General features: G+C 67.9%; 42 protein-coding genes. 35 read left to right on the top strand and 7 right to left on the bottom strand.

The window, feature by feature from the left end:
* From GZ997_RS04375 to GZ997_RS04365, 3 genes are all read left to right on the top strand, one after another.
* On the top strand, window positions 1–335 hold a 335-nt coding region (locus GZ997_RS04375), incomplete at its 5' end, for a TadE family type IV pilus minor pilin (protein WP_238994251.1).
* Window positions 336–343: 8 nt separating this feature from the next.
* A complete protein-coding gene (locus tag GZ997_RS04370) occupies window positions 344–763 on the top strand; it encodes an Rv3654c family TadE-like protein (protein WP_162679000.1) in 420 nt (139 codons plus the stop codon).
* 261 nt (window positions 764–1,024) lie between these two features.
* Complete coding sequence (locus GZ997_RS04365) at window positions 1,025–1,786, top strand: A24 family peptidase (RefSeq protein WP_162678999.1); 762 nt, start codon at window positions 1,025–1,027, stop codon at window positions 1,784–1,786.
* Window positions 1,787–1,974: 188 nt separating this feature from the next.
* Here the strand turns inward: GZ997_RS04365 and GZ997_RS04360 are convergent, their stop codons facing one another.
* On the bottom strand, window positions 1,975–4,623 hold the full coding sequence (locus GZ997_RS04360; RefSeq protein ID WP_162678998.1) for a DEAD/DEAH box helicase: 2,649 nt from the start codon (window positions 4,621–4,623) through the stop codon (window positions 1,975–1,977).
* Between the two features lie 638 nt (window positions 4,624–5,261).
* Between GZ997_RS04360 and GZ997_RS04355 the strand changes: the two genes are divergently transcribed.
* The 7 genes from GZ997_RS04355 to GZ997_RS04325 all read left to right on the top strand — a co-directional run bounded on the left by GZ997_RS04355 (window position 5,262) and on the right by GZ997_RS04325 (window position 9,029).
* The gene (locus GZ997_RS04355; protein WP_162678997.1) at window positions 5,262–5,501 is read left to right on the top strand and encodes an Arc family DNA-binding protein; all 240 of its coding nucleotides are present in this window, start codon (window positions 5,262–5,264) and stop codon (window positions 5,499–5,501) included.
* The gene (locus GZ997_RS04350) at window positions 5,498–5,917 is read left to right on the top strand and encodes a type II toxin-antitoxin system VapC family toxin (RefSeq protein ID WP_162678996.1); all 420 of its coding nucleotides are present in this window, start codon (window positions 5,498–5,500) and stop codon (window positions 5,915–5,917) included. Before GZ997_RS04355 ends, GZ997_RS04350 begins: the two co-directional genes overlap by 4 nt.
* On the top strand, window positions 5,914–6,315 hold the full coding sequence (locus tag GZ997_RS04345; RefSeq protein ID WP_162678995.1) for a hypothetical protein: 402 nt from the start codon (window positions 5,914–5,916) through the stop codon (window positions 6,313–6,315). The genes GZ997_RS04350 and GZ997_RS04345 overlap by 4 nt, the downstream gene beginning before the upstream one ends.
* Window positions 6,316–6,370: 55 nt before the next feature.
* A complete protein-coding gene (locus GZ997_RS04340) occupies window positions 6,371–6,664 on the top strand; it encodes a hypothetical protein (RefSeq protein ID WP_162678994.1) in 294 nt (97 codons plus the stop codon).
* 87 nt (window positions 6,665–6,751) lie between these two features.
* The gene (locus GZ997_RS04335; protein WP_162678993.1) at window positions 6,752–6,991 is read left to right on the top strand and encodes a hypothetical protein; all 240 of its coding nucleotides are present in this window, start codon (window positions 6,752–6,754) and stop codon (window positions 6,989–6,991) included.
* A gap of 530 nt (window positions 6,992–7,521) precedes the next feature.
* The gene (locus GZ997_RS04330) at window positions 7,522–8,367 is read left to right on the top strand and encodes an alpha/beta hydrolase (RefSeq protein WP_162678992.1); all 846 of its coding nucleotides are present in this window, start codon (window positions 7,522–7,524) and stop codon (window positions 8,365–8,367) included.
* A 353-nt stretch (window positions 8,368–8,720) separates the two neighbouring features.
* The gene (locus tag GZ997_RS04325; protein ID WP_161924936.1) at window positions 8,721–9,029 is read left to right on the top strand and encodes a hypothetical protein; all 309 of its coding nucleotides are present in this window, start codon (window positions 8,721–8,723) and stop codon (window positions 9,027–9,029) included.
* Between the two features lie 236 nt (window positions 9,030–9,265).
* Here GZ997_RS04325 and GZ997_RS04320 read toward each other — a convergent pair whose 3' ends face one another.
* Together GZ997_RS04320 and GZ997_RS12400 are read right to left on the bottom strand one after the other, a co-directional pair.
* Complete coding sequence (locus GZ997_RS04320; RefSeq protein ID WP_238994250.1) at window positions 9,266–10,240, bottom strand: Abi family protein; 975 nt, start codon at window positions 10,238–10,240, stop codon at window positions 9,266–9,268.
* A 193-nt stretch (window positions 10,241–10,433) separates the two neighbouring features.
* The gene (locus GZ997_RS12400) at window positions 10,434–10,727 is read right to left on the bottom strand and encodes a 3'-5' exonuclease (RefSeq protein WP_343212268.1); all 294 of its coding nucleotides are present in this window, start codon (window positions 10,725–10,727) and stop codon (window positions 10,434–10,436) included.
* 654 nt (window positions 10,728–11,381) lie between these two features.
* Here GZ997_RS12400 and GZ997_RS04310 point away from each other — a divergent pair.
* From GZ997_RS04310 to GZ997_RS04260, 11 genes are all read left to right on the top strand, one after another.
* Complete coding sequence (locus GZ997_RS04310; RefSeq protein WP_162678991.1) at window positions 11,382–12,584, top strand: ImmA/IrrE family metallo-endopeptidase; 1,203 nt, start codon at window positions 11,382–11,384, stop codon at window positions 12,582–12,584.
* 152 nt (window positions 12,585–12,736) lie between these two features.
* Window positions 12,737–14,296 carry a type I restriction-modification system subunit M gene (locus GZ997_RS04305; RefSeq protein ID WP_162678990.1) on the top strand — a complete coding sequence of 520 codons (1,560 nt, stop codon included), beginning with the start codon at window positions 12,737–12,739 and terminating at the stop codon, window positions 14,294–14,296.
* Complete coding sequence (locus tag GZ997_RS04300) at window positions 14,293–15,537, top strand: restriction endonuclease subunit S (protein WP_162678989.1); 1,245 nt, start codon at window positions 14,293–14,295, stop codon at window positions 15,535–15,537. The genes GZ997_RS04305 and GZ997_RS04300 overlap by 4 nt, the downstream gene beginning before the upstream one ends.
* Window positions 15,534–18,608: a type I restriction endonuclease subunit R gene (locus GZ997_RS04295; protein ID WP_162678988.1), complete on the top strand. Its 3,075-nt coding sequence runs from the start codon at window positions 15,534–15,536 to the stop codon at window positions 18,606–18,608. The genes GZ997_RS04300 and GZ997_RS04295 overlap by 4 nt, the downstream gene beginning before the upstream one ends.
* Window positions 18,609–18,799: 191 nt before the next feature.
* A complete protein-coding gene (locus GZ997_RS04290) occupies window positions 18,800–19,024 on the top strand; it encodes a hypothetical protein (protein WP_162678987.1) in 225 nt (74 codons plus the stop codon).
* Entirely contained in the window at window positions 19,015–19,359 is a 345-nt protein-coding gene (locus GZ997_RS04285) for a type II toxin-antitoxin system PemK/MazF family toxin (RefSeq protein ID WP_343212267.1), read from the top strand. The genes GZ997_RS04290 and GZ997_RS04285 overlap by 10 nt, the downstream gene beginning before the upstream one ends.
* 138 nt (window positions 19,360–19,497) lie before the next feature.
* Entirely contained in the window at window positions 19,498–19,749 is a 252-nt protein-coding gene (locus GZ997_RS04280; protein WP_162678986.1) for a hypothetical protein, read from the top strand.
* 123 nt (window positions 19,750–19,872) lie between these two features.
* Window positions 19,873–21,204 carry a hypothetical protein gene (locus GZ997_RS04275; protein WP_162678985.1) on the top strand — a complete coding sequence of 444 codons (1,332 nt, stop codon included), beginning with the start codon at window positions 19,873–19,875 and terminating at the stop codon, window positions 21,202–21,204.
* Between the two features lie 187 nt (window positions 21,205–21,391).
* Window positions 21,392–21,679: a helix-turn-helix domain-containing protein gene (locus tag GZ997_RS04270; RefSeq protein ID WP_162678984.1), complete on the top strand. Its 288-nt coding sequence runs from the start codon at window positions 21,392–21,394 to the stop codon at window positions 21,677–21,679.
* Window positions 21,676–22,230: a HipA domain-containing protein gene (locus GZ997_RS04265; RefSeq protein ID WP_162678983.1), complete on the top strand. Its 555-nt coding sequence runs from the start codon at window positions 21,676–21,678 to the stop codon at window positions 22,228–22,230. Before GZ997_RS04270 ends, GZ997_RS04265 begins: the two co-directional genes overlap by 4 nt.
* Entirely contained in the window at window positions 22,227–24,386 is a 2,160-nt protein-coding gene (locus GZ997_RS04260; protein WP_162678982.1) for a DUF262 domain-containing protein, read from the top strand. Before GZ997_RS04265 ends, GZ997_RS04260 begins: the two co-directional genes overlap by 4 nt.
* Window positions 24,387–24,472: 86 nt before the next feature.
* Here GZ997_RS04260 and GZ997_RS04255 read toward each other — a convergent pair whose 3' ends face one another.
* Window positions 24,473–25,033 carry a serine acetyltransferase gene (locus GZ997_RS04255; protein WP_162678981.1) on the bottom strand — a complete coding sequence of 187 codons (561 nt, stop codon included), beginning with the start codon at window positions 25,031–25,033 and terminating at the stop codon, window positions 24,473–24,475.
* A 685-nt stretch (window positions 25,034–25,718) separates the two neighbouring features.
* Here GZ997_RS04255 and GZ997_RS04250 point away from each other — a divergent pair.
* The 7 genes from GZ997_RS04250 to GZ997_RS04220 all read left to right on the top strand — a co-directional run bounded on the left by GZ997_RS04250 (window position 25,719) and on the right by GZ997_RS04220 (window position 34,263).
* Window positions 25,719–27,608 carry a ribonucleoside triphosphate reductase gene (locus GZ997_RS04250; protein WP_161925471.1) on the top strand — a complete coding sequence of 630 codons (1,890 nt, stop codon included), beginning with the start codon at window positions 25,719–25,721 and terminating at the stop codon, window positions 27,606–27,608.
* Between the two features lie 32 nt (window positions 27,609–27,640).
* Entirely contained in the window at window positions 27,641–27,907 is a 267-nt protein-coding gene (locus tag GZ997_RS04245; RefSeq protein WP_161924929.1) for a type II toxin-antitoxin system RelE/ParE family toxin, read from the top strand.
* Window positions 27,908–28,112: 205 nt separating this feature from the next.
* Window positions 28,113–28,349, top strand: a complete 237-nt coding sequence (locus GZ997_RS04240; protein ID WP_162678980.1) for a peptidylprolyl isomerase — start codon at window positions 28,113–28,115, stop codon at window positions 28,347–28,349.
* Window positions 28,342–29,103, top strand: coding sequence for an anaerobic ribonucleoside-triphosphate reductase activating protein (locus tag GZ997_RS04235; protein WP_162678979.1), 762 nt, complete (start codon window positions 28,342–28,344; stop codon window positions 29,101–29,103). Before GZ997_RS04240 ends, GZ997_RS04235 begins: the two co-directional genes overlap by 8 nt.
* A gap of 806 nt (window positions 29,104–29,909) precedes the next feature.
* Window positions 29,910–30,611 (top strand): helix-turn-helix transcriptional regulator, encoded by a 702-nt coding sequence (locus GZ997_RS04230; RefSeq protein ID WP_162678978.1) that lies wholly within the window; start codon window positions 29,910–29,912, stop codon window positions 30,609–30,611.
* On the top strand, window positions 30,611–31,351 hold the full coding sequence (locus GZ997_RS04225) for an ABC transporter ATP-binding protein (protein WP_162678977.1): 741 nt from the start codon (window positions 30,611–30,613) through the stop codon (window positions 31,349–31,351). Before GZ997_RS04230 ends, GZ997_RS04225 begins: the two co-directional genes overlap by 1 nt.
* A complete protein-coding gene (locus tag GZ997_RS04220) occupies window positions 31,348–34,263 on the top strand; it encodes an FtsX-like permease family protein (RefSeq protein ID WP_162678976.1) in 2,916 nt (971 codons plus the stop codon). Before GZ997_RS04225 ends, GZ997_RS04220 begins: the two co-directional genes overlap by 4 nt.
* Window positions 34,264–34,460: 197 nt before the next feature.
* Here the strand turns inward: GZ997_RS04220 and GZ997_RS04215 are convergent, their stop codons facing one another.
* Complete coding sequence (locus GZ997_RS04215) at window positions 34,461–35,663, bottom strand: bifunctional glycosyltransferase family 2/GtrA family protein (protein ID WP_162678975.1); 1,203 nt, start codon at window positions 35,661–35,663, stop codon at window positions 34,461–34,463.
* A 1-nt stretch (window position 35,664) separates the two neighbouring features.
* The gene (locus GZ997_RS04210) at window positions 35,665–36,780 is read right to left on the bottom strand and encodes a phosphodiester glycosidase family protein (RefSeq protein WP_162678974.1); all 1,116 of its coding nucleotides are present in this window, start codon (window positions 36,778–36,780) and stop codon (window positions 35,665–35,667) included.
* Window positions 36,781–37,022: 242 nt separating this feature from the next.
* On the opposite strand from GZ997_RS04210, the gene GZ997_RS04205 reads away from it, so the two are divergent.
* Complete coding sequence (locus tag GZ997_RS04205; protein ID WP_162678973.1) at window positions 37,023–38,453, top strand: multidrug effflux MFS transporter; 1,431 nt, start codon at window positions 37,023–37,025, stop codon at window positions 38,451–38,453.
* Between the two features lie 36 nt (window positions 38,454–38,489).
* Here GZ997_RS04205 and GZ997_RS04200 read toward each other — a convergent pair whose 3' ends face one another.
* A complete protein-coding gene (locus GZ997_RS04200) occupies window positions 38,490–39,158 on the bottom strand; it encodes a response regulator transcription factor (protein WP_162678972.1) in 669 nt (222 codons plus the stop codon).
* 131 nt (window positions 39,159–39,289) lie between these two features.
* On the opposite strand from GZ997_RS04200, the gene GZ997_RS04195 reads away from it, so the two are divergent.
* From GZ997_RS04195 to GZ997_RS04175, 6 genes are all read left to right on the top strand, one after another.
* Window positions 39,290–40,162, top strand: a complete 873-nt coding sequence (locus GZ997_RS04195; protein ID WP_308807127.1) for a tellurium resistance protein TerC — start codon at window positions 39,290–39,292, stop codon at window positions 40,160–40,162.
* Between the two features lie 46 nt (window positions 40,163–40,208).
* Window positions 40,209–41,018, top strand: coding sequence for an FABP family protein (locus tag GZ997_RS04190; RefSeq protein WP_162678971.1), 810 nt, complete (start codon window positions 40,209–40,211; stop codon window positions 41,016–41,018).
* Complete coding sequence (locus GZ997_RS04185; RefSeq protein WP_162678970.1) at window positions 41,018–42,418, top strand: folate-binding protein YgfZ; 1,401 nt, start codon at window positions 41,018–41,020, stop codon at window positions 42,416–42,418. The genes GZ997_RS04190 and GZ997_RS04185 overlap by 1 nt, the downstream gene beginning before the upstream one ends.
* Before the next feature lie 875 nt (window positions 42,419–43,293).
* Window positions 43,294–43,416 carry a hypothetical protein gene (locus GZ997_RS12920; RefSeq protein ID WP_257504883.1) on the top strand — a complete coding sequence of 41 codons (123 nt, stop codon included), beginning with the start codon at window positions 43,294–43,296 and terminating at the stop codon, window positions 43,414–43,416.
* 299 nt (window positions 43,417–43,715) lie between these two features.
* Window positions 43,716–44,327 (top strand): hypothetical protein, encoded by a 612-nt coding sequence (locus tag GZ997_RS04180; RefSeq protein WP_162678969.1) that lies wholly within the window; start codon window positions 43,716–43,718, stop codon window positions 44,325–44,327.
* 161 nt (window positions 44,328–44,488) lie between these two features.
* The coding region (locus GZ997_RS04175) for a putative quinol monooxygenase (protein ID WP_162678968.1) at window positions 44,489–44,737 on the top strand (249 nt) is incomplete at its 3' end.

Below are 44,737 nucleotides of genomic sequence, written 5' to 3'. Positions count from 1 at the left end.
CGGGCATGGTGACGGCAGAACTTGCCGTCACCATGCCCGCGGTCGCACTGGTCCTGCTGCTGGTTCTGGCCACCATCAGTGCCGGCCTCACCCAGCTGCGGGTCACCGACGCCGCCCGCGTGGCCGCCCGTCAGGCCGCGATCGGTTCAGGCGACGTCGTCGGCGCCGCCCAGCGGGCGGGCGGCCCGGTAACGGTCAGCGTTGAAACCGGTGAACTCACCTGTGTCACAGCAAGCCGCCGGGTCCCAGGGCCGCTGGGCGGACTGGGACTCACCGCCCGCTCGCGCGCCTGCGCCTACACCGAGCCCGCCCCTGCGCAGGCGGGTGTGCCATGAGGCGGGCCATGCGTCCGTTCCTCACCCCGGGCAATGGCACACGGGCGTGCGGCACGGGCCGTGCCGCAGCACCGGCGGGCCGCGAGCGGGGCTCCGGCACAGTCATGGTGCTGGGCATCATCGCCGTCGCCCTGTGCCTGGCCCTAGGCGCCGCCGGACTGATTCAGGCCCAGGCCGCCGCCGGGCGGGCCCGCTCGGCGGCCGACCTGGCGGCACTTGCCGGGGCGACGGCGCTGAGCTCGGTGCTCGCCCCCGCCGACCCCTGCGCCACCGCCCAACGGGTGGCCCAGGCCAACGGCGCAGAACTGGGCACATGCGAGATTGACGGCGAGGACGTCACGGTCATGGTCACTGTGCCCACCCGAGTACTCGGGATTCCGCGCCGTGCCGGTGCCGCCGCCCGCGCTGGACCGGTTAACCCGCTGTGAGTGACGCGCCGGAGACGACGCCGGCGGGAACCCCTCGCCCGGCCGCCCCGGTCCGCTGTACCGGGGCGGCCGCGGCCCGATCAGCTGTACCGGGGCAGCCGCGGCCCGATCAGGAAGCCGCGAGGCACTACATCGGCATGACGCGGTTACCACCGCACCCGGCCCCGTAAATTCCCTGCGACGTCGAGCACCGGGGTGGAACGGGCCAGCACCGGGTGCCGCGGTAGGAGGGATGGGCGGGAGAAGTGATGAGAGGATGACATGGTGAATGCTGCTGCCGTACTGCCAGTGGTTGCGGCCTGCCTGACCGCCGTGGCCTCCGTCGGTGTAGCCGCCTGGCCCGCCTCCGGTTTTGCGCGGGCCTACGTGGACGGCCTGGAGCGAGCCGTGGAGAACCAGGACCAGGAGGACTCCGCGGACGCCGCCACCGCCACTGCGCGCATACGCTTCCAGCGACTGCTTGACCCACTTCCACAGGGGGCGCTCGCAACGCTCCTGTGCGCGGTGACCCTGGTTTGGGGACTTGGCCACGGGGCGGTGGTCGATACGGCTCTCGCCCTGCCGGTGGTGGCCCTGCTCGGCGTGGCCGGCAGTGTCGATGCCGTCTGCCACCGGCTGCCCAATCGCCTGCTCGTTACCGCCGCGCTCTGGCTACTGGCGGTCATGGCTATACGCGCCCTGGGAAACATGGTCTTGATCGCGCCGTCAGCTGCGGAGCCGTGGACGGTGGGGCGGGCGGTGCTGTGCGCACTGGGCGCCGGGGCGGCGATCCTGGCGATGTGGCTCATACCCGCCTCCGGCATGGGGCTCGGGGACGTGAAGCTGTGCGCCCTGCTGGGATTGTGGCTCGGTTACATCGCGGTGGAGTGGGTGGTCACGGGCCTGATACTGGGCTTCATACTCGCCGGGCTGATGGCCATCGGACTTCTGCTCACCCGCCGGGCGGGGCGCAAGGACAAGCTCGCCTTCGGCCCCTACCTGGCTGCGGGCGGCTGGCTCGCCTGGCTGCTGGCTGTGGCCTGACCATGGCCTAACGCCGCACCGGGCACGGGGCGCCGGTCGCGGCCGGGGCGCCGGTCGCGGCCGGGGCGCCGGTCGCGGTGGGCGGGCCAATGTCACCTGCGCTCTACGCCGCCGTCATGGCGGTGGTGTTTGCGGGCACACAACCCGGGGGCGGCATGACCGCCACCGTGCGAACAGCCCCGACAGAATTACGCGGCCGCGACGTCGTCGGGGATGGCATCCAGCAGCAGGCGCAGCAACGCGATCGCGCCGGCCTTGTCCAGCGGCTCGTTGTTGTTGCCGCACTTGGGCGACTGCACACAGCTGGGGCAGCCGGCGGTGCACGCGCACTCGGAAACCACCGCAAGCGTCGCCTCCAGCCAGGCGCGCCCCGCCCTGAAACCCCGTTCGGCGAAGCCGGCGCCACCGGCCTGTGCATCGTGCACGAACACCGTGGGCGCGAGCGTCTGCGGGTGCAGCGCCGTCGACAGTCCGCCGATGTCCCAGCGGTCGCAGGTGGCCAGCAGCGGCAGCATGCCGATCATGGCGTGCTCGGCGGCGTGCAGGGCGCCCGGCAGCTCATCCGCCTTCAGGCCCGCGCGGGCGGTGAGCTCCACCGGCACCGTCCACCACGCCGACGCCGTCGGCAGCACATGCTCGGGCATGGACAGCGGATGCTGGGAGACCACCTCCATGCCCGGCAGTGCCAGCTTGTTATAGCCGACCACCTGGCTGGTGACTTCCACCGACCCGAAGGCCCACACCACGCCGTCGGCCCACTCCTGCCGCTCCCGCTCGGCGGTGATGCGCACCGAGCTCTGCTCGCGCGCCCGGGTGCGGTAGCCGACCGCCGTCTTGCGGCTGACGACGGCCGCCTCCTCGGTCAGCTCCTCCACCAGGTAGGTGCGGCCCTGGTGGATGTAGACCGCCCCGGGGTGGACGGTGGAGTCCGCGGACGCCCCGGACACGGTGCCGACGACGGCGCCGGTCGCCTCCTCCACCACGGGCACGTCCGCCGGCCCGTCCCCGCGCAAGGAGGTCAGGTCCTGGGCCCGGCCCGGCAGGCTCGTGTTCCAGAACCAGCCGGCTGGGCGGCGTCGCAGCGCCCCGCGGGCGGCGAGCTCCGTCAGTAGGGACTCGTCGGGCAGGCCGAACAGGGGCAGGTCGTCGGTGCGCAGCGGCGACTCCGAGGCCGCCGCGCATAGGTGTGGGGCCAGCACGTAGGGGTTGGCGGGGTCGAAGACAGTGGCCTCCGGGGCGGCGAACACGTCCTCCGGGTGGTGGACCAGGTAGGCGTCCAGCGGATTGTCGGAGGCGATCAGCACCGCCACCCCGCGGCTGCCGGCCCGCCCGGCCCGGCCCGCCTGCTGCCACAGGCTCACCCGGGTGCCCGGCCAGCCGGCGATGATCACGGCGTCCAGGCCGGTGACGTCGATGCCCAGCTCGAGGGCATTGGTGGTGGCCAGGGCCCGCAGGCGGCCGTGGCGCAGGTCCTGCTCCAGGGCGCGCCGCTCCTCGGGCAGGTAGCCGCCCCGGTAGGCGGCGACCGTGCCCGCCAGCTCCGGCTGGGACAGGCCGAGCGTGTGCCGAGCGCGCTCGGCCACGATCTCCGCGCTGCGGCGCGAGCGGACGAACACCAGCGCCCGGGCGCCCACGCTGAGCAGGTCCACCAGCAGCTCGGCCGCCTCTACGACGGCGCTGCGGCGGGCGGCCGGGTCCTCCGTCGGGTCGGCCGTGTCCGGGCCGACGGGCGTGGCGGGCCGGGAGGCGGGGGATGGCGCCGGTGGGTGCGGCGAGTCTGCCTGGCTGGTCGGCGTCTGCGCCGAGGAGGGGTCGTCTTCCACCGAAGATGCGGTCACATCGCCCGGGTGGTTCAGGCGAGGGTCGGCGGTGGGGAAGTCACTCGCCTGCGCCAGGGCCGCCACCGAGTTCTCCCAGGCCGCCCAGGGATCCAATAGGGCCGGCTGCCACAGGGCGAGGGTGTGCTCACCGGTGGGGGCGGCGTCGTCGGTGATGGCGGTGATGGCCTCGGGCTCCGCCCCGATCAGGCGGGCCGCCGTGACTGCCGGCTCGGCCGCCGTCGCCGACGCACACAGCACCACGGGCTCGGGGCCGTGCGGGCGCAGGCGGCGCACCAGCCGCAGCAGCCGACGCAGCACCAGGGCCACGTGGGCGCCGAGAATGCCGCGGTAGGCGTGGCACTCGTCGACCACCACGTAGCGCAGCGAGCGCAGCAGGCGGTTCCAGCGCTCGTGGCCGGGCAGGAGCGAGAAGTGCAGGAAGTCGGGGTTGGTGAGGACGACGTCGGCGTGGGCGCGGGCCCAGTCGCGCTCGGGCAGCGGAGTGTCGCCGTCGCAGGTGGCGGCGTGCACCGTGCGCAGTGAGCCGCCCGGGACGCCCGCCTCGCGCTGAACCGACTCCAACTCGGTGATCAGGCGGCCCAGGGCGGCGGCCTGGTCGGCAGCGAGTGCTTTGGTGGGGGACAGGTACAGGGCGGTGGGGCGGCGCCCGTAGGCGGAAATGTGGCTATCGGTGTCTGCGCGCTGGGCGGCCAGGACCTCCGAGAGTGCGGGCAGCCAGGCGGCCAGGGACTTGCCCGAACCGGTGCCGGTGGCGAGCACGGTGTGGTGGCCCGCATGAACGGAGTCGGCGGCGGCAACCTGATGCGTCCAGGGGCGGTTCACGCCCAGGCGGGCGTAGGCGGAGACCAGGTCGGGGTCCGCCCAGGTGGGCCACTCGCCGTGGCGGCCGGGGCGGGCCGGGGTGCGCTGCAGGTGAATCAGCCGGCTGTCGCGCGCGCCGATGCCTTCGAGCAGGTCGGTGAGGTCGCGCGCGGGCGAGTGCGGCTGGGTGGTCATGGGGCAAGTGTGCCGCAGGGGCCTGACGAGAACTGATAGCCGGGTGGTCGGGCGGGGGTGAGGCGGAGAGAGCGGGGCGGTTCCGAGTGGAGCCGTTGGGGTTGTGTAGGTTCCGGGCGGGGCCGGCGCCGGGTGGGGCCCGTCCCGAGCGACGCAGGTTTCGTGCGGGGAAGGGTCGGCCCGGGTCGAGCCGGTGCGGCTGCACACTGGAGCTGTCAGGACAAAGTCGGCCGATCGTGTCTTTTCGTTGAAATCACGCGGAAATGGCGATTGGGCTGGAGATTGGTGATGACGCTCCAGTGTGCAACGAGGGCCTCGTTGCACACTGGAGGTGTTCTGCCGCCGAGGCTGTTTCAGTGAAACCGCGGAATCGCACGGAATTGGGAGTCGGTGTCGGAACGGTTGCGTGCAAGTCGGAGCCTTAGGGGCATATACGTGATCGGCGACCGCGAGGCATGGACGCGATGCCGCTGCTTCCGCGATCTCGGTGGTGCTCTTCCGAGTCGCAGCTGGGTGCCAAGCCTTACTCATGAGCAGATTGCGTCCCGCGCCATCCCGGGAGGACCTCGTGATCATGGGGTTGTCGCGAGTAGGAGCATCTTGCTAGCATTTTACGAAAGTGTTAGCAGGAGGCTGTCATGGCAGATGTTCTGGTTCGGAACCTGCCCGATGGGACCCACCGGGCATTGAAGGCGCTGGCGAAGTCGCATGGTCGCAGCATGGAGGCCGAGATACGGCAGATCCTGGGACGGGCTGTTGCCGCGAATGACCGGCCCGGCCTTGGTTCGCTGCTGACTTCGATACGCGACGAGGTCGGGCCTGTGGAACTCGACATGGATCGTGACGACGCTCCCTATGTCCCGGTGGACCTGTCGTGATCATTCTCGATACGAATGTCATCTCCGAGCCGTTGCGTAGTGCACCGGAGCCGGCGGTTGTTGAATGGCTCGATCGGCAGCCTCAGGAGTCGCTGTTCGTGACCGCCCTGACGCTTGCCGAGTTGCGGCGGGGTGTCTTGGCCCTGCCGGAAGGGCGACGACGAGACACGCTCCAGTACCGATTGGAGGAGACGCTGCTGCCGTTCTTCAGTGACAGGGTCCTTCCGTTCGATGATGCTGCCGCAAGCGCGTGGGCGCAGTTGCAGGCGCGGGCAGCCGCCAAAGGGCGCCCCCTGCCGGTGATGGACTCCCTTATCGGGGCAATCGCGTATGCCCACTCGATGACACTGGCCACGCGGAATGGGCGCGACTTCAAGCCAATGGGATTGAAACTCATCGATCCGTGGACGGCATGAGTACCGGTTCGGTTGGCGCCTCAGACGGCATCTGCCACGATTACCGTATGCGCATCGAATCGCTCGGCTCGCTTACCGAGGCGGCGCTTGCCACAGCCGCTGACGGGGCCGTCTACGGGCGCGGCCCGGGCCTGGTGGACGCGGTCGGCGAACTTCGAATCGCTGACGGCGCCCGGGCGGCGGCGCCCGCACGACTTCACAACACCACCCGCCTGCGCAAGCAGCTGGAGAGGAACATTGACGACTCCAGCGGCGTGGCAGTCGATGTCTGCCAGCGCGCCGTGAGGCTCTACGCCCGCGCCTGCTGCGCGAGCCCGCCCGCGCCTGCTGCGCGAGCCCGCCCGCGCCTGCTGCGCGAGCCCGCCCGCGCCGGGCAAGCTTGGGCGCTAGCTGGCTAAGTTCCGCCTGGAATCCTCCGGGTGGCCCTCGCTCATCCTGGCGGAGTTCCTGCCGGTGCTGGGGAACGAGGGCCTGAACGTCTGCCGGCGTGCGGCGGCCAAGGCGGAGGCGGCAGCCGAGACCGAGGGGAGGAGCCCGGACTTTGAGCTGAAGCAGATGCTGCTGGAGCTAGCCGATCACGACGTCGACGTCGACCGCGCCGTCCAGCTGCTGAGCCTGGGCGAGCACGCCGAGTACGGGGCGATCGTCGAGCGGCTGCTTGCTGCGGGTCGCCGTCGGGAGGCAATGGCCTACCTGGACCGGGCGGTCGACGAGGGGTGCGTGTCCATGAGCAACCTGGACTACTGACGCAGGCGAGGTGGCGGGTACTGGATTGATCTGCTGCGTGCGGCCGAGCTGTACCGCGAGGGCGGGCGCGACGAGGACGAGCTGGACATGGTTCGCGCCCTGTTCCGTCGTGCGCCCGCGCCGGAGATGCTCGACGTACTCACCACGGTCGGTGGCTGGACGGGCCGGGAGGGTGCGGAGCGGGATGAGGTGCTGGCCGCGGCTGCCGACGGCGTGGCAGGCGGCGGGGCGACGGAGTCTAATGATGCGGCTTCGGAGGGAAGCCGCGTGGCGGGGGCTGGTGTGCGGCCGGTGCCGGGGCGCCCGGCGCGGGCCGTTGGGTTGTGAGGCGGGGGGTGACGGTCCTTGGTGCCCGGGGCCGTCTACTACGCCGGTTAGGGCTTTAGTACGCCGGTTAGGTGTCTGTTGAAGGGCTCCGGAGCCTTCAGCACAGGTCTAACAGGCGTAGTAAACACCGAAGGGGCGTACCCAACACACTCTGCTGCCCCGCAGCCTCAGCACCGGCAGACCGTGGCGTCGCGGAGACCCGCACCGTCAATCGCCACACCCCCAAGCCGGAAGAACCTGGTTGGCCAGAGGGTCCGGTCAACACCGTCGTGCACCTGTTCTACGGCGTCGGTGGGGATCCCGTGCGGGTTGAGTCTTTCCGAACCGGATCGAGATCACCAGCCCGGGAAGGTTTCAGGGGCCGGTGAATCCCGCTGATCCGGCCTCGATCAGCCGGGATCCCCGGGCCACCCGGAGGGCGGTCAATAGCGGGTCGGGCCGCATATCAGGCAGCATGAGGCCTTCCGACGCCCTCCGGGCGCGCCTGCCCTGCTGGCGTCGGTGAGAGCCCAAACCCTGAGAGGAAGAACGTGCCACACATCGTCACGCAAGACGGAACCCGGCTCTACTACGAGGACTTGCCCGCCAAGGAATCGGGCGCGGCGGAGGAGACGCTCCTGGTGATCCACGGCCTGGGCTCCTCCCACTATGACCTGGCGGAGTTCATCGACGACCTGAATCAGGACTACCGGGTGGTCTTCTACGACCAGCGCGGGCACGCCGATTCCGACCGCGCCCGCATGCACCTGAACGTGCGCACCCTCGGGCAGGACCTGAACGACGTCGTCGAGCAGCTCGGGCTGGACGGCGTCACGGCTATCGGCCACTCCATGGGGGCTGCCGCCATCTTCAGCTACGTGGGCCAGTATGGAACCGGACGCCTGCGGCGCATTGTCGCGGTGGACATGTCGCCGTACCTGCGCAACGACGGCTGGAAGGGCGGCATCGGAAGAGGCGAGTGGACCGATGAGGACTTCCACCGCGATCTGGACCGCCTGTTCGACGACGGCGGCTACGGTTCTTGGTACATCGCCAAGACCCTCATGAACCCGAAGCTGCAGAACCTGCCGGCCGACCAGGAGGAAGAGGCCATTGAGGCGATGCGTGAGTCGGTCGACCCGCTGTCCTTCGCTGCTCTGTGGTACTCGCTGTTCCGCACCGACCAGCGCCCGGTGATGGACCGGATCGACGTGCCCTTCCTGTATCTGATGCCCGAGATCCCGCTGTACTCGACGGTGAACACCGATTACATACGCGCGCATGTCACCGGCGGCTTCACCCTGGCCGACGACTTCCCCGACACCACGCACCTGATCCTGTCGGAGGCGCCTCACGAGGCGGCGGCCCGCGTGCGGGCCTTCGTGGTGGGCGACTAGCGGCGCGCGTGAATGCGGCTTCGCGGGGAACTCGCGTGTCGTAAGGCGCCGCGGAGAGCGAAGGCCCGAGGAGCCGCGGAGAGCGAAGGCCCGAGGAGCCGCGGTAGGGCGCGGACCACCCGGGCGACCGTTTGGGAGGACGGATTGCCGGCGTCGGACAGGGATTTGTGCAGGGACTTGCGTCCGACGCCGACCTGCTCCGCTATCCCGCTCATGCACAGTCTCCTGTTCTCCTGAGGATCTCGAGTCTCGTGCGCGCCTTGCTGATGTCGGTGCGTTGGGTTTCTTTGCTGCCTCCGAGGAGCCGGAGATCTGGCTGGGGAACTATCTGCGAGCACGGTAGCGTCGCCCCGGTGCCTGGTACTCATTCGGCCCCGCGTAAGCATGCGCAGATGCAGGCGACCCTGCCGCCCGAGGATCTCGAGGCGATGCTGGATCTATCCCGCTTTCTGGGACAGGTTGCGGAACCGGCCGCGCTCGTCGGGCCGGACGGCAAGACTGTAGGTCTACCGGCGGAGGTACACCGGGTGCTTATGGACGTCGTGCACGCCATGTCGCAGGGCAGGGCGATCATGGTGGCGCCGGTGGATCAGGTACTGACGACCCAGGAGGCTGCGGACTACACGGCTGCCCTGTGTCGCGCGCGCGAGGGATTAAGCTGACGTGATGCCTGGAGCCTCCTTTCGCCCGCGTCGAAGTCCCCTCGGCCCGCAGGGGCGGACGACGCGTTTCATAGCGTGTCGACTGCTCGGGACTGCCCGGTGTTCTACCTTGGAGGCTCTGGCGGAGAAAGTGGAAGCAGAGCGATGGCATCGATGTTTACTTCAGTGAAAAATGAGTATTACGGCAATTCTCCTGATGTGGTGCGGTCGGGGTGTCTTGATGTTGAACGTGCCTGCTAGGTGACAGTCAAGTCCATCTGCCCGTATTTTCTTGGTGTCAGGAGTCCCCTTGTGGTCAGCGGACTGTTTTTAAGGCGAGGCCAGATGTCTTCGTGCAGCCATGTATTGGAGATTTCGGACTCGGTGAGGAGTTTATCCATTATCACGAAGATGGTGAATATTGAGCGTGGCTCGAAGTTGCCGTACTTCTGCTTGGCCCTCCGCTTAATGTTCATGGGTAGTGGTGGTGCGTCGAGAACTGAGTGATTCCAGATGCGGGCGTGGTGTGCGATGCGGTTGCGCAGGTATGCCAGAGAGCGTATTTGGTTTGCCAGAGGGGCTCGCGCAACTCCTAGGGATGAGGCGATATTATCAAGGATCGGTGTTCCGCTGCATGCCTGGATGCACCTCGAGAGTGTTCCGAATGACAGCGCTTCGGATACTGCCCACACGGGCATGTGGTCGTATGCCTCCGCCGGGTACTTGCCCTGCAGGTCCTTCTTCGACTCGTCGCGGTAGTGAGAGACGTAGGCTTCTTTACTTCGATCAAGATCGCGAAGTACGTGCTCTTCGATCGGTTCCTCATTTGGGTTGGGGGGCTGGGTGAGCTCCATGCCGCGGGTCAGCGCGCCCTCCGGCGAAGTGTACTGAGCGTAATGATGTGCGAACGTTGTTCGTAGCAGTATCTCAAGCTTTTGTATGGCCTCAAAGGCGAGTGTGGCGACGGCCTGCTCGGTTTCGTAGGCCTCCCGAATTGCGGAGAAGTTAGCGCCTTTGACGAACCTGTTGTCGCCGGTTTCAGGGGACCGTTGCCAGTAGCGGAAGTATCCGGAGAAGCGGTAGTAGCTGACTTGCGATAAGAACCTGAGGCAGGCCTCGTCATCGTCAATGATGAGGCCGCGGCAGTGAAGTTGTGCCACCTGTTCTTGTAAGCTGAGCCAGGTTTTCGGCATTGAACCTGATCCGTCCAGAGTAGAAAAGGCCCCAGCCATTTGGGCGTGGCTGCGATGAGTCATAGGCCTGGCTGGGGGGCGATTGATCCCATTGTAGGCACCAACGTGCCCGCGGCGCATGCGTTTGCGCGTGTGAGTTGGGCACCGTCACGCTCATGGCACTGCTCCAGCCCACGGGCGACGAACAGGTGGCTTCGGATGGCCGTGAACCGGTTGGCAGCCGAGCGTTCGCTCACGCCGCCCCGCGCACGCCTTCCAGCAGGGGACTGGCCTGGCCGGACCAGGAGATGACCAGTTGATCGCGGGCGCGCGTGGCGGCCGCGTACAGCAGCGAGCGCTCGCGCAGCAGAGCATCGTCGTGATCGGCCTCGGAGTACTCCTGGTCCCGCAGGGACCGGGGAATGGCCTCCACGGACACGTCGAAGAGCAGCACCTTGCGGAATTCCAGTCCCTTGGCGCGGTGCATGGTCATGACCACCGGCCGGCCCCGGCCGACCGCCTCACGCTCCACGGGGCGCACCTCCACGCCTCGGTGCGCCAGGATGGCGATGGACTCCGGGGCGCCCGCCCCCGAGGCTGGGTCCTCCTCAAGCCACAGGTTCAGCGGTACCGCGGCATCATCGAGTTCGGCGGCGCCGCTCCTGCCCCGCTGCGGCGTTACGCCTGACCAGCTCGACGGTTTGGCATACGGCGACGACGGTCTCGGCGCCGAGGCCGCCGTCCCGCGGCGTGGCGCGGAGGATCGGCTCTACGAGTGATCCTGCTGATGACGCGTGTGCCGAGGCGCTTCGTAGCCGGGTGCCGGATGACGGTCCAGAGGATGTCAATGGCGAACGCGATGGGCTCGCTGGAACAGGGATATCCGAGCAGGTGGGTGGCCAAGGTGGCAAGCAGGTGGGCGACCAAGGCAACGAGCAGGTGGCGTAGGACGGAAGAGAGCAGGCTCTGAGGCAATGATGTACTCACGCATGAGTGGTGGTCGGATTGCTCTTCACTGCCGTATGTCCGCGACAATGCGGGGATTCCGCCGGATCGCGCCACGGACAGCCCAGCCTGCGGTCAAGTCGCGGTTGCCTGCAGTTGTGCTCGGATGATGATGGGTGGCTCCGGTTCGGAGACTGACGATGTCGGTGGTATGCGGCAAACTTGTGCATGAGACCGGGACGCGAAGGAGGACCCCATGGCCGTAGTCCGTGTGGATGTCGCGCCCGATCTGCTGCGCTGGGCTGTCAGGCGGGCGCGCTGGGACGAGGAGACCCTCCGCCGTCGCGCTCCCAAGTTCGACGACTGGATTGATGGCACCAAGCGCCCCACCCTCAAGCAGGTGGAGAAGTTCGCTTCTGACACCCACACCCCCTTCGGGATGCTCTTCTTGCCCACGCCGCCGGTCGAGGAGATCCCTATCCCGGACATGCGGACCGTTCGCGACGCCGGAATCCGCGAGCCATCCGCCGACCTGCTGGAGACGATCTACCTGTGCCAAAGGCGCCAGGACTGGTATCGCGACGACGCCCTGGAACTGGGCGCTTCCCCGCTCGGCTTCGTGGGGTCCGCAACGCTGGCGACTCCGGCGGAGGATGTAGCCGCCCGTATAAGGGACGTGCTCTGCCTGGATGAGCGGTCCGTCTCTAACTCGGCAGCCGCGATGACGGACCTCATCAAGCGTGTTGAGACCATCGGGGTCCTGGTCATGGTCAGTGGGATCGTAGGTGCGAACACGCACCGCGTGCTCGACCCGGAGGAGTTCCGGGGATTCGCCCTAGCTGATGACATCGCTCCCCTCGTCTTCGTCAACGGTGCCGATACGAAGGCTGCGCAGATCTTCACTCTCGTCCATGAGCTCGCCCACCTGTGGCTGGGGCGCAGCGCTCTCTCCGACGCCACTACAGGTGCTGTGAAGGGAACGAAAGAGGAGGAGCGCTGGTGCAACCAGGTTGCTGCGGAGGTGCTGGTTCCCCTCGACTCGCTCCGTGAGGAGTGGGCAGGAAGCTACGGTGAGGACGAACTGGAGCGACTGGCCGCCCACTACAAGGTCAGCACTCTTGTGGTGCTTGCCAGGCTCCGAGAAGCCGGTCAGCTGACCTGGGATGAGTTCATGTCCCGGTACGACGCCGAACGCATGCGGGTCATGGAAGTCATGCAGTCCAGTCGTAGCAGCGGTGCGGGTGGGGAGTACTACAACACTCAGTTGCGGCGTCTGGGGCGTCCCTTCACCCGGGCGGTGGTCTCCTCGACCCTGGAGGGGCGGACGACGTACCGGGATGCCTACCGGATGCTGGGGACAGCGGCGCAGTCGACCTTCGAGGGGTTGGCAGAGAGGATGGGCAAGCTTGATGCACCATTCCACCCGCGCGGCGGAGCACTGAAGCTCGCCCTGAGCTAAGTCTCCCGGAGCCATGAGCTCGGGTGAGTAGTCGGCGTGGACAACGGTTCGACCGCCTGCTGGAGTGCCCTGAGTTCGTGTCAGAGATGGGTGCGACACTGTCCCGTGGCGCCTGACCCCGGCGCCGCCCCGACGACGAGAACGAGGAACCCGTGACCAAAGAGACCGAGCGCGCCGAGCTACACCGGACGATCTGGAAGGTCGCCAACGAGCTGCGCGGAAGCGTGGACGGCTGGGACTTCAAGGCCTACGTTCTGGGCTTCCTCTTCTACCGGTTCATCTCGGAGAACCTCACCGAGTACATCAACGCCGGAGAGCATGAAGCCGGTGACCTGGAGTTCGACTACGCCGTACTGGGCGACTCCGAGGCACGCGAGGCGCGCGACGACATCATCAACGAGAAGGGCTTTTTCATCGTCCCGTCGGAGCTGTTCGGCAACGTGCGCGAGCGGGCGCCGCACGATGAGAACCTGAACGAGACGCTGTCCAGGATTTTCAAGAACATCGAGCTCTCCGCATTTGGCACCGGGGCCGAGTCGGACCTGCGTGGTCTGTTCGACGACGTCGACGTCAACTCCAACAAGCTCGGCTCCACGGTCGCCCAGCGCAACGAGAAGCTGGTACGGATCATCAATGCCATAGGGGACCTCGACCTGTCATACGGCGACTCGACCATCGACACGTTTGGGGACGCCTACGAGTACCTGATGACCATGTACGCCTCCTCGGCGGGCAAGAGCGGAGGTGAGTTCTTCACCCCGCAGGAGGTCAGCGAGGTGCTGGCGCGCATCGCCGTGGCCGGCAAGACGAGCGTGGACCGGGTGTATGACCCGGCCTGCGGGTCGGGCTCGCTGCTCCTTCAGTTTGCGAAGGTGCTCGGCAAGGAGAACGTCCGCGGGGGGTTCTTCGGCCAGGAGATCAACCTGACCACCTACAACCTGTGCCGAATCAACATGTTCCTGCACGACATCAACTTCGCGGACTTCAACATCGCCCACGGGGACACACTGCAGCATCCAGCGCACTGGGACAACAAGCCCTTCGAGGCAATCGTCTCCAACCCGCCGTACTCGACGCACTGGATCGGCAAGGACGATCCGACTCTGATCAACGATCCCCGCTTCGCGCCCGCGGGCGTCCTGGCTCCGAAGTCGAAGGCCGACCTAGCCTTCACGATGCACATGCTGTCCTGGCTGGACGTCAAGGGCACGGCGGCGATCGTCGAGTTCCCGGGTGTGCTGTACCGGGGCGGGGCGGAGCAGAAGATCCGCAAGTACCTGATCGAGAACAACTACGTGGAGGCGGTCATCCAGCTGCCGCCCGACCTGTTCTTCGGTACGACGATCGGCACCTGCGTCATCGTGCTCAAGAAGTCGAAGACTACTAACGATGTCTTCTTCCTCGACGCCTCCGACCAGTTCGTCCGCACCGGCAACAAGAACCATCTCGCTGCCGAGCACCGCGACTTCATTGTCGACGCCGTGGCGAAGCGCGAGGTGGTGGCGCACCGCTCCGCTGTGGTAGGCGCCGAGCAGCTTGCCGAGAACGGCTACAACCTGTCGGTGTCGGCCTACGTGGAGGCAGAAGATACGCGCGAGGAGGTAGACATCGTGGCGCTGAACGCTGAAATCGCACGTATCGTGGCGCGCCAGGCCGAGCTGCGTACCAGCATCGATGCGATCGTCGCCGACCTGGAAGGGGACGCCAAGTGAGCCGCATTGATGACCTGGTCAAGGAACTGTGCCCCGACGGTGTGGAGTACAAGCCGCTTGGTGAAGTCGGTAGGTTTATTCGCGGTTCTGGCCTTCAAAAGAGCGATTTCGTCGAAGACGGTTTCCCGTGCATCCACTACGGACAGATTCACACCCAGTACGGGATCAGCACTGGGGCCGCAATATCATCTGTGGTGCTGGAGCAGGCGTCGCGTCTTCGTCATGCCAGGCCCGGGGATCTCTTGATTGCAACAACGAGTGAGGATGACGAGGCTGTTGGCAAGGCCACCGCCTGGCTTGGTGACGGCGAGGTGGCAGTGGGAGGCGATTCGTATATCTTCCGGCACGCCCTTGAACCGAAATATGTCTCGTACTTCTTCGCCTCGCGGTCGTTCCAGATCCAAAAGCAACGCTATATAACGGGCGCGAAGGTGCGTCGCTTGTCCGATGTTGGAATGTCGAGGATCTTGATTCCGGTCCCTCCGCTTGGGGTGCAGCGTGAAATTGTGAGAATATTGGACCAGTTCACCCAGCTGGGGGCGGAGCTGGAGGTGGAACTGGAGGCGGAGCTGGAGGCCCGTAGGGATCAGTATGCCTACTTTCGAGACGCGCTGATTTGGGGTAGTTGCACTGAGTCCAGGTTAGTTAGCCTAGGTGATCTAGGTTCACTTGTGCGCGGTCGTCGGTTTACCCGTGATGACCTGCAGCATGAGGGCTTGCCTGCGATTCACTATGGTGAGCTTTATACGACGTACGGGGTTCGTGCGTCAGAGTCTGTTTCGCGGGTACGTCCGGAGATTTCTGCGTCGCTCCGCTTTGCTGTGACGGGAGACGTAATCATCGCCGCAGTTGGCGAGACTGTAGCCGATGTGGGAATTGGGGTCGCGTGGCTGGGGAATGAGCCGGTTGCCTACCACGACGATTCCTACGCGTTGAAACATGATCAAGATCCGCGTTTCATTTCTTACGTTCTGCGAACGTCAGGGTACCACACTCAAAAGGAAAAGTATGTGTCGCGGGCAAAGGTAAAGCGATTATCCGCCAAAGGAGTCGGGCAGATCAGGATTCCGGTCCCTCCACTTGAGGAACAGCGTCGTATTGCGGACATCCTCGATAAGTTCGATGCCCTCGTGAACGACCTGAACTCTGGTCTGCCGGCTGAGATCGCGGCGCGGCGCAAGCAGTATGAGTACTACCGGGACAGGCTCCTGACCTTCCCGGAGAAGGGCGCAGCAGCATGACCATCCGCGAGGCCCACGCCGTACGCATTGAACCCGTCATCCTGACCGACGAGTCCACCGTCGTCGGCGCCTACGAGCCGAGCGAACGTACCAGCAAGGCGTACCAGTCCGAAGCGGACCTCGAACGCGCCTTCATTCGCCAGCTCCAGGACCAGGCATACGAGTACATCCAGTTCAGCCCCGACAACGCCGAAGCCGAACTCATATCCAACCTCCGCACCCAGCTTGAGGCGCTCAACGACTACCGCTTCACCGACACCGAGTGGAAACGCTTCTTCGAGCACTCCATCCTCACGACCGGAGGTGCGCTAGACGTCGTCGAGAAGACCCAGCGCATCCAGGAGGACCACGTCCAGGTCCTCACCCGGGACAATGGCGAGTCCAAAAACATCCGCCTCATCGACAAGCAGTGCATCCACAACAACCGGCTGCAAGTCACCAACCAGTACGTCGCCACCAACGCTGTGCGCTCCAACCGCTACGACGTCACCATCCTCGTCAACGGGCTGCCGCTGGTTCACGTCGAGCTCAAACGACGCGGCGTCGACATCCGCGAGGCCTTCAACCAGATAAGACGCTACCAGCGTGACTCCTTCTGGTCCGGAGCGGGCCTATTCGGCTACGTCCAGATTTTCGTCATCTCCAACGGCACCTACACCAAGTACTACGCCAACACCACCCGGCAGGATCACATCACCGGGAACCAGGGAATGCAGCGGCAGGTCAAGGCCGCGACGTCGGACGCATACGAGTTCACCTCCTGGTGGACCGACGCCGCCAACCAGCGCATCACCGACCTCGTTGACTTCACCCGCACGTTCCTGTCCAAGCACACGCTGCTCGCCATCCTGACGCGCTACTGCGTCTTCACCGTCGCTGATACGCTCGCGGACCGCAAGCTGCTGGTCATGCGTCCCTACCAGATCGCCGCCACCGAGGCGATCCTCCAGCGCATCAACACCTCCACCAACGCCCGCCAGACCGGCACCCTCGCCGCCGGCGGATACATATGGCACACCACCGGCAGCGGCAAGACCCTCACCTCCTTCAAGACCGCCAAGCTCGCCGCTGGAATGGAGGAGATCGACAAGGTCATCTTCGTCGTCGATCGCAAAGACCTCGACCACCAGACCATCAAGGAATACAACCGCTTCGCCGAGGGCACCGTATCCGCCAACCAGTCCACCACCCAGCTGACGGCCCAGATCAACGACCCCACGGTCAAGATCATCGTCACCACAATCCAAAAGCTGTCCACCTTCGTCGGACGCAACCGTAAGCACGACGTCTACACCGGGCACGTCGTTCTCATCTTCGACGAATGCCACCGCAGCCAGTTCGGCGACATGCACACCGCCATCACCAAGGCCTTCCGTAACTACCACCTCTTCGGCTTCACCGGCACCCCCATCTTCGCCGAGAACGCCGGCTCCAGCGGCAATGTGCAGCTGCGCACCACCGCCCAGGCCTTCGGGGACCAGCTCCACTCCTACACGATCGTCGACGCCATCGGTGACAAGAACGTCCTGCCGTTCCGCATCGACTACATCGACACCGTGCACAGCCGCGACGACGTCGTCGACGCGGAAGTCAGTGCCATCGACACCGAGCGGGCGCTCCTCGCGCCGGGCCGGATAGCGCAGGTAGTCACCTACATTCGCGAGCACTTCAACCAGAAGACCCGACGCAACCGGACCTACACGCTCGGGCAGCAGCGCCTGGCCGGCTTCAACTCGCTGCTCGCCACCGCCTCCATCCCTGCCGCGCGCGCCTACTACCAGGAGTTCGCCCGGCAGCAGCAGGGGCTGCCGAGCGACCAGCGGCTCACCATCGGCATCATCTACTCCTACGCCGCCAACGCCGAAGCGCCCGGGGACTCACTCGCAGAGGAGTCAACCGACCCCACCGCGCTGTCTGCCGACGACCGGGCCTTCCTCGACGCCGCCATTGCAGACTACAACCAGCAGTTCGGAACCAATTACGACACCAGCGCTTCAGCCTTCGAGGGCTACTACGAGGACATATCCGCCCGCCTCACCAAGCGGCAGATCGACCTCGTCATCGTCGTCAACATGTTCCTCACCGGCTTCGACTCCAAGACCCTCAACACCCTGTGGGTTGACAAGCAACTGCGCACCCACGGGCTCATCCAGGCCTTCTCCCGCACCAACCGCATTCTCAACGCCGTCAAGAGCTACGGGAACATCGTCTGCTTCCGCAACCTTCAGGCCGAGACCGACGCCGCCATCGCCCTGTTCGGCAACAAGAACGCCAGCGGCACCATCCTCCTGCGGTCCTACCGCGAGTACCTGGAAGAGTTCATCGCCAAGGTCGCCCAGCTGCGCGACAAGTGGCGGCCCGGCGAGGTGATCACCTCCGAGGAGGCCCAGAAGGAGTTCGTTACGCTGTTCGGCCAGATACTCCGGCTGCGCAACATCCTGGTCTCCTTCGACGAGTTCGCCGAGGACAACATGGGCGGACTCAACGACGCCGACCTCGCCGACTACACCAGTATGTACCTGGAGATCCATACCCAGATGCGCGCGGCAGCCGAGGCGGACAAGGAGATCGTCAACGAGGACCTCGTGTTCGAGATCGAGCTCATCAAGCAGGTAGAGGTAGGCGTCGACTACATACTGCGGCTAGTGGAGGACAAGCGCACCCAGCGCGGCGACGGCGATGACCGGGAGATCCCCGTGGAGATCAAGCGGGCCATCGCCTCCAGCCCCACGCTCCACTCCAAGCGAGACCTCATCGAGGACTTCGTCCGGTCCGTCTCCAGCAACGGGACGGTGGACGAACAGTGGAAGGAATACATCGCTGCGAGGATGGCGGCAGAGCTGGACGCCATCGTTACCGCCGAGGGCCTGCGCGAAGCAGAGACCGAAGAGTTCGTCGGCGCTGCCCTGCGTAGCGGAGTCGTTCCTACCGAGGGCACCGCGATCACCCGTCTACTCCCGCGCGTCTCCCGCTTCCGCAAAGCGGCCGCCGGCCAGAGCCACGGCGAGCGCAAGGCGCGCGTCGTCGAGGCGCTGACGGCGTACGTGGAGAGGTTCGGGGATTTGGCGTGAGCTGTAGCGGGCTCTTCTTATCGGGACAGGCGGGGGCGGATCAGGGATTGTTAGGGCGGGTGTGTCGTAGGGGTGCACGCTGACAGGATGCTCGGTTCAACCGGAAGGATCGCTGGCCTCGCCGCAAAGCGCCTGTTGTTGGGTGACCGTGGGTATGGTCAAGAGTATGCCTTCGCGGGCATACTTGTGGCATGAATAGGATGACTACGATCAAAGTCGAGAGCAGTACCCGGGATGCGGTCCGCGCCCTCGCTGAGCGTCAGGGTGTCACCATGGATGTCGCCATCCGCCGCATGGCCGATGCTGCGGAGCGTGAGCTGCGGTTCGCCGACCTCAAGGCCGCCATGGAGGCCAACCCGCCGGATGAGGCTTACTTTGCCGAGCTTGCTGACTGGGAGTCGGACGCGTGGAACTGACTGTGCAGCCTTTGACTGGCGAACTGTGGTGGGCTGCGCCGGATCCGGAGGTTGGGCGTGAGCAGTCTGGGCGACGTCCTGTTCTCGTGATCTCTAACGCCCGCTACCATCACGCCGTAACGATGTTGGTCGTGACTGTCCCGGTGACCTCCGTCGACCGACGCTGGCCGAGCCATGTGCGGATCCCCTGCGGTGTGGGCCTGCCCCAGGACTCCTTCGCCATGACCGAACAGGTCCGCACGATCTCCCGGAGGAGACTGGCTGAGCGTATTGGTGTTGTTGATGACGATGTCTTGGGACAGGTGCTTGGCTGGGTGAGAGACTGGATGGCTTAGTGTGGCCAGCCAGGGTTGACTGGCCTGACCGGATGAGCGACGGAACTGCCCTCGTTTCGAGACGCGAAGGCGGGTTAGCGGGGCTCGGCAGGCGCTAACGTTCCCGCTGACACATAGCTCAAGGGTGAGGAGGGGCCAGTGGACGCGAGCGAGACAGCGGGCTCATCACAGGCTTCGCAGGAGCCTAGCGAACCACCTGCGCAGGCGGCCGAGGCGGTGACGACGTCGACGGCGCCGGCCGATGCGGGAGCGGAAGCCCCGGCGGCGGGGGCTGCCACCGAACTGACGCTGCTGGAGGCCGCCCCGGGCGTCGCCGTCCTACTCGCCGACACGGTGCCGGACGGCTGGGAGATCGAGCCCTTCAGTCTGGGGGAGCGGGCCAACGCCTAGATCACCGATGCCGTCAGCAACGTCGCCGGTGCGCTCAACCTCGTCGCGCAGGGAGCGCAAGGGCTCGTCTCCGCGCAGGGACTGGTGCGACTCGCTCCGGAGACTCTACGCAACCTGCGCACCATGAATACGATCGTCAAGGACGGCTACAACCTCGGCGTCCTGACCCGAGATGGTAAATTCGCGGCCCAGGTTCGCTGGGTCCCCGCCACCGGAGTTCAAGCCGCCACGGTGGCAGCGAGTGCCGGTCCGGCCTTCGCCCTGATGGCCATCAGTGCGCAGCTGACCTCGCTGTCCAAACGGGTCGACCAGAATCTAGGACTGACTCGCGACGTCCTCCAAACCCTGCTGCGGGACCACTGGAACGCTCTCAGCGGCATGTATGACACCGTCGTCGGCGCCATTGATGAGGCGCGCGAGATCGGGGCCGTCACGCCGCGGGTATTTGAACCAATTGCGCACCTCGAGTCCGAGCTTCGCGCCGAGTACAAGCACTTCGACGGCCGCCTGCAAAGCCACCTCAAGGAGCTAGGCGGGACCGCTGCCGAGCGGCGCGACTACCTGAGGGAGCACGCCCAGGAGGTGGCCGCCGACGTCCAAGGGCTCGTCATGTCCGCCAACGCCCACTACGGGTACCAGTTGCTCGCAGCGGCCGAGATCGCCTCAGACAGTGCGCGCAGCGAGCAGGATGAGCAACTCATGCGGTACCGCTCCGAACGGATACCGGCCGAGCGGGCCGAAACCATGGCGAGGATCGCCCAGGTGCTCGGTCGGCTCGACGCGTACTGCCACCTGGCGGCGCTACTGGAGGCGCCCGGCGTCGACCTCGGTCGTGCCGGTATCAGGATCGGCGACATGGCGGGGCAAGTCTCCGGGCGCCTTCCGATGCTGCGTCGAGCGCCGCAGACTGCTAGCACCGAGCAGATCGTCGCGGCCATGACCAACTACGTGGCAGCGCTGTGCGTCGGTGCCTATGAGGCCCCCGCGGCCCTGGAACCGAACCTCAAGGTCATTGAGGATGACGACGCCGTGGCGCACGTGCTCGACATTCTCAGGTGGGTGCTGCCCAATGGTGACCCCCTGCTGGCCCTAGCCGAATTTAGTCGCGCCTCGGCGAGGGGCAACAACTTCAAGGGCGGATATCTGGGGGTGACTCCGACCCGATTCTTCCTCGCCTCGCGTTCCACGCTTACCAAGGACGGACTGATCGACTACGACTTCCCGCTGGTGGACGTGCGCTACGTCCGGTATCGGCAGGGCGAGGACGGGGCGCGCCTGGACATCATCATCAAGGATGAGAACCTCGCAGCGCACTTCGCCGACCGGGTGGCCGCGGGCGAGCAGGGAGAACTGTTGCGGCGCGTCGCGGATGTGCTGATGACAGCAGCGAACCTGCCCGCGGAGGAGCGGCGCTCCGACCCGCTGCTGGAGGTAGCCGCCGCTTTCCCGTCATAGCTGCCGGTTGGTCGCCTCGCACGCACGGCAGCGACGTGTTGACAGCGCAAGGAGATGGCAGCGGCACCGTGTCAGGCCGCCAAGGCCGGGTGAGGGCCTCCGGATGGCGGCGGGAAGGGGCATTACGGCGACTTTCGCCGTCATAACCTGCCAACATGACGATCGCGCACGCCATAAGGGGGTGTACATGCCCGGCTATCGGATCAATCGGCAGATGACCGCCTTCGGCGAGCACGTCCGTGGCTGGCGCATGGTGCTGGGGCTGACCGCCCAACAGGTCTCCGAGCGGGCCGACATCAGTCGTGACACGCTGCGCAAGATCGAACGCGGCGATCCCACCGTGTCCTTCGGCGCCGTCGCCCAAGTGCTGCGCGCCCTCGGCATCCTCGACCAAGTAGTCGACGCCGTCGACCCGCTATCCACAGACATCGGACGCCTGCGCGCCGGAAGCCTGACGAAGCGGCGTGCCCGATGACCGACGTCGAAGTCCTTCTCGGCACTGAATCGAAGCCGCAGCGCGTAGGGACCGCGCACTTCACCCGTTCGCGGAGTCAGGTTTCCACCACCTTCCTCCTCGACGTCGTCGATTCGATCCGCGACCTGTCCCGCTCTCCGCGCGCCGACTTCCGCGAACTCTTCGCGCGTGTCGTGTTCTCCGTCGGTTTCGGCAACACGGATGATCGTCCGCGCAACCACGGCTTCCTCATGGAACGGAGTTCTTGGCGCCTCAGCCCTGTATTCGACGTCAACCCCAATCCCGACCTTGCCGCCGGTCGAGCGGCGTCTATCGTAGGCGCCGACGTGTTTCCGGATGAAGCGGAGGCCTTGTTGGCGCATGCCGAGGACTGCGGTCTGACCAATGCGGCGGCTCGGGAAGTAATAGCTCGTGTCGCTCGCCTGGGTGAGTCTTGGCGCGACCGCGCTCGCGCCAGCCGGATTCCCGATCGGGAGATCACCCTTATGGCTGACGCCATTGCCTCGCGTACCGAGGCGCTCGCTCCCCTCGCCAACCAGGAACACACATGATCACCGAACTCGCGATCCCGCAAGACCTCTTCGCTCTTACCATGCGCTTGGATGCACCGCTCTTCCAGCGCCCATACGTGTGGAACGAGGAGGACCAGTGGGCGCCCCTGTGGGAGGACATTCGCGCCCTCGCCGAGGCCTGGCTCGACCCGCACTCGCCGGGCGCTCACCCCGGCCTACGCCCGGTCGAGCCGCACTTCCTCGGCGCCGTCGTCCTCCAGGACCGCCAGACCTCCTACCAGGAGATGCGCGCGGCCACCATCATCGACGGCCAGCAGCGGCTGACCACCCTGCAACTCCTGCTTCACGCCCTCGCCGGCGTACTGGACGCTTGTGGCCTGGACTCGCTCGCGGCCTCGGCTGCCCGCTTGACCAGAAACGATGACGCCACCGCCGCCCGCCCCGAGGACGCATTCAAGGTCTGGCCCACCAACCGCGACCGCGAGGCTTACACCGCCGTCATGCGCGCCGAGTCCCCGAGAGATATCCCGACGGATATCCGCAATACATGCTTTGCGCAGGCCGACGCCTATTTCCGACGTGTCATTGATGGCTGGCTCACCGGAACCGGCGAGATCAATCCGCAGGATTCCGACGCGCTGGAAAATCGTGCAGCGGTCCTTCTCGGCGTCGTCACCCGCGGGCTGCGCCTGGTCGTCATCCGCCTGGGTGCCGAGGATGACGCCCAGACCATCTTCGAGACCCTCAACGCCCGCGGCACGCCGCTGACAGCGATGGACCTGGTCAAGAACTTCCTGTTCCAGAACCTCGACCCGCACGCGCCCGCAACCCAGGACGTATACGACCACTACTGGAAGCGCTTCGAGACGCCGTTCTGGGAACAGACGATCAGCGCGGGGCGCGTCAAACAGGCACGCGCCGTCGCCTTCCTCGGCTGGTGGCTGGCCGCACGCACGCGCGCCGTCACTCCCGCAAGAGCCGCCTTCTCCACCTTCAAGCGCTTCGCGCTCGCAAGTGGCGACGATATGGGGATACTCGCGGACCTCTCCGCTGCGGCAAAGCGTTACGAGACCCTCGATGTCGCCTCCCACACCCAGCATGGCGAACTTGAACCAATCGCCATGTTCAACTATCGCGCAGACGTGCTCGGCCTGGACGTGCTCAAGCCGCTGATCGTCTGGCTGCAGGACCCCAACGGTGGCGGCGCGCCCACCGTGCCCGGCGCCCAGCGCCGTCGGCTGATCGCCGCCGTCGAGAGCTGGGTCGTGCGCCGCGCTCTGGTCAAGGAGACCTCCACGGGGCTCAACCGGTTCGTCGTCGAGCAACTCCTGCGGGAAGCGAGTGCCGAGCCTGAACGCATGGGCGAGCGGGTCGAGTGGCTGCTCGCGTCCCAGACCGCCTCCGTCTCCTACTGGCCCGACGATGAGGAAGTTCGCGCAGCGCTGGCCACTGAACGCATTTACCGGACCCTGGCGCAGGCCCGAGTGCGCATGGTCCTCGAAGCCATTGAGGACCGCCGCCGCGGATACCCCGACGGCCGCCGTCGCGCAGAGGCCCCCATCGTCCGCGGCAGCTGCACCATCGAGCACCTCATGCCACAGCAGTGGCGCCTGCACTGGGATGGCGGCGCCGACGAGGCCGCCGCCGAACGCGACCACCTGATCCACACCCTCGGCAACTTGACGCTCACCACCCAGGGCCTGAATTCCTCCCTTTCCAACGGCTCCTGGGAGGCAAAGCGCACAGCACTGGACGCCACGACGGGTCTGCTGACCACCCGCGACTTGCTACGCGACAATCCGGGCGCATGGACCGATGATGACATTCGTGAGCGCACCGCGGCGCTGACCGAGGAGATCATCGCCATCTGGCCGGCTCCCGACGGGCACGTCCACCGCGCCCCGCGGCGCAAACTCGGCATCAACAACGCGACTATGAAGGTCCTGCTGGATGCGGGCCTGCTGACGGTCGGGGACGAGGTGGTAGGCGTCGGCAATGACGGGCGGGCGATCCGCGCAGTGATGGATACTGCCGGAAGAATGGTGCTTGATAGTGAGACATACGCCTATCCGTCGGCGTCCGCGTACCGAGTGCGCGGCACCAGCACGAACGGCTGGACCTTCTGGCGCCTGGGGAGCCTCGACGGCCCCACCCTGGATGATCTGCGGGCCCGGCTGCTCAGCTCAGAGGCCTGAGGCCGCGGGGCCCGATGGCTGGAAGCCCCTCCCGCAGTCACTGCGGGGGCGGCGTCTGCCTCCGCTAGGTGGGCGCATGCCCTGCGTCATCCCATCCACAGGTTCTGCATGTACTCCGGCGGACAGGGCCGTCCCTCTTTGATGACGCCGGGATTGCCGATAACCGTTGCACCGGAGGGGACATCGGTGTTGACCAGCGCTCCGGGCGCGATCAGTACATCGTCGCCGATGGTGATCCCGCCGACGATAACCGCATTCGTGCCGATCCACACCCGGTCTCCGATGGTGGGTGTGCCCGCGCGGCGGCCGGAGGGGATGGCGCCGATCGTGACACCCGTGGCGATGTTGCAGTTGCTGCCGATCACCGTGGCGGGGTTGATGATGATGCGCCCGCGGTGCCCAATATAGAAGCCGGGCCCAATCTTGGTTGACCAGGGAATCTGGATGAAGGTCGTCGCCGACAGATGGCTTAATGCCGCCCGGTAGGCCTTCTGCAGCGGTGGTGAGCTGGTGCTCTGCGCGTGCCGGAAGGCCCACAGGTAGCTCAGCACCTTGCGCTCACCGAGGCGCGCAGTCAGCGGCGCGTCGGTGCGGCCGAAGTAGCGAAAAAGGTCTGAGCGGAAGAGCTGTTGCGCCGTAGCGGTCATGCGGGAACTCCTCAGGGATGGTTCAGGTACCGCAAAGACTGCCGGCATCCGCTTGCGCGGCCTCGCGCATGTCGCGGGTGGCGGCGGCGTTCGCCGGTGCGCGTCGAAGGCGCGAGGCTGCGAGTCATCGGCCAAAAGTGTCCATCTCTCGCCACTTTGGTGGATGGCAGCCTGCAGGGCCGCGAGCAAATAGCCCCTGACCTGGGTAAATAGCGACGGGCTGGGTGGTGACTTGGCTAGTTCAGGGTGAAAGTGGCGAGAGTTGGACACTTTTCGGCCCGACCTGCGACCGCGCGGGCTGGTGTGGCTCGCCCGATGGGGCGACACGCGTGTACGCGCCCGTAAAAGTGTGAGCTGCGCCACCCACAAGAAGTGGAAGTGTGCGGCGCGGCAGTCGCGCCTGATGGCGCCGCCGGTGCGGATGTGGTGCGGGTTGTGACCACAACATGTTGTGGTTGCCAGGGGGTAACTCTCCCAGATGATGTGTTACATCGGTGTCGTTCCTGCTCGCATCCAGGGGTGTCTTGGAGTAGTGTCGAAGCTGTTGGCGGCGCCGAGACGGGTCCTTGAGACCCGGCCCGGCCTGCTGGTTTCAAAGAAGATCTACACCGCACTGGAGGCCCCCGTGTCCGACAGCACTCAGACCCCGTCCGCCGCTCACCTGGCCGCCGCGCACCCCGAGCTCGTGGCCCGGGGCTCTGCCGACTCCGCTGTCGCCCACGGCTCGCGCCCTCAGGTGGACGCCGTCTCCACCATCACCGAGTACCTGGACCGCTCCGACTGGCGCGTGAACGCCAACGCCAACCAGGGCTACTCCCTGGGTGGAATGATCCTGAACACCTCCGGCAAGGTCATCGCCAACTACTGGCTCAGCCAGATCTACCCGCAGGTCGCCGGCGACGCCCACCGGAGCGGCGACATCCACATCCACGACCTGGACATGTTCGCCGGCTACTGCGCCGGCTGGTCGCTGAAGAACCTCCTCCAGCAGGGCTTCAACGGCGTGCCCGGCAAGATCGCCTCCGGCCCCGCCAAGCACTTCTCCTCCGCCGTAGGCCAGATCGTCAACTTCCTGGGCACCCTGCAGAACGAGTGGGCCGGCGCGCAGGCCTTCTCCTCCTTCGACACCTACATGGCCCCCTTCGTCCGCCTGGACAACATGAGCTACGACGAGGTCCTCCAGTGCATGCAGGAGCTCATCTTCAACCTCAACGTCCCCTCCCGCTGGGGCACCCAGACGCCTTTCACCAACCTCACCTTCGACTGGACCTGCCCGGCGGACCTGGCTGACGAGCACCCGCTGATCGGCGACGAGCTGTGCGACTTCACCTACGGCGACCTCGCCGAGGAGATGGGCATGATCAACCGCGCCTTCATGGAGGTCATGACCACCGGTGATGCCGACGGCCGCGTCTTCACCTTCCCGATCCCCACCTACAACATCACCAAGGACTTCGACTGGGACAGCCCCAACGCCGACCGGCTGTTCACCATGACCGCGAAGTACGGCCTGCCCTACTTCCAGAACTTCATCAACTCCGAGCTCGACCCCGGCATGATCCGCTCCATGTGCTGCCGCCTCCAGCTCGACCTGCGCGAGCTGCTCAAGCGCGGCAACGGCCTGTTCGGCTCGGCCGAGCAGACCGGCTCCGTCGGCGTGGTCACCGTGAACATGGCCCGCCTGGGCTACCTGCACACCGGCGACGAGGAGGCCCTGGTGGCGGCCCTGGACCGCCTCATCGACATTGCCTCGCAGACCCTGGAGCTCAAGCGCACCGTGATCCAGCACCACATCGACACCGGCCTGTTCCCCTTCACCAAGCGCTGGCTCGGCACGCTGGACAACCACTTCTCCACCATCGGCGTCAACGGCATGAATGAGATGGTCCGTAACTTCACGCACGACGCCTACGACCTGACCGACCCCCGCGGTCACGCCATGTGCGTGCGCATCCTCGATCACGTCCGCGGACGCATGGTCGAGATCCAGGAGGCCACCGGCCACCTGTACAACCTGGAGGCCACTCCCGCCGAGGGCACCACCTACCGGTTCGCCAAGGAGGACCGCAAGCGCTACCCCGACATCCTCCAGGCCGGCACCGACTCCAACCCGTACTACACCAACTCCTCCCAGCTGCCCGTCGGCTACACCGACGACCCCTTCGAGGCGCAGGAGATGCAGGAGGAGCTGCAGACCAAGTACACCGGCGGCACGGTGCTGCACCTGTACATGAACGAGCACATCTCCTCGGCGCAGGCCTGCAAGGAGCTGGTGCGCCGCTCGCTGACTGCCTTCCGCACCCCTTACATCACCATCACCCCGACCTTCTCGATCTGCCCGACCCACGGCTACCTGGCCGGTGAGCACTTCACCTGCCCCAAGTGCGCCGAGCTGCACCCCGACGCCGAGCCGGTCGAGTGCGAGGTGTGGACCCGCGTCATGGGTTACTTCCGCCCCGTGAAGTCCTTCAACATCGGCAAGAAGGGCGAGTACATGGAGCGGCAGATGTTCACCGAGGCTGCCGCTGGCGCCCACGGCACCACCACCTCACGCCTGACCTCCATCAGCGCCTGAGGGCCGGGTCTCCAACGGAGCAGGAGGGGTAGGTGGCGGACTGGATCGTTGAGTTGACTCCTCGCGCCGAGAATTCGCTGCGCCGACTCGATCGCAGCGTTCAGGCGCGTGTGGTCGGCAAGCTGCGAGAGGTCCAGGAGGCTGACGAGCCGAGGAGCTTCCTGAAGCCGATGACCGGCCCGCTTAAGGGACAATTCCGGCTCCGGGTCGGGGATTACCGGGTGATCATCGACGTCCAGGATGAGCGTTGCGTGATCCTCGCGATCGATATCGGTCATCGCTCCACGGTCTATCGGTGAGATCGCCGGGACCGTTCGCGACTTGGCCGCAGAGGCGCCGGGGCGTCCGCCGTTTCGGCGGTGGGGCCCCGGCGCTCGGTCTAGGGAGCCCTGAGTTCCTCGCCATGTGGGCTGGGAGACGGCCGGTTCGTCATGTGAAGACGGTCGCTCCTCGCCATATGGGCTGGGCTTGTCGGAAGCGAAGGTCGGCTCCTATGCTGTAAACATGTCTACAGCAGTTCTGAGCGTGCGGCTGCCGGAGGAGCTCAAGCGTCGGCTTGATGACCTGGGGAGTCGGACCGGACGCCCGGCAACGTTCTATGTGCGTGAGGCCGTTGAGTCCTACATCGATGACTTGGAGTACGCGTACACGCTGAAGGCCGAGGCGGAGGCGGCCAGGCGCGGTGAGATCAGGACGCGCCGCCTCGATGAGATCGCAGCGAGCCTCGGACTCGATGACTGAGACTCTCAAGAAGGGCGTCGCGCACCGCCCCGCCGACGACCTGCAGATCGCCGGACTCGTGCCCATGTCCACCGTCGACTGGCCCGACCATCTGGTCGCGACCGTCTTCATGCAGGGGTGCCCCTGGAACTGCTTCTACTGCCATAACCAGGACCTCATACCCACGCGCACTCCCGGCGTGGTCGCCTGGGACGCGGTCCGTTCCCTGCTCGCCCGCCGGCGCGGCCTGCTCGACGGCGTCGTCCTCACCGGTGGGGAGGCGCTGCGCCAGGACGCCCTCGCCGACGCCGCCGCCGAGGTCAAGGAAATGGGCTTCCAGGTGGGCCTGCACACCGCCGGCCCCTATCCGGGCCGCCTGCGCGACATGGTGCGGCGCGGGCTGGCCGACTGGGTGGGCCTCGACATCAAGGCGCTGCCAGGGCACTACGACGCCGTGGTCGGCCGCCCCAACTCTGCTGCCAAGGCTTGGGAGAGCCTGCAGGTGCTGGTGGATGCGGCCGTCGGCGGCAAGGGGGTCGACTTTGAGGTGCGTACCACCGTTGTCCCCGGGGATGTCACCGCCGCCGACGCTGTTGAGGTTGCTCGCCGCGTGCATGACGCCGGCGCCCGCGTCTACGCCCTCCAGCAGGCCCGCGGTGAGGGCACGACCGGCGACTTCGCCGTGTCCGCGCCCGGCTGGGACGCCGAGTGCGAGCGCATGGCCGCCCAGATCGAGGCCCTCGGCTGGGACCGCTTCACCTACCGCCCCGCCTGACGCCCAGCCGCCCCTCGCTTCCTCTCCCGCCGAGACCGGCATTTGTAACACGCCGAGACCGGTAGCAATTACGTGCCGAGGTCGGTCAGCCTGGTGGCCTACAGTCGGCTCCCGCCGAGATCGGCACGGGTGACGTGCCAGTACTGGGCGGCGCGAGCTGTGCTGGCGGGCCGGTCCCCGATCCACGTTCCACGACCCTGGGGGTATTGCACGACCTTGGGGTGTGTTGCACGACCTTCCTGGGGTCGTGCAACGCGCACGGGGGTCGTGGAGTGCGGCCCGAGGTCGTGGAAGTCGTCCGGCGGAGTACCAGGGTGAGCCTGTTTGGCGAGGGCGTGTCCGACCCGGAGCGGCAATGCGTGCCTCGGACGCGCAACAACCCGCGTTCTCGCGCAAAAGCTGGCATTGACGGGGGGCGTCCGGTCTCGGCGCAACTGGTGATCGCCGCCTACGAGGCCGGGCTGGTGAGGCCCGCACGGCAGGGGGCGTGGGGGCGTAGCTGTCCGTAGCTGTCACTAATTGCACCACTTTCTCGCGTCGGCCGCACTCGGCGAAGCGCCGAACAGCATGATCTCGCGCCTGGTGCGTCTGAGGCGGGTCGGCGGAGCAGGGAAAGTGGTGCATCCAGTGACAGAGTCCCTCCGCCTGTCCCTCTGTCTTCCTCTGCGAGTGGTCGTCCACTGGCCACTCGGGCGTTGCCTCACCGTGTGCTTGAGCGCGATGCGTCGAGAAGATAGCCTTACCGAGTAAGCATTACTCGGTAACTACCGCTGGTTGCCGTCCCCCTCACGGCTCAGGAGACCGGAATGGCCGTAAAACACGCTCTGCTCGCCCTACTCGCGCGCGGCCCCGCAGGCACCTACCAGCTGCGCAAGGACTTCGAGTCCGCTACCGGCACTACCTGGCCCCTCAACATCGGCCAGGTCGCCACCACGCTGGCGCGCCTCGAACGCGACGGCCTGGTGACCCGCCTCGACCCAGGTCGGCCCGCGAGTGGCTCCGGCGCGCCGGGCTCCGCAACCGCTTCCGCCGCGTCCACGTCCGCCCCGGCGGCAACGACGCGTTCCACGCCGCGCAACTCCGACGCCGAGCCGGTTGCCGCGGACGCGGCCCCCGCAACCGCCTCATCCAAAACGCAGACGCTGCCCACCGCCAGCCGGGACGTGGCTGCCTGGACCCTGACCGACGCCGGCCGAGAGGAACTCGCCCGCTGGTGGACCAGCCCGGTGGCCCGCCGCGCCCCGGAACGCGACGAACTCGTCATCAAGCTCGCGCTCGCCACCGCCTCCCCGGACGTCGACGTCGCCGCACTGATCCAGCAGCAGCGCCAGGCCACGCAAACCGTCCTCCACGAGATCAACCGCTCCCGCCGCGCCGCCGGGGACGAGGACCTGGCCACCGCCCTGGTCCTGGACCATCACGTGTTCACCGTCGAGGCAGAGCTGCGCTGGCTCGACGACGCCGAGGGTCGGCTCGCCCACGCCGCCGCCGAGGGGCGGCGGTCGTGATGCGCGAAGACGCCCCGTCGCCCGTACTTGAGCTCCGCGGTGTCGGCCGGATCCACGGCACCGGCGCCCGTGCCGTCACCGCTCTGGACGCCGTTGACCTCACGGTCGCGCCCGGCGAATTCGTCGCCGTCATGGGGCCATCCGGTTCCGGCAAATCGACCCTCCTGAATCTTGCCGGCGCCCTGGACAGCCCCACCAGCGGGCGGGTGATCATCGCGGGCCGGGACCTGGCGGGCCTGGACCGCGCCGCCCTGGCCGAGGTGCGCCGCCGCGCCATTGGCTTCGTCTTCCAGGACTTCAACCTCCTGCCCTCCCTGACGGCCGCCGAGAACGTCGCCTTCCCCCTGGAGCTCGACGGCTGGCCCACCCGCCGCGCCCTGGCGGCCGCACTGACCGCGCTGGAACAGGTCGGCCTGTCCGACCTGGCCGACCGCCTGCCCGACGACATGTCCGGCGGCCAGACCCAGCGCGCCGCCATTGCCCGCGCCATCGTCGGACCGCGGCGCCTGCTGCTCGCCGACGAACCCACGGGCGCACTCGACTCCGCTACCGGCACCGCCGTCATCGGTGTGCTGCGGGAACGCGCCGACGACGGCGTCGCTGTGCTCATGGTCACTCACGAGCCCCGCTTCGCCGCCTGGGCCGACCGCACGGTCTTCCTGCGCGACGGCCGCCTGGTGGGCGCCTCCGACCCCGCCGACGTCGACGAGCTTCTGTCCGCACCGGGGGAGGAGCGGTGAACGCGGCCCGACTATGGGCTCTGCGCCCCGTGGTCCGCCTGGCCGTGCGCGATGCGTTGTCCCACAAGGCCCGCAGCCTGCTGGCGATTCTGCTGGTGGCCGCGCCGCTGGTACTGATTGTCGGTTTTCTGGGGACGCGGCTGTCCACGCCGCCCACCCAGCAGGCCGCCCTGGCCTCCATCCCCGACGGCGCCCAGGCCGTCGTCACCGGCACCGCCGTCGACCCGGCCGAGGCCCCATTCCGGCAGGTGCCCGAGGGCGCCCCCGGACCGTGGATGGACTCGCCGGAGACCGTGCCCCTGACCGCGGACGAACTGGCCGCCTACCTACCCGAGCGCGACTGGGTCCTGCAGTTCTGGGACTCGGAGGACCTGCTCGCCCTGGCCGACCCCGACGCTGAGCCGGGCTCGACCACGCCGGCCACGGCGGGGGACCTGCGGGGCGCGGACTTCGGCGCAATCGGCACCTTCACCCTGCGCGAGGCCGACGCCGAGGGCCTGGATGTCCTGCTGCCTCCGCTGACCGCCGGCACCGCCCCGACTGACACCGCCGACGTCGTCATCACCACCGCCCTGGCCGACCGCACCGGTGTGCAGGTCGGCGAGACGATCGCCCTGATCGCCCCGCCCTTCGACGGCTGGTACTCCACCAACGGACGCATTGCCGAGGTCCAGCAGGACTCCCTGCGCACCTACCGGGTCAGCGGCCTGGTCGATGACGATGCCGCCCGCGCCTGGGCGCTTCCGGCCTGGCTGGCGCCGGCGGTGCAGGACGACCCGGCCGGCGTCGACACCCACTTCCTGGTCATCGGCCCGGACCCGGTCACCTGGGAGACCACCAAGCAGCTCAACGGCGAGATGGCGTTCGCCGTATCCCGCCACGTGCTCACCAACTACCCGGACGCCTCCGAGCTGTATCCGGTCGCACTCAGCGACGACTACCTGGCCACCGCCCTGGTGATGACCGTGATCGCCTGCACCGCCGCCGCGGGCCTGCTACTGGGGCTGGTCACCCCCGCCTTCGTGGTCGCCGCCGAGCAGCAGCGCCGCACCCTGGCCCTCGCCTCGGCCACCGGCGCTGCACCGCGACAGCTGGCCCGCACGATCACGCTGCAGGGGGCCGCCATCGGCTTCCTGGGCGGAGTGCTCGGCGCCGGTGGCGGACTCGTCGCCGCCTGGGCGGCCTACCGCATCTTCGAACCCGAGGTGCAGGCGCTCGCGGGGCTGCCGGGGTGGTTGCCGGTGCTTGCCGTCGGGGGCGCCGCCTTGGCCGGCTGGCTGGCCACGCTTGCCCCCGCCCGACGGGTGGCGCGCATGGAACCGGTCGAGGCGCTCAAGCACTCCCGCCCGCCCGCGGATGCGGAAACGCACCGGCCGCGTCGCAGCCGCAGGTGGCGTCTGCTTGGCGGTGCGATGTTGCTGGCGGCGGCGATCGGCTGCGGCCTCGCCTCGCTGCGAGCGCCCCTGCCTGTTGCCGTTCCCGAGGAGGTGCCGCCGGCAACCGGCATGTTGCCGGGAGGTGCGGCCGTACCCCTGCTGGTGGCGGCCCTGCTACTGGGGGCGGTGGGGCTGATCGTGTTGGCCCCGGTTGCGCTCGACGCCGCAATCGCGGTGCTGGCCAAGGGGCCGCTGGCGCTGCGCCTGGCCGCCCGAGACGCCGCCGCTCACCGGGGGCGTGCCCTGCCGGTGGTAGGGGCGATCGGCGTCGTGGTCGCGCTGGCCTGCGGACAGACGGTGTATGTCGCCTCGTCCGCCGCCAACTACAACGACACCTCCGCGGTTCTGGTTGCGCCCGGGCGCCTCGCGCTGGGGCCGCGCGTACCGGTGTCGGAGGACTTCGACGCCGCCGTCCTGGCCGACGCCGTAAGCGTGCTGCAGGACGCAGGCCTGCCCGTCACCGGATCCGTGCCGGTTCGCGCAATGGACTTTCGTACGGAGGTCGTGGCGCACACCCTCAGAGTCGAACCGCCGGCCGGCGCCCGCTGCCCCGAGTTCACCGAGCCGGACGTGGCCGCATCCCTGGGACTGGCGGATACGGTGACTTGTGTGCCTGAGGGCCAGGGCTACAACCCGGGTATCACGGCCCCCTGGATGATGGGAGACGATGTCTTCGTAATGGAAGGGCAGGCGCTGCGCGCCACTGGTCTGGACGGGGCGCGGGATGCCGCGCAGGTCCTGGAGGCGGGCGGGGTGGTGGTCAACAACGCCACCTGGATTGATGACGACGGTACGGTGCGTGTAGGCCTCATGGACTACAGCGCAGGCTCTATCACTATCAAGCACACGCAGACCCGGGACGCCTACTTCCTGCCGCGGATGACCTCCTCCATCACGGTGTCGTCCGCAACCGCCGCCGAGCTGGGCCTGACCGGCACCGATGCGCCGATATACGTGGGCGAGATGGTGCAGCTGTCGCGGCCGCTGACCGCGGCGGAGGCCGCCACTGCCAGGCGGGTAGTTGAAGAACACACCGACCTGGTGGCCGTGGGCACCAACTCGGATCTGCCCCCGTGGGGCGGCGTGGCAGACTTCGCCGTCCTGGCCGTACTGGTGGCGTTGGCCTTGTTCTCACTGGTGGTGAGTCTGCTGCTCGCCCGCACCCAGCTGCGCGGTGACCTGGTCACCATGCACGCGGTGGGGGCCTCGCCGCGGTTCCTGCGGCGGCTCACCGCAGCGCATGCCGCCGTCGTACTGGCGCTCGGTGTGCCCGCCGGGGCGGTGTGCGGCTGGGTGGGGGCCGCGTACCTGGTGGTCTGGAACCGGCACGTGGCCATCGATGGGCCCTGGCTGCACCTGGAGGGCGTATGGGGCTGGCAGCTGGCGGGCCTGGCCGGGTTCGTCGCGGTGGGTGTGGGTGTCGCCTGGCTAATGGGCCGCCCGCCCCGTCGCTTGGAGCGCTCCCGCGACGAATAGCTCGTCTCGTTCCACGACCTTGGGGACATTGCACGACCTTGGGGTGTGTTCCACGACCACCCGGGGGTCGTGGAACGTGCACCAGGGTCGTGGAACGTGGCCCGGGGTCGTGCAACGTCGTGGCGTGGCGACCATCTGAGGGTCGGCGTGGGTGCGTCTGGGCGCGCGTGCGCATCGCGGCGACCGCCACACCGCTTCTACCGGAACACTGCCCGCCGCTGGATCACGTAGCTCGCGGCGTACAGCGCCCCGTCACCGAGCAGCTTGGCCAGCCCCAGCGGCACCCCGATCCCGGTCAGCACCCGCAGCAGCATGTAGCTGGCTGCGAGTAGCACCAGCGCGAGCGCCACGTACCGCACCGCCGTCCGGCAAACGGTGCCGGGCGCCGCGTGGAATACCCGCCGATTCATCACGAAGTTCACGGTCCCGGACACCAGCCGCGCCCCTACCACGCTCGCCAGCAGGTTGCCGGTCATTGCGTGCAGCGCCACCACCCCGACCCAGTCGATGCCGAAGCACACCAGGCTCGCCCCGAGGAAACCCAGCATTGGCGCATAGACACGCGCCGAGTCCCGTAGCGGCCGGAAGTGGCTGGACGCGTTGCCCGGCTCGTACACCGTCGCGATCTCCACCTCCTCCACCTCCAGCCCGAGCTCGTGGGCCCGCAGTAGCACGCTGAGCTCGTACTCGTAGCGGTCCCCGGGCACCTCCGCCAGCCAGGCGGTCTGCCCGGCCGGGTAGCCGCGCAGGCCCGTCTGGGTGTCGCCCAGGCGCCAGCCCGTGCTCAGCCGAAAGGCCAGCGAGGTTATGGCATTGCCGATCCGGCTGCGCAGGGGCACCGGCCCGGTCAGGCGCCGCACCCCCAGCGTCATATGCCCGGTGGCGCGCACCCGGCGTGCCACTGCCGCGATGTCGGCGGGCCGGTGCTGCCCGTCGGCGTCCGCGCACACCACGTCCGCCCCCGGCCACAGTTCGGCCAGCTGAGCCAGCCCCGTGCGCAGCGCCGCACCCTTGCCCCGGTTGGACTCATACCCGACGACCTCGGCCCCGCGCGCACTCGCCTCCCGGAACACCTGCGCGTACTGAGGCCCGGAGCCGTCGTCGACGACGAGCACCCGGCACCCGGGCAGCTCCCGCACCAGCTCGCTCACCAGCTCCACCAGCCGACCGTCGGGCTGGTAGGCGGGCATGAGGACGACCAGCCCCACGCGGGCGGGGCGGCCCGACGCCGCTTGCACCCCCGGGCCGGACGCAGGCCCGCCGCGGCGGCCGGCCTCATCCGCCCCGGCCGATCCCGCCGTGCGGTCCGGCGCGCGGGTAGTCACTGGCTGGGCCGCGGCCTCGGGCCGCAGTCGGCGCTGCGGGAAGGAACCAGTGCTGGGTCGTGTCTGCGTGCTCATCTCAAGCCCCCTGTGCGATGTAGAGGATGTCGGAGGTCTCCCGCTCCCCGCCGTTGGACGGCCGGTTGACCACCTGGCCGTTGAACCACAGCGTCGAGGAGCCGCCGCCGTCGAGGTTGTACGCGCAATCGCAGCCCAGGCCCACCATGATCTGCGCCAGCTCGGTCATCGTGACCCCGCGCGAGTAGCCCTTGTCGCGCCCGTCGACGACGACGAACACGTAGTGCCCGTCCGCGACGGCGCCCAGCGCCGTGCGCGGCTGGGTGCCCTGGATGGAGTGGTTGCCGACGTTCGTGTCCACCTCCACGGCGTCGATGCCGGCCAGGACGGCGCCGCCCCGTACCAGCGCCGGCCCGAAGGAAAGGGTGTTCCACACGCCCGCCGCCAGGAGCGCACCGGCGTCGGTGCTGGTCTCGTCGTAGACCTCGACGCGGCCGTCGGTGTAGAAGGCCATGCCGTCGCGCACACCCTCGTCCCGGTAGACGACGCCGTTGCGGATCAAGATGCCGTCGGAGCGGAAGCCGTAGTAGTCGCCGTTGATCGCCAGCACGGCGCCGTGCTCGGTGGCCATCGTGGAGGGCACGGCGGTGATGTTGGTGCCGTAGGCGTTGTTGGCGAAGGCGCTGCGCAGGGCGGTGGCGTTAGCCACCTGGACGTCGGCGACGTAGTAGGTGACCGTGTCATCCCCCGAGCCGGTGGTGACCTGCTCAATGCCGATCGAGGTCAGCGAGGAGGTGTAGGAGTTGTCGGTGACGGCGACGTCGGTGGCCGCTGTGGCGGAAGTCGTAGCGGACATGGAGGAGTTGGCGGCCTCATAGGCGGCCACATCGCCGACCTCCACGTGGTCGATGACGAACCGGTTCAGCGCCCAGAGCGCCGTGCTGACCGCTCCCGCGCCCAGCAGGGTGCCACTGCCCAGGAGGACGCGCCGTCGGGAGTGACGGCGGGGCGCCGCGGGCTCGAAGGCGGGTTGTGCCGTGGGTCCACAGGCCGGCGTCCCGGGACGCGAAGCCCGGGGTGCGGGCAGCCGATCTGGTGACGCGACGCCCAGACGGTCGGTCGGCGCCCGGGTCTCGCTGTGGGCGGTACCGGAGTCAGGGAGCGAAGCATTGGACATGCCCACAACCCTCGCGGGCCTGGGTGTGCGCCGCCCGGAACCCGGGTATGGGGCCCCTGTGAATCCGGTGGCCGCGCGCGTCGGAGTCCCTGGTTGGCTGAGCGGAGACCGGATGCGCACGCGGGTGCCCCCGGCCGCTTCTCCACTGAGCCCCGCGCTGAGCCCCACAGGTGCAGCGGGTGCAAGATCTCACGCACCCGGCATGCGTGACTTCACAACTCACGGTTTCATAATCTCGGTCCATGACCACCTCCCCTTCGACCGGACCCGCCTCTGCCTTGCAGGGGAAGGGGGTCACTCCAGAACCCGAAGCCGGCCTGCGCACCTCCTTCGCCCCCAGCCTGCTGGTGGCGCTGGCGGCGCTCGCGGCCGTCGCCCCGCTGGCCATGGACGCCTACCTGCCGGCCTTCAACCAGATGGCTGCCGACCTGGGCGTGTCCGCCTCCACCACGCAGCTGACGCTGACCGCCTTCCTGGTTGGGGTGGCGCTGGGCCAGCTGAGCATCGGTGTGCTCTCCGACCGTTTCGGGCGCCGCCCCCTGCTGCTGTGGGGCAGCGCGCTGGCCTTCGTCGCCGGCGTCGGCACCGCGCTCGCGCCCAGCGCCGCCTTCCTGCTGATTGCGCGCTTCCTGCAGGGGCTCGGCGGTGCCGCCGGCATGGTGCTGGGCCGCGCCGTCATCTCCGACCGCTCCCGCGGCATCACCGCCGCGCAGGCGCTGAGCCTGGTGATGTCGATCCAGGGCGTCGCACCCGTCATCGCCCCGATCCTGGGTGGCGCCCTGGTCGGCCCGGTCGGCTGGCGCGGCATCCTCGGCGTGGTGGCCGCCTTCCAGGGCATCCTGGTGCTGCTGGTGGCCGCCTGGGTGCCCGAGACCCTGCCCGCGCAGCAGCGCCACGACGGCGGCTTCGGTGTGCTTGTGGACGGCACCCGTGCGCTCGCCAAGGATCACGTGTTCATCCGCCTGATCGGTATCAACGCGCTCGTCTACGCGCTGCTGACCTCCTACCTGTCCGCCGCCCCATTCATGCTGCAGGGCGTGCTCGGCATGAGCACGGCCGCCTACACCGCCGTCTTCGCCGTCTGCGGCCTGACGGTGACGCTCACCGTGGCCGCCTGCGGCTCGCTCGCCAGGCGGGTCTCGCCGGAGCGGCAGATCCGCCTGGGGCTGATCGGCATCCTCGTGGTGGACCTCGTCTTCGCCGCGGTTTGCCTGACGCGCCTGACCGGGCCCGTGTCCTCCACGGCGCTCACGGTCGCCACCGTCGCCCTGTTCATCATCCACGTGATGGCGCTGGGCACCTGCATGGGCAACCTGCCGGCGGTGGCGCTTGGACGCACCGGCCGCTGGGCCGGCACCGGCTCGGCGCTGCTGGGCTTCGTGCAGTTCGTGGTCGGCGGCATCGCCAGCCCACTGGTGGGGCTGACCGGCCAGGCCTCCGGGGTCGCCTTCGGGGTGACGATCGTGGCCGTGGCCCTGGCGGCAAACGTGCTCGGCGCCTTCGGGGTGCGTGACCGCGGCGAGAAGGAGCGCCTGCGCGCCGAGGCCGCGGCTAGGCGGGCCGCCAGGCTCGGCCGCGACCAGCTTCCGCAGGCCGACCGGGACGCCGACGACGTCGTGCCCGCCTCCGCGGGCGCCGTCGCCGAGCCCGCCACGCGGGCGGCTGAGGCCTGACGGCCTTCCGGCGAGCGCACGTCGGCGTCGTCCCTGCTACTCCTCGGAGGTGTCCAGGCGGTAGCCGACGTTGCGGACCGTGCCGATCAGGTGGTCGTACTCGGTGCCGAGCTTGGCCCGTAGCCGACGCACGTGCACGTCCACGGTGCGTGAGCCGCCGATGTAGTCCTCGCCCCACACCTCGTCCAGCAGCGCCTGGCGGGTCAGCACCCGCCCCTGATTGAGGGCGAGCGCCTTGAGCAGCTCGAACTCCTTGTAGGTCAGGTCCAGCAGCGTGCCGCGGATGCGGGCGGTGTAGGCGGTGGTGTCGATGACCAGGTCGCCGGCCTCGATCCGGTCATCGGCGATCGGCTCGGGCCCGGACTCGCGCACGCGCACCAGCCGCAGCCTGGCGCCCAGCTCGGCGGGTGAGGCCTGCGCCATGACGAAGTCGGAGGCCCCCCAGTCCGGCTGGACGGCGGCGGCGCCGCCCTCCTCCAGCACCAGAATGATCGGTCCGCAGTCCATCGGGCCGGACAGCAGCTGGCACAGGGCACGGGCACGCATCAGGTCCTCACGTGCGTCGACCATGACGACGTCGGCCGCGCCCACGGCGGCGTAGGAGGACGGCACCGGCTCCAAGCACTCGACCTGGTGCTCCAAGAAGGAGACGGCGGGGAGGACGGCGGTGGCATCGTCCTCACGGGTGAACATGATGACGCGCACGGCTGCCGCCTCCTTCCGGTCCGGTGGACCCTGGGGCCGAGTCAACCACACTCGCATTTGCGAACGGATTACACGAGCGGCTTATGTCGCCCGACTACGTGTGCCGGTCACAGGTGTGGGACGATGCGACCGTGAACACGCAGGATGTGCCCGGCATGGTGGACCCCGGCAGCTTCGGGACCCGTCGCGGCGGCAACCGCCCCATCGAGGTGGGGCTGGTGGACCCGGCCTGGACGCGGCTGGCGGTGGCCTCCGTGGTCCCCGTGCTCTTGGCCATCTCCGCGGCCCTGCCCGCGTGGGTGAGGCTGATCGTGGTAGTCCTGCTGGTGCCGCTGACCGGCCAGGGGTGGCCGGCGCTGGTGCGCACCCGGCACGATCAGGACGCCACCGCCGTGATCACGCTGACCGGCCTGTGTGCGGCGGTGCTGGTGGCGATTACCAACGACTTCGGCATGGCCGGCGTGGTTATGGCCTTCAGCGTGCCGGCGGCCTTTCTTGCGCAGATGGCGCGCAGGGACGGCCGCCCGCACCTGGTGGAGGACCTCTCCTCCACGGTCACTGGCAACCTGGTCATGATCTCCGGTGCCGGCTGGTGCGCCCTGCGCAGTGGGATCGCCGACCCCGCCGTCATCGTGCCCTGCACGCTGGCCCTGTTCACCGGCGCCCTGCTGACCACCCTGAATGTCCGCGCCACCGTGCTGGAGGTACTCACCTTCACCCTGCCCGCCCTGGTTGCGGGTGCCTCCGGCGGAGCACTGGCCATGGTCGGCTTCTTCGGTGCCAGTCACGTGGGGGCGGAGCCGGCGCTGCAGTCGGCCGCAGCCTGCCTGGTGGCGGGATTCGTCGCCGGCGTACTCATGGCGGTCTCCAACCGGGTGCTGTGGACTCACCGCTGGGTTCCCGGCGGGCGGGCCGCAGTGGCTAGCGCGATTGTTCCGATCCTGTCCCTGGGGGCTCCCGTGTACGCCATCGCGCGGATCATGGGCGGTTTCATCGCGGGCTGACCGCGGCGCCGTAGCGGCCCCGGCGCCCGGGCCGTACCCTGCACCCATGGCGTTCACGATTCCCGACGACCTTTCTCCCGAGCTGTACCCGCTGGCGTGGCTGGTGGGTACCTGGCGTGGCTACGGCATCCTCACCTACGGGGAGACCGTCCCCGAGCAGGCCGTCTACCAGGAGATGACCTTCGACCACGACGGTGGCCCCTACCTGCGGCAGACCACCACCATCTGGACCGTGGACGCCACCCGTAGCCAGGACCTCGACTTCGAGATGCCCGGGCTGGAGGGAGCCTCACGCCTGACCCCCGCGCAGGTCTGGTCCACCGAGACCACGTTCTGGCGGCCGGTCGGCCAGGAGATGCCGGAGGCGGCCGATGACGGCGGAGAGGCCGGCGGCGGAGAGGCCGGCAGTGGCGGTGGGGCGTCCAGCCCCGCCTCGAAGACCCCGATCACCTCCCTGGAGCTGGTCTCCGCCGATCCGGCCGGACACGTCGGCGTGTGGGAGGGCTGGATTCAGGGGCCGCGCGCCCAGGTGGGCACCCAGGCGGTGGGCCGCACTCGCACCGCTGCCTCCGTGACGGAAATGAGTCGCATGTTCGGCCTGGTGGGCGGGGAGCTCCTGTGGACCCAGGACATGGCTGCATTTGGCCAGGCGGAGGCGCAGTCCTACGCCTCCGGTCGCCTGGGCCGGGTGGAGGAGGCGGGGGAGACCGACCCCGGTGCTGCCCTGCGCGAGGCCATCGCCGCCGACGAGGCTACGCGCGCCGCCGAGGCGGTCGCAGCCGGGGGTTCTTCCGCGGTGCAGGACGCACCACCGCCGACCGACACTCAGTCGCCGACCACGGGGGCCTCCGTCTGATGCGCCGCAGTCCTCTGCTGTCCCGCACCGACGTCGTCGCCAACCCCGCGACCGACCTGGATGCTGCGGTACCGGCCCGGTACGAAGACCCCCTGCGGGAGCAGAACGCGCTGCTTGCCGGCCGCGCCGCCACCGCCCTGTCCCGGGACGTCGTTGCCGTGTCCGGTCCCGACCGCCTCAGCTGGTTGAGCACTTTGTCCAGCCAGGAGCTGAGCCGACTGACGCCCGGAGATGGTGGGGCGGAGGCGCTGCTGCTGGACGCCCAGGGGCATATCACTCATGCCCTGGCCTGTGTAGACGACGGCAAGCTGCTGCTGCTGGTCACCGAGGCCGGCCGTGGGCGGGCGCTGGTGGAGTTCCTGGAGTCCATGCGTTTCATGCTGCGCGTTGAGGTGGCCCTGCGGGAGGATGTGGCCGTGCTGGCTGCGCTCGGCACGGGCGGCGCGGCCCTGGAGGAGGCCGCCCGGGCCGCGGGTGCACACGTGGCGACCTGGCGCGATCCCTGGCCGGGCGTGGTCGAGGGCGGCACCAGCTATGACGTCGGCGTGGAGGGCACGCACCCCGGCGCGGGCTACCGGGCCACCTGGGTGCTGGTGCAGGCCGACGCGGTCGGAGCCGTTGCGGATGCGTTCGTTAGTGGCGCGGCTGCCGCTGCCACTGGTGGCGCCAACACTGCTGGTGACCTCGACGGGAGTGGCCGCGGGCCGGGTTCGGCCGGGCGGCGTCTGGCCGGGTCGCTCGCCTGGGAGGCCCTGCGCGTGGAGGCCGGGCGGCCGCGCTGGGGACGCGAGGTGGATGCGCGCACGATCCCACACGAGCTGGACTGGCTGCGTACCGCCGTGCACTTGAACAAGGGCTGCTACCCGGGGCAGGAGACCGTGGCCCGCACCCTCAACCTGGGGCGTCCGCCGCGGCGCCTGACGATCCTGCAACTGGACGGCTTCACCGGTCAGCTGCCGGTGCCGGGGGCGGTTGTGCGCCTGGGGGAGCGGGCTGTTGGTGCCGTGACCTCCGTGGTCCGGCACGTCGACTACGGCCCCATGGCGCTGGCGCTGCTGCGCCGGGGGGTGCCCGCGGATGCGGCACTGACCGTGGAGGTCACCGACGCAGATGACCCCGACGCGAATGCGGAGGAGGTCGCGACTGCGGCGGCCGGGGCCGCGGGAGCCGCAGGTGTGGCAGCAGTGTCCGGCGGCCCCGGCGCGGGGGAACTGGCGGATGCTCCGGCGGCGACACACTCCGGGGTTTCTGCGGGGAGGGCTGAACCCGTGGTTGTCGCGCGGGTGGACGCCGCTCAGGAGCCCCTGGTCTCCCCCGAGGGGCGGGCCCAGGCGAGCCCCGCCGAGCGCCCCGGCGTCGGCCTGCGCGGCGCCTCCCTCTCCCCTCGCCGAGTTCTGTAGCTATAACCGCCGAGATCGGTAGAAGTGGCGGCGGGGCTTGCTGCGCCGACTGTCTCGTGCTTGTGGCCGCGGTCGAGTAACAGGGGCGCGAGTGGGCACGCTCGTCGTCCTTCGAGGCGGAGCCCGCGCGATAGGTGCCGCACGCTTACGCTGGTGGCAGGAATTCCGCCGATCAGGGATTTTCGTTGAGATGATGCGGAATTAAGGGATTCATCTGGGTGCGCCAGGCTCCGCTCGAATTGCTCCTGCGTGCGCCGGAGGTCTCGCCGCACGCAGGAGCTCTCCGGGTGGCCTGCGACTAGTGTGTGAATCCGCAGAATCATGCGGTTTGTGGTCGGCGGTAGATTTGTTAAGCGTGCGCCGGGTCCGATGACGTGCGACTGCCGTACGACGCGGGCCGGTGCTCAACCTGGCGACTGCGCGCTCAGCCCGTTTTGCAAGCGGGGGTGGCGTATTTCGGCTCGTCCTCGCAGTCCTGATTCATAGGAGACTCGCTGCCCTGACTGCCATGCCGCGCCGGGTTTTCGCACCGGGAATCATGGGGCTGTCGCTGCCCTTGCGCTTTCCGCATGCGGCTCCTCAGGCTCCGCGGACTCCTCAAGCACTGCCGGTGGAGGCTCAACGAGTGTGACGGAAGCGTCGGTTACCTCCGAGGAGGCCACTGAGGAGTCCGATGTTGCCGCTGGATACGACGCGGGTAGGCACATGATCGTTTTGAGGTCACCAGCGACACAGCAACCCTCGCAGGCATCACGCTGACCGCTCTGGACGCCAACGGCAACATCAGCCAGGAGCAACTTGGTGATGAGGCACTCCCGTTCAGCAAGACGGCCGAGATTGACGGTGCCAGCGTCTTTGGCACCTCAAACGCCAATGTGCTGGCTCAGGCCAAGGACGGAACGGACATCACCGAGTCCATCACCATTGACGACAATGAGCCCGTCAGCTCGTCGGGATCCGGCGAGTTTGCTACCGCGATGGCCCAGGCCACCAACTGAGGATCGCCGCCTGAGAGCTGAGAATCGGCCGTCCGAGCCGACGGAGCTGTTTAGAGCGGTTTGCGTGGCGCCTGGCGCCCCGCCTACTGCGAGCTTTTGTACCCTGGTGTACGCCAATTTGCTGCACACCAGGGCGCAAAAGCTCGTACCAGAGGGCAAAAGCTTGCACCAGGGTGCGAAGGGGCGTCGGGCCTGCAGCCGCCAGACGAGCACAGCCGCGGAGTTTGAGTGTGCGGCGCCCGCCATGACTTGGCGTTGTGGTCCTTGTGGGAATGTTGTCCCTGTGGGAGGGTGAACTCATGAGCGAGCGCAGCCGCTGGATCGTGCCCATCGCCCTAGGCGCAGCTGGTGTCGCCTATGTGAACGGACGCCTGCGCCCGCGCGGCGATGCTGCCGAGCCCCTGCCCGGGGACGAGCTCCTGCCCGACGCCGAGATCGTTGAGACGCAAGAGACGGTGCTGGGTGCGCCCGCGCCCGAGGTCTGGCCCTGGCTGGTCCAGATGGGCTATGGACGCGGCGGTTTCTACTCCTTCGATGCGCTGTGTCAGCTCGTCGGTGTGGGCATCTCCAGTACTGATGCGATCAACCCGGCGTGGCAGAACCTGACAGTGGGTGACTCGGTGGACCTGGCGGAGAACATCTCCCTCGTTGTTGCCCGCCTGGAGCCGGAGCGCTGCCTCACCCTGTCCAGTGAGGGTGGAAGCGCCCCCGTGGGCAATGAGATGGAATTCGACTTCACGTGGGCGTTCGTCCTCACCTCAACGGGGCTGCATTCCTGCCGCCTTACGGTGCGCGAGCGGTACGTGCCCCAAACGCCGGCCGCCCGACGAATGCTGCGGACTATACGTCCGGTCGCGCGGTTCATGACGCACGGCATGCTTCACGGCCTGCGACGTCGTACCCGAGGCTGAGGGCGGACGACGATCTCCGGTGCGCGACTCAGATGGCAGTATGACGCACCCCGGTGCGCAATACGCGTTTGCATGCCTGCGCATCTCCGTCGGCCCTACCGTGAACGTGATGCGCACCATAGAATCGGCGCAACGCATCCCATGCGCCCTGAGGAGGAGCCATGAAGATTCTGCACTCACAGTTCACCGCCAAACCCGGTTACGAGGACGAGGTCGCCCAGATGATCTGCGACTTCGCAGAGAAGGTCCGCAGCGAGCCCGGCAACCGCGTCTTCGACGTCTACCGGCACAGCGACGACCCCGCGAAGTTCTTCGTCATGGAGGCCTACGTCGACGAGGACGCCTTCCAGACTCACTTGGGTATGCCCTACGGCGGCCCCTTCAATGCGCGCCTTGAGGAGCGCATCGAG

Origin of the sequence: Actinomyces sp. 565 (assembly GCF_010365615.1) — a bacterium.
In the GTDB taxonomy this organism is placed as follows: Bacteria; Actinomycetota; Actinomycetes; order Actinomycetales; family Actinomycetaceae; genus Actinomyces.
Note: the sequence above shows the minus strand (reverse complement) of the source record. Positions and strands in the feature narration are given on the sequence as shown.

Coding starts and splice junctions, on each gene's coding strand:
- GZ997_RS04370 (WP_162679000.1), top strand. CDS start 344: ATGCGTCCGTTCCTCACCCCGGGCAATGGCACACGGGCGTGCGGCACG.
- GZ997_RS04365 (WP_162678999.1), top strand. CDS start 1,025: ATGGTGAATGCTGCTGCCGTACTGCCAGTGGTTGCGGCCTGCCTGACC.
- GZ997_RS04360 (WP_162678998.1), bottom strand. CDS start 4,623: ATGACCACCCAGCCGCACTCGCCCGCGCGCGACCTCACCGACCTGCTC.
- GZ997_RS04355 (WP_162678997.1), top strand. CDS start 5,262: ATGGCAGATGTTCTGGTTCGGAACCTGCCCGATGGGACCCACCGGGCA.
- GZ997_RS04345 (WP_162678995.1), top strand. CDS start 5,914: ATGAGTACCGGTTCGGTTGGCGCCTCAGACGGCATCTGCCACGATTAC.
- GZ997_RS04335 (WP_162678993.1), top strand. CDS start 6,752: ATGGTTCGCGCCCTGTTCCGTCGTGCGCCCGCGCCGGAGATGCTCGAC.
- GZ997_RS04320 (WP_238994250.1), bottom strand. CDS start 10,240: ATGGCTGGGGCCTTTTCTACTCTGGACGGATCAGGTTCAATGCCGAAA.
- GZ997_RS04310 (WP_162678991.1), top strand. CDS start 11,382: ATGGCCGTAGTCCGTGTGGATGTCGCGCCCGATCTGCTGCGCTGGGCT.
- GZ997_RS04295 (WP_162678988.1), top strand. CDS start 15,534: ATGACCATCCGCGAGGCCCACGCCGTACGCATTGAACCCGTCATCCTG.
- GZ997_RS04290 (WP_162678987.1), top strand. CDS start 18,800: ATGAATAGGATGACTACGATCAAAGTCGAGAGCAGTACCCGGGATGCG.
- GZ997_RS04275 (WP_162678985.1), top strand. CDS start 19,873: ATGAATACGATCGTCAAGGACGGCTACAACCTCGGCGTCCTGACCCGA.
- GZ997_RS04270 (WP_162678984.1), top strand. CDS start 21,392: ATGCCCGGCTATCGGATCAATCGGCAGATGACCGCCTTCGGCGAGCAC.
- GZ997_RS04265 (WP_162678983.1), top strand. CDS start 21,676: ATGACCGACGTCGAAGTCCTTCTCGGCACTGAATCGAAGCCGCAGCGC.
- GZ997_RS04260 (WP_162678982.1), top strand. CDS start 22,227: ATGATCACCGAACTCGCGATCCCGCAAGACCTCTTCGCTCTTACCATG.
- GZ997_RS04255 (WP_162678981.1), bottom strand. CDS start 25,033: ATGACCGCTACGGCGCAACAGCTCTTCCGCTCAGACCTTTTTCGCTAC.
- GZ997_RS04240 (WP_162678980.1), top strand. CDS start 28,113: ATGTCTACAGCAGTTCTGAGCGTGCGGCTGCCGGAGGAGCTCAAGCGT.
- GZ997_RS04235 (WP_162678979.1), top strand. CDS start 28,342: ATGACTGAGACTCTCAAGAAGGGCGTCGCGCACCGCCCCGCCGACGAC.
- GZ997_RS04230 (WP_162678978.1), top strand. CDS start 29,910: ATGGCCGTAAAACACGCTCTGCTCGCCCTACTCGCGCGCGGCCCCGCA.
- GZ997_RS04225 (WP_162678977.1), top strand. CDS start 30,611: ATGCGCGAAGACGCCCCGTCGCCCGTACTTGAGCTCCGCGGTGTCGGC.
- GZ997_RS04215 (WP_162678975.1), bottom strand. CDS start 35,663: ATGAGCACGCAGACACGACCCAGCACTGGTTCCTTCCCGCAGCGCCGA.
- GZ997_RS04210 (WP_162678974.1), bottom strand. CDS start 36,780: ATGTCCAATGCTTCGCTCCCTGACTCCGGTACCGCCCACAGCGAGACC.
- GZ997_RS04205 (WP_162678973.1), top strand. CDS start 37,023: ATGACCACCTCCCCTTCGACCGGACCCGCCTCTGCCTTGCAGGGGAAG.
- GZ997_RS04190 (WP_162678971.1), top strand. CDS start 40,209: ATGGCGTTCACGATTCCCGACGACCTTTCTCCCGAGCTGTACCCGCTG.
- GZ997_RS04185 (WP_162678970.1), top strand. CDS start 41,018: ATGCGCCGCAGTCCTCTGCTGTCCCGCACCGACGTCGTCGCCAACCCC.
- GZ997_RS04180 (WP_162678969.1), top strand. CDS start 43,716: ATGAGCGAGCGCAGCCGCTGGATCGTGCCCATCGCCCTAGGCGCAGCT.